The organism is Fulvimarina uroteuthidis, from assembly GCF_034321785.1.
Taxonomy (GTDB): Bacteria; Pseudomonadota; Alphaproteobacteria; order Rhizobiales; family Rhizobiaceae; genus Fulvimarina; species Fulvimarina uroteuthidis.
Map to the genome: position 1 here is coordinate 857926 of NZ_JAXLPB010000002.1, position 57671 is coordinate 915596.

The 57671-nt window shown below is 65.1% G+C and carries 39 protein-coding genes and 4 pseudogenes (2 of these 43 only partly in view); 20 read left to right on the plus strand and 23 right to left on the minus strand.

Annotated elements, in window-relative coordinates; all coding sequences use genetic code 11:
- The 3 genes from U0C82_RS08840 to U0C82_RS08850 form a co-directional block, all read left to right on the plus strand.
- Positions 1 to 10, plus strand: partial view of a sensor histidine kinase gene (locus tag U0C82_RS08840; RefSeq protein ID WP_322186700.1) — the 3' portion only. The gene continues 1430 nt to the left of window position 1, outside the view; only the last 10 of its 1440 coding nucleotides appear in the window; its start codon lies off the left edge, out of view; the stop codon is at positions 8 to 10.
- 385 nt (positions 11 to 395) lie between these two features.
- Positions 396 to 2033, plus strand: a complete 1638-nt coding sequence (locus U0C82_RS08845) for a sensor domain-containing protein (protein ID WP_322186701.1) — start codon at positions 396 to 398, stop codon at positions 2031 to 2033.
- The gene (locus U0C82_RS08850) at positions 2030 to 2470 is read left to right on the plus strand and encodes a BLUF domain-containing protein (protein WP_322186703.1); all 441 of its coding nucleotides are present in this window, start codon (positions 2030 to 2032) and stop codon (positions 2468 to 2470) included. Before U0C82_RS08845 ends, U0C82_RS08850 begins: the two co-directional genes overlap by 4 nt.
- A gap of 270 nt (positions 2471 to 2740) precedes the next feature.
- On the opposite strand, the gene U0C82_RS08855 is transcribed toward U0C82_RS08850, so the two are convergent.
- The gene (locus U0C82_RS08855) at positions 2741 to 4063 is read right to left on the minus strand and encodes an HlyD family type I secretion periplasmic adaptor subunit (RefSeq protein ID WP_322186704.1); all 1323 of its coding nucleotides are present in this window, start codon (positions 4061 to 4063) and stop codon (positions 2741 to 2743) included.
- A 160-nt stretch (positions 4064 to 4223) separates the two neighbouring features.
- Positions 4224 to 6008 carry a type I secretion system permease/ATPase gene (locus U0C82_RS08860; RefSeq protein WP_322186705.1) on the minus strand — a complete coding sequence of 595 codons (1785 nt, stop codon included), beginning with the start codon at positions 6006 to 6008 and terminating at the stop codon, positions 4224 to 4226.
- 191 nt (positions 6009 to 6199) lie between these two features.
- Here U0C82_RS08860 and U0C82_RS08865 point away from each other — a divergent pair, with 191 nt between their 5' ends.
- Positions 6200 to 15631, plus strand: coding sequence for an ExeM/NucH family extracellular endonuclease (locus U0C82_RS08865; RefSeq protein WP_322186706.1), 9432 nt, complete (start codon positions 6200 to 6202; stop codon positions 15629 to 15631).
- Positions 15632 to 16086: 455 nt separating this feature from the next.
- Here U0C82_RS08865 and U0C82_RS08870 read toward each other — a convergent pair whose 3' ends face one another.
- Positions 16087 to 17229, minus strand: coding sequence for an alpha/beta hydrolase (locus U0C82_RS08870; protein WP_322186707.1), 1143 nt, complete (start codon positions 17227 to 17229; stop codon positions 16087 to 16089).
- Between the two features lie 282 nt (positions 17230 to 17511).
- On the opposite strand from U0C82_RS08870, the gene U0C82_RS08875 reads away from it, so the two are divergent.
- The 3 genes from U0C82_RS08875 (at position 17512) to U0C82_RS08885 (ending at position 21489) form a co-directional block, all read left to right on the plus strand.
- Complete coding sequence (locus tag U0C82_RS08875) at positions 17512 to 18276, plus strand: SDR family NAD(P)-dependent oxidoreductase (protein ID WP_322186708.1); 765 nt, start codon at positions 17512 to 17514, stop codon at positions 18274 to 18276.
- Positions 18273 to 19268, plus strand: a complete 996-nt coding sequence (locus U0C82_RS08880; RefSeq protein WP_322186709.1) for an AraC family transcriptional regulator ligand-binding domain-containing protein — start codon at positions 18273 to 18275, stop codon at positions 19266 to 19268. The genes U0C82_RS08875 and U0C82_RS08880 overlap by 4 nt, the downstream gene beginning before the upstream one ends.
- A 211-nt stretch (positions 19269 to 19479) precedes the next feature.
- A complete protein-coding gene (locus tag U0C82_RS08885) occupies positions 19480 to 21489 on the plus strand; it encodes a PhoX family protein (RefSeq protein ID WP_322186710.1) in 2010 nt (669 codons plus the stop codon).
- Between the two features lie 323 nt (positions 21490 to 21812).
- Here U0C82_RS08885 and U0C82_RS08890 read toward each other — a convergent pair whose 3' ends face one another.
- Positions 21813 to 23060 carry an MFS transporter gene (locus U0C82_RS08890; RefSeq protein ID WP_322186711.1) on the minus strand — a complete coding sequence of 416 codons (1248 nt, stop codon included), beginning with the start codon at positions 23058 to 23060 and terminating at the stop codon, positions 21813 to 21815.
- Between the two features lie 530 nt (positions 23061 to 23590).
- On the opposite strand from U0C82_RS08890, the gene U0C82_RS08895 reads away from it, so the two are divergent.
- The 4 genes from U0C82_RS08895 (at position 23591) to U0C82_RS08910 (ending at position 28118) form a co-directional block, all read left to right on the plus strand.
- Positions 23591 to 25705 carry a PQQ-dependent dehydrogenase, methanol/ethanol family gene (locus U0C82_RS08895; RefSeq protein WP_322186712.1) on the plus strand — a complete coding sequence of 705 codons (2115 nt, stop codon included), beginning with the start codon at positions 23591 to 23593 and terminating at the stop codon, positions 25703 to 25705.
- Between the two features lie 19 nt (positions 25706 to 25724).
- Complete coding sequence (locus tag U0C82_RS08900; protein ID WP_322186713.1) at positions 25725 to 26660, plus strand: substrate-binding domain-containing protein; 936 nt, start codon at positions 25725 to 25727, stop codon at positions 26658 to 26660.
- Positions 26661 to 26730: 70 nt separating this feature from the next.
- The gene (locus tag U0C82_RS08905) at positions 26731 to 27540 is read left to right on the plus strand and encodes a c-type cytochrome (protein WP_322186714.1); all 810 of its coding nucleotides are present in this window, start codon (positions 26731 to 26733) and stop codon (positions 27538 to 27540) included.
- Positions 27537 to 28118: a hypothetical protein gene (locus tag U0C82_RS08910; RefSeq protein ID WP_322186715.1), complete on the plus strand. Its 582-nt coding sequence runs from the start codon at positions 27537 to 27539 to the stop codon at positions 28116 to 28118. Before U0C82_RS08905 ends, U0C82_RS08910 begins: the two co-directional genes overlap by 4 nt.
- Positions 28119 to 28210: 92 nt before the next feature.
- On the opposite strand, the gene U0C82_RS08915 is transcribed toward U0C82_RS08910, so the two are convergent.
- Positions 28211 to 29098 (minus strand): hydrogen peroxide-inducible genes activator, encoded by an 888-nt coding sequence (locus U0C82_RS08915; RefSeq protein WP_322186716.1) that lies wholly within the window; start codon positions 29096 to 29098, stop codon positions 28211 to 28213.
- A 129-nt stretch (positions 29099 to 29227) separates the two neighbouring features.
- Between U0C82_RS08915 and U0C82_RS08920 the strand changes: the two genes are divergently transcribed.
- The 3 genes from U0C82_RS08920 (at position 29228) to U0C82_RS08930 (ending at position 34125) form a co-directional block, all read left to right on the plus strand.
- Positions 29228 to 30784: a catalase gene (locus tag U0C82_RS08920; RefSeq protein WP_322186717.1), complete on the plus strand. Its 1557-nt coding sequence runs from the start codon at positions 29228 to 29230 to the stop codon at positions 30782 to 30784.
- Positions 30785 to 30989: 205 nt separating this feature from the next.
- On the plus strand, positions 30990 to 32690 hold the full coding sequence (locus U0C82_RS08925) for a calcium-binding protein (RefSeq protein ID WP_322186718.1): 1701 nt from the start codon (positions 30990 to 30992) through the stop codon (positions 32688 to 32690).
- A gap of 364 nt (positions 32691 to 33054) precedes the next feature.
- Entirely contained in the window at positions 33055 to 34125 is a 1071-nt protein-coding gene (locus tag U0C82_RS08930) for an MBL fold metallo-hydrolase (RefSeq protein ID WP_322186719.1), read from the plus strand.
- A 22-nt stretch (positions 34126 to 34147) separates the two neighbouring features.
- Here the strand turns inward: U0C82_RS08930 and U0C82_RS08935 are convergent, their stop codons facing one another.
- From U0C82_RS08935 to U0C82_RS08950, 4 genes and pseudogenes are all read right to left on the minus strand, one after another.
- On the minus strand, positions 34148 to 35953 hold the full coding sequence (locus U0C82_RS08935) for a M10 family metallopeptidase (RefSeq protein ID WP_322186720.1): 1806 nt from the start codon (positions 35951 to 35953) through the stop codon (positions 34148 to 34150).
- Between the two features lie 432 nt (positions 35954 to 36385).
- Entirely contained in the window at positions 36386 to 37300 is a 915-nt protein-coding gene (locus U0C82_RS08940) for an SRPBCC family protein (RefSeq protein ID WP_322186721.1), read from the minus strand.
- 11 nt (positions 37301 to 37311) lie between these two features.
- The gene (locus U0C82_RS08945; RefSeq protein WP_322186722.1) at positions 37312 to 38178 is read right to left on the minus strand and encodes a phosphoenolpyruvate hydrolase family protein; all 867 of its coding nucleotides are present in this window, start codon (positions 38176 to 38178) and stop codon (positions 37312 to 37314) included.
- Positions 38175 to 39086: pseudogene (locus U0C82_RS08950) on the minus strand (Tm-1-like ATP-binding domain-containing protein); the annotation flags it as partial. The pseudogene U0C82_RS08950 and the gene U0C82_RS08945, both read right to left, overlap by 4 nt.
- Between U0C82_RS08950 and U0C82_RS08955 the strand changes: the two are divergent.
- Positions 39073 to 39209 (plus strand): annotated as a pseudogene (locus tag U0C82_RS08955) (IS6 family transposase); the annotation flags it as partial. The pseudogenes U0C82_RS08950 and U0C82_RS08955 overlap by 14 nt on opposite strands.
- A gap of 259 nt (positions 39210 to 39468) precedes the next feature.
- Here U0C82_RS08955 and U0C82_RS08960 read toward each other — a convergent pair.
- Positions 39469 to 40269: a hypothetical protein gene (locus tag U0C82_RS08960; protein ID WP_322186724.1), complete on the minus strand. Its 801-nt coding sequence runs from the start codon at positions 40267 to 40269 to the stop codon at positions 39469 to 39471.
- 8 nt (positions 40270 to 40277) lie between these two features.
- Positions 40278 to 41171, minus strand: a complete 894-nt coding sequence (locus U0C82_RS08965; RefSeq protein ID WP_322186725.1) for a DMT family transporter — start codon at positions 41169 to 41171, stop codon at positions 40278 to 40280.
- A gap of 54 nt (positions 41172 to 41225) precedes the next feature.
- On the opposite strand from U0C82_RS08965, the gene U0C82_RS08970 reads away from it, so the two are divergent.
- Entirely contained in the window at positions 41226 to 41756 is a 531-nt protein-coding gene (locus tag U0C82_RS08970) for an Lrp/AsnC family transcriptional regulator (protein WP_322186726.1), read from the plus strand.
- 255 nt (positions 41757 to 42011) lie between these two features.
- Positions 42012 to 42089 (plus strand): annotated as a pseudogene (locus U0C82_RS08975) (IS6 family transposase); the annotation flags it as partial.
- Positions 42090 to 42198: 109 nt separating this feature from the next.
- On the opposite strand, the gene U0C82_RS08980 reads toward U0C82_RS08975, so the two are convergent.
- A complete protein-coding gene (locus U0C82_RS08980) occupies positions 42199 to 43818 on the minus strand; it encodes a phosphoenolpyruvate hydrolase family protein (RefSeq protein WP_322186727.1) in 1620 nt (539 codons plus the stop codon).
- A gap of 752 nt (positions 43819 to 44570) precedes the next feature.
- Between U0C82_RS08980 and U0C82_RS08985 the strand changes: the two genes are divergently transcribed.
- Positions 44571 to 45641: an ABC transporter ATP-binding protein gene (locus U0C82_RS08985; RefSeq protein WP_322186728.1), complete on the plus strand. Its 1071-nt coding sequence runs from the start codon at positions 44571 to 44573 to the stop codon at positions 45639 to 45641.
- Between the two features lie 43 nt (positions 45642 to 45684).
- On the opposite strand, the gene U0C82_RS08990 is transcribed toward U0C82_RS08985, so the two are convergent.
- The 4 genes and pseudogenes from U0C82_RS08990 to U0C82_RS09005 form a co-directional block, all read right to left on the minus strand.
- Positions 45685 to 46821, minus strand: a complete 1137-nt coding sequence (locus U0C82_RS08990; RefSeq protein WP_322186729.1) for an ABC transporter permease — start codon at positions 46819 to 46821, stop codon at positions 45685 to 45687.
- Positions 46713 to 47279 carry an ABC transporter permease family protein gene (locus U0C82_RS08995; RefSeq protein WP_322186730.1) on the minus strand — a complete coding sequence of 189 codons (567 nt, stop codon included), beginning with the start codon at positions 47277 to 47279 and terminating at the stop codon, positions 46713 to 46715. The genes U0C82_RS08990 and U0C82_RS08995 overlap by 109 nt, the downstream gene beginning before the upstream one ends.
- 26 nt (positions 47280 to 47305) lie before the next feature.
- The gene (locus U0C82_RS09000; protein ID WP_322186888.1) at positions 47306 to 48310 is read right to left on the minus strand and encodes an ABC transporter substrate-binding protein; all 1005 of its coding nucleotides are present in this window, start codon (positions 48308 to 48310) and stop codon (positions 47306 to 47308) included.
- A 180-nt stretch (positions 48311 to 48490) separates the two neighbouring features.
- Positions 48491 to 48652 (minus strand): annotated as a pseudogene (locus U0C82_RS09005) (IS6 family transposase); the annotation flags it as partial.
- A 122-nt stretch (positions 48653 to 48774) separates the two neighbouring features.
- Here U0C82_RS09005 and U0C82_RS09010 point away from each other — a divergent pair.
- Positions 48775 to 49532, plus strand: a protein-coding gene (locus U0C82_RS09010) for an IS5 family transposase (RefSeq protein ID WP_322186731.1) whose coding sequence is annotated in 2 segments (ribosomal slippage) — positions 48775 to 49099 and positions 49099 to 49532 — 759 coding nt in all. Because the reading frame shifts where the segments join, the coding sequence is not laid out codon by codon here.
- A gap of 141 nt (positions 49533 to 49673) precedes the next feature.
- On the opposite strand, the gene U0C82_RS09015 is transcribed toward U0C82_RS09010, so the two are convergent.
- From U0C82_RS09015 to dctP, 5 genes are all read right to left on the minus strand, one after another.
- Positions 49674 to 51194, minus strand: a complete 1521-nt coding sequence (locus tag U0C82_RS09015) for a malonate--CoA ligase (RefSeq protein WP_322186732.1) — start codon at positions 51192 to 51194, stop codon at positions 49674 to 49676.
- Positions 51191 to 52564 carry a malonyl-CoA decarboxylase gene (locus U0C82_RS09020; protein WP_322186733.1) on the minus strand — a complete coding sequence of 458 codons (1374 nt, stop codon included), beginning with the start codon at positions 52562 to 52564 and terminating at the stop codon, positions 51191 to 51193. The genes U0C82_RS09015 and U0C82_RS09020 overlap by 4 nt, the downstream gene beginning before the upstream one ends.
- Positions 52564 to 53889 carry a TRAP transporter large permease gene (locus tag U0C82_RS09025; RefSeq protein WP_322186734.1) on the minus strand — a complete coding sequence of 442 codons (1326 nt, stop codon included), beginning with the start codon at positions 53887 to 53889 and terminating at the stop codon, positions 52564 to 52566. Before U0C82_RS09025 ends, U0C82_RS09020 begins: the two co-directional genes overlap by 1 nt.
- A 1-nt stretch (position 53890) precedes the next feature.
- Positions 53891 to 54430: a TRAP transporter small permease subunit gene (locus U0C82_RS09030; RefSeq protein WP_322186735.1), complete on the minus strand. Its 540-nt coding sequence runs from the start codon at positions 54428 to 54430 to the stop codon at positions 53891 to 53893.
- A gap of 77 nt (positions 54431 to 54507) precedes the next feature.
- A complete protein-coding gene (gene dctP, locus U0C82_RS09035) occupies positions 54508 to 55497 on the minus strand; it encodes a TRAP transporter substrate-binding protein DctP (protein ID WP_322186889.1) in 990 nt (329 codons plus the stop codon).
- Positions 55498 to 55698: 201 nt separating this feature from the next.
- Here dctP and U0C82_RS09040 point away from each other — a divergent pair, with 201 nt between their 5' ends.
- Complete coding sequence (locus U0C82_RS09040; protein ID WP_416186653.1) at positions 55699 to 56352, plus strand: GntR family transcriptional regulator; 654 nt, start codon at positions 55699 to 55701, stop codon at positions 56350 to 56352.
- 103 nt (positions 56353 to 56455) lie between these two features.
- Here U0C82_RS09040 and truB read toward each other — a convergent pair whose 3' ends face one another.
- Entirely contained in the window at positions 56456 to 57442 is a 987-nt protein-coding gene (gene truB / locus U0C82_RS09045; RefSeq protein ID WP_322186737.1) for a tRNA pseudouridine(55) synthase TruB, read from the minus strand.
- Positions 57442 to 57671: the 3' portion of a 30S ribosome-binding factor RbfA gene (gene rbfA / locus U0C82_RS09050; protein WP_322186738.1), read on the minus strand. The gene runs 208 nt beyond the window's last position; the window shows 230 of its 438 coding nt (coding positions 209-438); its start codon lies beyond the right edge, outside the window; it ends in the stop codon at positions 57442 to 57444. The genes truB and rbfA overlap by 1 nt, the downstream gene beginning before the upstream one ends.

Consider the following 57671-nt stretch of genomic DNA (forward strand, 5'->3'; position numbering starts at 1 on the left):
GATAAGCTGAACGGGGCGTTTATGGGATCGAGCCGAACTTGCAGGTTCCAATCACTGCAAGAAACCGGCTCGCTCTTGAAGGACCACACCGTGCAACCATCATCAGCCGCCGATTGAACTGCGGCCAGACCGAAGCTTTTCGGTCTCGGGGGGGGGGGGGGGGGGGCGGCGTACCGGTCGGCACATCGTCACACAGGCTCTCGCGAGAGAATAGGACGTCACCATGCTCGCTCGCTCCGCCGGCACGGAAGGCGAGATGAAGACGAAGCGGCGGCGATGGCGCAAGGGCATGTCCGTTCGCATCGGTTGTCTCGCCCATGTGCTCCATCGTACTCATTATAATAACTTTTTTCTGCAACGGTTCGGTCCGAAGTCAGAGAGCCAAAGAGGCCGCTATGAATATCGTGACGCCTTTGGCGCCTGATCCAAATCCCCGACCGGCGGACGCTCCGAGCGCCGAGCGCATTCTTCAGAATCTATCGCATCCGGTGCTCGCGATCGATCGCGACGGGGACGTGACCTACGCCAATGCGGCGGCTGAGGCTTCGTTCGGCGGATGGATCATCGGGCTCAACATGCGCGATCTTTTCAGCGGTTTCGCTCTGGCGAGCACGGCGTGCGACCGCATCTCGTCGATGGTCTTGTCGACGAAGAAAGATCTCTCCTACGACGCCTCGCTGACCCCCCTGGGTGACGGCCTGTCCGTCATCGACTTTCGACCCTCCGCCAAGTCGCTTCATCCCGCCGTCGCGACGGATCTGGACGATCTGACCGGGCTTGCGAAACGCAACATGTTCATGTCGCACCTGACGGGCGCCCTCGCCAAGGGCGTCGACGCGGCCATTGCGGTGCACTGTCTCGACCTCGACCGCTTCAAGATGGTCAACGACACGCTGGGACACGGCATCGGCGACCTTCTTCTGAAGAAGGTCGCCGACCGCCTGACCGGCCTTTGCCGGAAAGGCGACATCGTTGCGCGCCTGGGCGGCGACGAGTTCATCGTCCTCCAGCACGGCGTCCGCACGCCCGCGGACGCGGAGAAACTCGCCGCCCGGATCGTCGACCTTGTCGGACGGACCTATGTTCTCAACGGTCACACCATCAATATCGGCGTCAGCGTCGGCGTCGCCTTGCAGGCCGGTCTCACCCAGGCTCGCGACGCCCTGCGCAACGGCGATCTGGCGCTCTACGAGGCCAAGCGTGCCGGTCGCGGCCGTTATCGGATGTTCGAGCCGGGGATGGACGAGCTTCTTCATCGGCGACGGGAAATGGAGATCGATCTCAGACGCGCGCTCGCCCTCAAGCAGTTCGAGGTGCACTACCAGCCCTTCCTCGATCTTGCGAGCGACACTTGCATCGGGTTCGAGGCGCTCCTGCGCTGGAAGCATCCGGTCAAGGGCAATATTCCGCCCCTCGACTTCATCTCGCTCGCCGAAGAGAACGGTCTCATCGTGAAGATCGGCGAATGGGTGCTTCGAACCGCCTGCAAGGAGGCCGCCTCCTGGCCGGGCGATCTGATCGTTGCGGTCAACGTCTCGCCGCTTCAGTTCAAGGCCGACACGCTTCTCGAAACGGTCGCGTCCGCACTGGAAAAGGCCGGCTTGCCGGCCCATCGGCTGGAGATCGAGATCACGGAAGGTGCTCTCCTCGACGACACGGACAATGTGCTCGATACGCTGGCCGCCCTGCGCGATCTCGGCGTGAAGATATCCATGGACGATTTCGGCACGGGCTATTCATCGCTGAGCTACCTGCAGAAGTTTCCGTTCAGCAAGATCAAGATCGACCGCTCCTTCGTTGCCAACGCGAACGCCGACAGCGAGGCGATCCTGCGGGCCGTGGCGGGGCTGGGGACGAGCCTTGGCATGGCCATCACGGCCGAAGGGGTCGAAACCCTCGAACAACTCGCCCGCATTCGCGGCGAGCGCTGCACCCATGTCCAAGGCTACCTGACAGGCCGCCCGATGGCACCGGATCAGATTGCGACCTTCCTGGCGCAGTCGAACCGCGAATGGAAAGGAGAACCCGAATGACCGAGACCCTGCACCGGCTCGTCTATTACAGCCGCAATCACACGTCCGGCGAGGACGCTGTGTTCTCCGCCCATATCGACGACATTCTGGCCAAGAGCCGAATCAACAACACGCGCGACCAGATCACCGGGGCACTCCTGTTCAATGCCGGCTGTTTCGCGCAGGTCCTCGAGGGCCCGCTGCCGAATATCGAAGCGGCTTTCGAACGCATTCAGCAGGATGACCGGCACGGCGACGTCTCGCTGCTTGCGCTCGATCCGATCGACACCCGCAGCTTTCCGAACTGGGCAATGGGGTTCGTCGGGACGTCGAGCGTCGATGCCGAACGTTTCGCCGATATCGGATCGTCCAGCGGCTTCGATCCGTCCCGCCTCAGCGGAGATCAGATCTATACGCTGCTCCGCAACCTGACGATCGAAGAAGAGGCGGACGCCTAGACGAGGGCATCGTGCGTCCGTTCAGACGCACGATGCTCCGGCGATCGCTGTGATCTCACCCTTCGCGCTTTCCGAAGATCGATTCGGCCTTTTTCGGGGCGATGCTCTCGGGCAGGGTTTTCGAGACCGCATCCTGTGCGTCGCCGGCGATGACGGATCGCCTGCCTCATATTGCGACGCGTGCGAGGATCGCGGGGAACGCGCGCCATGTCTCCGCGCCGACCGAAATCCGACATCTGCGACATGCCGTCGGCGGATGCCTATGTGCCCTCATTCCTCGCGGAAGGCGCGTTCGAAGCTGTCCTCGATCGGCTTCACCAGATATTCGACGAAGGTCCGTTCCTCGGTGGAGATGAAGACCTCCACGGGCATGCCGGGATAGATATCGTCGACATCGAAATTGGCCGGCAGGGCGTCGTCGAGCCCGAGGCGTGCGGTGTAGTAGGGCTGCTCGCTCTGTGCATCGGTCAGCCGATCGGCGGAGATGTAGGCGACGTGCGCATCGACCGTCGGCGTCCGGCGGGCGTTGAGGGCGCTGAAGCGCAGACGCGCGCCCTGGCCGACGAAAAGCGCGTCGATATCCTGTGGCAGGATCTTCGCATCGACGATGAGTTCGTCGACGGTCGGCAGGAGTTCGAGTATCGGCTTCGCCGGCTCGACCACGCCGCCGACGGCGTTGATCGCCATGCGCACGACGATCCCGTCCGCGGGTGCGCGGATGACGGTTCGGGACAGGACATCGAGCGCCTCGTCCAGCTGCTCCGACCGGTCGGCCCGTTCGACCCGCACCGCGTTGAGCTCGGCGAGCGCGGTCTCGATGCGCTTGGTGTCCAGCTTCTCGATCTGCTCGCGCGCTTCGGCCGCCTGCATGCGGGAGGCAAGAAGGCTGGATTCGAGCTGGCCGAGCTGGCCGACGAGATCGGCTTCGCTGCGGATCAGGGCGGAATATTCGGTGCGGTTGGTCAGCCCCTGCGCCAGAAGCTGCTGCTTGCGGGCCGCTTCGTCGCGGATGACGGACAGCTGGGACTGGATCGCCTGCTTCTGGGCGCCGAGGCCCTGCATCTGCTCGTGCAACGCGGCAAGGCGCTGCTTCAGGATGAACCGTTCCTGGCGATGGCGCGCGAGGCGCGCGTCGAACTCCTTGCGCTGCTCCGCGAGAATTGCGCCCAGCCCTTCCGCCTTCGCGGTTTCGACCAGCTCCGGCGCGAAGTCGAGGCGCTCCCCATTGTCGCGTTCGACGCCGAGACGCGCAGCCTTCGCGTCGAGGCCCACCAGCTGGGTCTGGAGCCGGTTGCGCCGGGCGGTCGCGGGTGTGGCGTCGAGACGCAAGAGCGGCTCGCCCTTGGCGACCCGTTCGCCTTCCGCGACCATGATCTCGGCGACGATACCGCCTTCCAGATGCTGGATGTTCTGGTTCTGGCCCGCAGCGGCAATGACGCCGGTCGCAAGCACCGCGCCGGAGATCGGCGCGATCCCGGCCCATGCCCCGAAGGCGGCCACGAAGACGCCGCAGAAGGCAAGGCCCGCGACGGTGATGCCGGCAAGCCCGCTCCTGACGTTTTGCAGACGGTAGGTCTCGTTGGGGCGTGTCATCGAAGGGTGGCTCTTCATCTTTGTGTCTGTCGAAACGTTCAACGTGCCGCCGGCCGAACGAACGGCCGTGCGGACCGGGTCTGCCGCGGCGACGGTCTCGCACGCCGCGCCGGCTGCCGATCGACGCGCGACGACCGACCGTTTCGGGGGTCGGCCGAAATCATGCGCGGACGGCGGTGGCGAACGGTCCGATCGTCGGATCCCCCGAGGCCGGACCCTGCGCTGGACCTGGCTGTGCGGGGCTCGCAATATCCGGCCTGCGACGGTTGGCTTTCAACCGCTCGGCGCGCCGGGCGATGACCGCTTCGCGGGCTCCGAAATCCTCCACCTGGCCATTGTCGAGAAGAAGCACCTTGTCCGCCCTCTCGACGATCGTGCGCCGCTGGGTGACGAGGACGACCGAGACCTTGTTGGCCTTGGCGGCGAGGATGGCCTGATCGAGGGCGGCCTCGCCCTCCGTGTCGAGACTGGCGTTCGGCTCGTCGAGGACGAGGATGGTCGGCATGCGGAAGAACGCGCGCGCCAGTGCGACCCGCTGGCGCTGACCGCCCGACAGGGCGAGGCCGCCCGGTCCGATCCGCGTGTCGTAGCCTTGCGGCAGACGGCGGATGAGATCGTGGACGCCGGCCATCTGGGCCGCCTCGATCACGGCCCGATCGTCCGCTTCCGGATCGAAGCGGGCGATGTTCTGGGCGACCGTTCCTGGAAAGAGTTCCACATCCTGGCCGAGATAGCCGATGCGCTCGCCAAGGGCTTGCGCGCGCCAGTGTTCGATCTCCGACCCGTCGATGCGCACGGTGCCCGAATGCGGCCTGATCGTCCCGACAAGGGCCCGCATCAGGGTCGATTTGCCGGCGCCGGAGGGTCCGAGAACCACGGTGCATTCCCCGGGCAGGACATTGAACGAGACGTTTTTGAGCAGCGGCTCGTCTCCGGGTCCCGCGTTCGGGGCGAAGACGAGGAGGTTGGTCACCCCGATGCGGCCCTGCGCGGCGGGCAGCTCCGTCTTGTCGCGTTCGTCCGTCACCGTCGACAGGGCTTCGAGAAGCCGCTTGCGGGCCTTCGAGGTTTCCACGAAACCCCGCCATCCGCCGATCACCTGGTCGATCGGCTGCAGCGCCCGGCCGGAGATCAGCGAGGCGGCGAAGATCATGCCGGCGGTCATCTCGCCTTCCAGCACGAGGTAGCCGCCATAGCCCAGGATTGCGATCTGAAGGCCCATGCGCACGGTCTTCGAGAGGCCGGCGAACCAGGCGTTGACGCTCGCGGCCCGCGCCTGCGCATCGAGCGCCCGGCACTCCGAGGCGCCCCATCTCGAAATGGCGTTCTCGATCATGCCCATCGCCTTGAGGCTCTCATAGCCGCGCACGAATGACTGGGCGGTTCCCGTCGCCTCGATCGAAGCGGCAGAGGCACGCGTCGCAGGCCTGGCCGAGGCGAACTGGTTGGACAGCGCGATGACGGCGAGAACGGCGGCGCCGGCCAGCGTCAGCCAGAAGATGTCCGGGTGGATCAGATAGAGGATCGCGATGAAGAAGGGCGCGAACGGCAGGTCGAACAGCGCGAGAAGAAGCTTGTTGGAAACGAAGTTGCGGATCGCCTCGAGATCGCGCATGGGCTGGACGTCGCCCTCCCGCGCTCTCGGGCCGTGCATGGCCGCCAGAAGCGCCTGCGGGCCCAGCCTCTCGTCGAGGCGCGCGGCGATCCGGGACGAGAGAAGACCGCGAACCGCATCCATCAGGCCGAGAAGCACGAGGGCCGCCACGGCGATCAGCGAGATGTAGATCAGCGTGTCGAACGAGGCCGAGGCCAGCACCCGGTCGTAGATCTGCAGCATGTAGAGGGGCTGCACCAACAGGAGCACATTGATCGCCAGCGAGAAGACCGCGAGGACCGGCAGCGAGCCGTAGAGCCCGGCACGGGCGATGATGCTGTTGGAAGACATGTAAAACTCGTCGATCGCAAGGAAGCGTTTCGCCTGCCAAAACGCCGGCAGGGAAGGTTCCTCTAGCCGTTCCGAATGACAGGCGTGTAACACGATTCACAAGTTAATTTTGTCTTAACGCTTCATCGAACTGTTGCACAGCGACCCTAGGAAATGCCGTGTTTTGGTCTGGCAGGGCGGGTTGCGTTCCCATGAATTTCTTCATCAACGAATTCCACTACGACAATGACGGTGCGGACGTCGGCGAGTTCGTCGAGGTGGCGGGGCCGGCCGATGCCGATCTCGATGGCTTCAGTCTCGTCCTCTACAACGGAAGCAACGGCGCCAGCTATGCGCGCATCGCGCTTCAGGAGGCGCTGAGCACGGTCTCGGACGGTGTGCGCTTCATCACCGTCGACACAGTCGGAATGCAGAACGGCGGCCCGGACGGAATGGCGCTCGTCGGACCTCAGGGTGTCGTCGAATTCCTGAGCTATGAGGGCGCGTTCACCGCGGCCGACGGTCCGGCGAAGGGAATGACGAGCATCGATGTGGGCGTTGCGGAGGGCGGCGGCACGCCGGCCGGCCATTCGCTGCAGCGCACCGGCGATGGCTCCGGCGCGTCCGATTTCGCATGGGCGGGTCCGCAGGGGGAGACGCGCGGCACGGTCAACGAAGGCCAGACCATCACGTTCGACGCGGATGCCGGCACCGACGGCGGCACGGTCCTTGCCTCGCAACGGTCCGCGTCCATCAAGTTGGACGGGGCCGAGATCGTCGCCTACGATGCGGGAACCCGCCGCTTCTTCGTCACCTCCGATTCCGGTCTCCAGATCGTCGACGGGTCCGATCCGTTCGACGACAAGCCCGACGATGGCGTTGCCGGCCTGACCCTCGTGGCGACGATCGATCCGGCGACGCTGATCGATTCGGCGACCGGCCAGGTCTTCGACAGCGCGGCCTTCACGTCGGTCGCCGTCGCGAACGGCCTCGTCGTCGCGGCGCTGCCGGCGGCCGACATGACGGGCGACGGCTCGGTGCTGTTCTTCGATGCCGCGACCGGCGACTATCGCGGCTCGGTCAAGGTCGGGCCCCTGCCTGACAGTCTCGCGATCTCGGCGAACGGAGCCTATGTCGTCGTTGCCAACGAGGGTCAGTCCTCGGGCAAGGACAACGAGCCGGACGCGGCGGTCAATCCGAACGGGTCGGTCTCGATCATCGCGATCGATGCCTCCGATCCGGCGGCCTCGACGGTGTCGACCTACGACTTCTCCGACGCGTCCATCACCGCCGATGCGCTGCGGGCGCTCGGCGCGCGGGTCAACGACAATGCACCGTCCGTCGCGGCCGACATCGAGCCGGAATATGTGGCGATCGAAGGCAATCGCGCGGTCATCACCTTGCAGGAGAACAACGCCGTCGCGATCATCGAGGACATCGCGACCTTCAGCGGTTTCACGATCGGCGACATTCAGGGCCTCGGCTTCAAGAACCATTCCCTCCCGGAAAACGCGCTCGATCCGAGCGACCGCGACGGTGCGATCGATCTCCGCCCCGCCAATGTGAACGGCATCTTCATGCCGGATGGCGTTGCGACCTACACCGTCGACGGACGCACCTATATGGTGCTCGCCAACGAGGGCGACGACCGGGACGTGGATGCGGCGCGGGTCAAGGATCTGGCCCTCGATGCCCGCGCCTTTCCCAACGCGGACGCCCTGAAGGCGGATGGCGCGCTGGGCCGGCTGATCGTCTCCGCCATCGACGGCGACAGGAACGGGGACGGGGTCTACGAGGCCCTGTTCTCGCTCGGCGGCCGCTCCTTCTCGATCCGCGACGAGGACGGCGATCTCGTCTTCGATTCCGGCGACATGCTGGACCGGATCGCGGCCGAGCTCGGGCTCTACGACGATGGCCGCTCGGACAATAAGGGCGTCGAGCCGGAAGCCGTCGAAATCGGCATGATTGACGGCAAGGCCTACGCCTTCGTCGGCCTCGAACGCGCCGATGCGACGTTCGCCTTCGACATTTCCGACCCCAGGGCGGCGACCTATGTCGGCGCCTTCATCACCGAGGGCGACGATGCGCCGGAGGGCCTCAAGTTCATTTCGGCATCCGAGAGCGGCACCGCGTCCAACCTTCTGGTCGTCGCCAATGAGGGGTCGAACACGCTGACCGTTCACGATCTCGGCGGATCGGCAGGCGAGGAGCCCCGGCCCCAGCCCGGGAACACGCTGATCTCGACCATTCAAGGTACGGCCGACACCCAGAAAGACGACGGGTTCGGCAACGCCGCCGGCAGTCCGCTGCGCGGGAAGAGCGTCACGGTCGAGGCGATCGTCGTCGGCGACTTCCAGAACGGCGATGGGGACGAGGGCCGCAACCTGCGCGGTTTCTACATTCAGGAAGAGGACGCCGACGCCGACGGCGATGCGAGATCGTCCGAAGGCCTGTTCGTCTTCGAAGGCACCGGAAGCTTCCTGACGGACGTCGCCATCGGCGACAAGGTCAGGATCACCGGAACGGTCTCCGAGTTCTTCGGCGAAACCCAGCTCGACGTCACGAACGGCGGCGTCGTCGAGATCGTGTCCTCGAACAATCCGTTGCCGGGCGCCGCGCTCGTCCAGTTGCCGAGCGCGGCCACGACCCGCTCCCAGAACGGCGACGTCCAGCCGGATCTCGAGGCCTTCGAGGGCATGCGGGTCACCATCGAAGAGACGCTGACGATCACCGAACAGTTCCAGCTCGACCGTTTCAACGAGATCAAGCTGTTCGATGCGAACGGTTTCGAGCAGGCGGGACCGGGCGGCACCACGCTCACCGGCGGTCGCCCCTACCAGTACACCCAGCACAATGATCCCGACGCCGAAGGGAACGCGGCCTATCTGGACCGGGTCGGGTCGCGCACGATCACCTACGATGATGGCCTCAACGTTCAGAACGCCCCGATCACGAACCTTCAGGGTTTCGGAGCCTATTCGGCCGAAACCGCGCCCCGCATGGGCGACACCACGACCGGCCTTTCCGGCATTCTCGACTACAAGTTCGCGGGCAATGCGGCTTCGGGCGCGACCTGGCGCATCCGGGCGACGGAGGCGGACGACAACAGCTTCGATCGCGCCAATCCGAGGCCGGCCGAAATGCTTTCGCCGAGCGGCAATCTGAAGGTCGCCGCCTTCAACGTCCTCAACTTCTTCACGACGCTCGACCAGTTCCCGGACACGGGCGGCGACGATGTCGGGCCGGACCGGAATCTGGAGCCGCGCGGTGCCGATATCGCGCCGCAAGGCGCGGTCGGCGGTGTCGGCCCGACGGCCGAATATGACCGTCAGCTCGAAAAGCTGGTCGAGGCGATCGCCGGCCTCGATGCCGACATTGTCAGCCTGATCGAGATCGAGAACGATTTCCTGCCGGGCGGGCGCGCTCCCGGCGATCAGAGCGCGCAGGCTCCGCGCCCGATCGCCATTGAGGCGCTGGTCGAGGCTCTCAACGCGCGAGGCGATACCTATGCCTTCGTCGATCCGGGCCAGGAGTTCGTCGGCGGCGATGCGATCGCCGTCGGCATGATCTACCGCACCGACAAGGCCAAGATCGCCGAGGGCACGGCGCCTGCGATCCTGACCGACGAACAGGTCGACCCGTCCATTCTCGATCGCTCGACGGTCGACAACAATGGCGGCGCGCCGGGGGGCAGCGTCTTCAACGGGCCGAGCACGAACCGTTCGCCGCTCGCCGTCACCTTCGAGGAACTGGACGCCGATGGCGGACTGCTGACCGTCGTTGCCAACCACTTCAAATCCAAGGGCGGTTCCGGGCAGGGCGCCGACGCCGACCTTGGCGACGGCGCAGGCAATTTCAACAATATGCGCCTTCTCGCCGCCGAGGCGCTGGATGGCTGGCTGAAGAGCGATCCGACCGGTTCGGCCACGAAGAACATCATGCTCATGGGCGACTTCAACGCCTACGCGTCGGAAGACCCGATCGACTATCTCACGACGGAAGCGGGATTCGTCGACGTGGCGAGAGCGCTTCTCAATACGGCCTATTCCTTCGTCTTCGACGGGCTGATCGGCACGCTCGACTACGCCTTCGCCTCGATGGATCTCTTCAAGCAGATCGTCTCGGCGATCGAGTGGCACATCAACGCCGACGAGGCGGACGCCCTCGACTACAATCTGGAGTTCGGGCGCGATCCGGAGCTCTTCGACGCAACCAACCCCTACCGATCGTCGGACCACGACCCGATCCTCGTGGGTCTTAACGTAAGCAGTGAGGACGACATGCCGAATCGCGACAACCAGATCAGTGCGGCCGAATTCCTGGGGTCTACGACGATCCCCAACGGCACCCTCGTCGACGGGCTGCTGCTCGGCGGTCTGTCGGGCATCACCCGGCTGGCCGACGGCACCTATGTCGCGATCTCCGATGCCAGGGACGCGCTTCCCCGCTTCTACAGCCTCGACATCGATCTGGGGGCCGACGGGCGTCTGGGAGACGGCGACATCACGGTGACGGGCGTCACGCAGTTGCGCGCCGAGGACGGCGCACCGGTCGGACCGAGCGATCCGGAAGCGATCGTCTCGACCCGCGACGACGTCTTCTACATCAGCTCCGAGGGATCCGACGCGCCGCCCTCGATCCGCAAATTCTCCAGCGACGGGGTGCAGATCGGTGCGCTGGAACTGCCCGATTTCCTGACCGGCGCCACGCAGGGAACCGGCGTCTCCTTCAACCGGGGCATCGAGAGCCTTGCGCTGACACCCAATGGCAAGTCCCTGTTCGCCGGTACGGAACATCCCCTTCGGCAGGATGCCGGACAGGGCACGGATGAAGGGTTCCCCACCCGCATCCTGGAGTTCGATACCGTTTCGGGTGAATTGGCGCGTCAGTTCGTCTATCGCATCGACGGTTTCGGAAGCGATAAAATGGCGACCGACAACGGCCTCGTCGAACTGGCGACGCTCGACGACACCCATCTCCTGGCGATGGAGCGCATCTTCGTTTCGGGCAAGGGCAATTCGATCAGGATCTACGAGGTCGATCTGAGCGGCGCCACCGATCTTGGCGGGACGGCCAGCCTCTCGGACGCGGATATGACGATCGTCGCGGCGCAGAAGACGCTGATCGCCAATATCGGTTTCCTGCCGGATCACGTGAACGCCGACGGCATCTATCTCGACACGGTCAGCCCCGACAATCTGGAAGGAATGGTGCTGGGGGCGCGGCTCGACGATGGCAGGCAGACCCTTCTGCTCGTCTCCGACAACAATTTCCGTTCCGACAGCCGGCAGATCACCAATTTCGAGGCGCTGACCCTGACGATCGAGGACGTCCATACGCCGGAGATGACGGGGCTCGGCGATGCTGCGCGCTTCCTCACCGGCAAGGGGGCGATCGTTCTGGACGGCGATGTGGACCTGTTCGACATCGAGCTCGATCGGGCCAATGCCGGCCATGGCGACTATCGCGGCGCGAGCCTGACGATCGCACGCGAGGGCGGGGCCGACGCGTCCGACCTCTTCGGCGCGAGCGGAAAGCTGGGCGATCTCGTTGCCGGCGAGGCGCTCGTCTATGATGGCCGGTCGATCGGCACGGTCGTCGGCAATGGCGGGGGCACCCTTTCGCTTGCCTTCAATGGCGAAGCCAGCGGCAAGGCTGTCGACGCCGCGGTGCGGGCCATCACCTACGAGAATTCCTCGGTCACCCCCGAAACATCGGTCTCGCTGCAATACAGCTTCAACGACGGGACCCGCGCGGTCGCCGCGACGAAGCAGGTCGAGATCGCGGCGCAGAAGCCCTACACGCTGGAGCTGCTGCACTTCTCGGACCAGGAAGCCCTGTCGGGCGCGATCGAGGCGGCGCCGAACCTTTCGGCCGTTCTCAACGCGCTGCGGGCCCAGGATCTCGGCAATGACGGGCTGGAGGACAACACGCTGACCCTGTCCTCCGGCGATCTCTTCATTCCCGGCGTGTTCGCGACCGCTTCGGAAGCCCTCTACGGCGCCCGCGGCCTCGCCTCGATCCAGATCCAGAACGAACTCGGCGTCCAGGCGAGCGCGCTCGGCAATCATGATTTCGATTTCGGGCCGGCGGCCCTCGCCGCCCTGATCGACGGCTCGGCCGGAGGCACCATTCTCGGACAGGACTTCGCCGGGACGCGCTTCCCCTACCTGTCGAGCAATCTCGATTTCTCGACGCAGGAGAATCTGGCTCCGCTCGAAATCCCCGGCGGCCAAGCTCCGCAAGCCGGCGTCGTCACCTCTTCCACCATCATCGAGGTCGGCGGCGAGAAGATCGGCGTCGTCGGCGCGACCACGCCGACGAATGCCCGCATCACATCGACGGGATCGCTCGAGATCCTGCCGCTCGAATTCGACGACACGCCCACCGATGCGCAGCTCGACGCACTCGCCGCCGTCATCCAGGCCGAGGTGGACAGGATCCTCGAAGCCAATCCGGACATGAACAAGGTGATCCTGTCCTCGCACATGCAGCGCCTGAGCATCGAGGAGGCGCTCGCGACGCGCCTATCCGGCGTCGACATCATCATCGCCGGCGGTTCCAACACGCGCCTGTTCGACGATGACGACCGTCCACGGGACGGTGACGGCAAGCAGGGCCAGTACCCGATCTTCGAGACCGGGGCCGACGGGAACACGGTCGCGATCGTCAACACGGACGGCTCCTACAAATATGTCGGGCGTCTCGCGATCGATTTCGACGCGGACGGCCACATCATCGCCAATTCCTACGATGCGGCGGTCTCCGGGGCCTACGCGACCGATGCGGCAGGTGTCGCGGCGCTGAACGCCGGCTCTCTGGTGGATCCGGAAATCGCCCGGATCGCATCCGAGATCGAGCAGCAGGTCGTCAAGACCGAGGGCAATGTCTTCGGCGTTTCGGACGTCTTCCTGAACGGCAACCGGTCCGGCCAGGGCACGGCGAGCGATCCGGACGGGGTGAGGACCCAGGCGACCAATCTCGGCAATCTGACCGCCGACGCCAATCTCGCTTACGCCAACCGGGCCGCGCAGGCGCTCGGCGAGGACGAGCCGGTTCTCGTCTCCATCAAGAACGGCGGCGGCATCCGCGCGTCGATCGGCGAGACCACCGTGCCGGCCGGTGCGACCGAAGCCGTCCGGCTGCCGAACGGCGCGATCGTCGACGGCGCGGGCAATGTCGTGAAGCCTGAAGGCGGCATCTCGCAGAACGATATCGCCTCGGCTCTCGCCTTCAACAATTCGCTGAGCCTTGTCACCTTGACCCGCGCGCAGCTCGTCGAGGTCCTCGAATACGGCGTCGGCGGGCTTCCGAGCGCTGCGGGACGCTTCGCGCAGCTGTCCGGCATCGAACTCTCCTTCGATCCCGCGCTTGCGCCCGGCAGCCGCATCCAGAACGCGGCGATCGTCGACGCGAACGGCGAGGCGCTGTTCAACCTCGTGGTCGACGGCGAGATCGCCGGCGATCCGAACCAGACCTTCCGCGTCGTGACGCTCGGCTTCCTCGCGGGCGGCGGCGACGGCTATCCGTTCCCGCAGGGCGAGGGCGTGAACCGCGTCGATCTCAACGATCTCGACGGCGACGGGCAGGATGACGGCCTCGTGTCCGGCGAGGCGGTCTTCGCCAACGACGGAACCGAGCAGGACGCGTTCGCCGAATATCTCTTCGCCAATTACAGCGGCGACATCGATCGCGACGGCGATGGCGTCGTCGACGGCAATGGCAGGATCTACTCGGACGACGATACCGGTCCGCTCGAGGATGTCCGCATCCAGAATCTCCGGTTCCGCGGTGATGAGGTGTCGCTTGTCGAGGCATCGGGCGCGAACACCGGAACCGCTGACGACGACACCCTGGTCGGAACCGATGGCGACAACCGGATCGAAGGCCTCGAAGGCGACGATCGCATCGAAGGTCGCGGCGGCGACGACGCCCTGTTCGGCGGCGATGGCGACGACATACTCCTCGGCGGCGCGGGGGCCGATGCCATCGACGGCGGCGCCGTCGACGACATGATCCGCGGCGGCGACGGCGACGACCGCCTTCTCGGTGCGGCCGGCAACGACCTCCTCTTCGGCGATGCCGGCAACGACGAGATCGACGGCGGTGACGGCGACGATCGCATGGATGGCGGCGATGGCGACGATCGCCTGACCGGCGGGGCCGGCCGCGACGAGATTCGCGGCGGCGCCGGCAAGGACCGGATCGACGTGCGCGACGAGGTCCCGACGGCCGACTTCGTCGATGCGGGCGATGGCGACGACGTGGTCACCGGTGGGCCGCTCGACCAGCTCTATGGCGGCGCCGGCGACGACCGCGCGATCGTCGACTTCTCGCGCGGCTCCACCGGCACGCCGGTGGTCATCCTCAACAACGGCGCCGGCACGTTGAAGGCGAACGACGGCACGCTGATCGCCGGCTTCGAGACGGTCGATCTCACGCTCACCGCCGGCGACGACCGGATCTCGACCGGTGACGTGAAGGCGGTGATCGATGCCGGCGACGGCAACGATGTCCTCATCACCGGTTCCGCCGCAGATCTCGTCGACGGCGGTCTCGGCGACGACCGCATCGCGGCAGGTCGCGGCGATGACACGGTCCGCGGCGGCGCCGGCAACGATCTGATCTTCGGCAACGAGGGCAATGACGTCCTCTTCGGCGACGCGGGCAACGACCGTCTGTTCGGTGGCGCGGGCAACGACATCCTGACCGGAGGCCCGGGCGACGACTTGATCGACGGCGGCGCGGGCGACGATATCGCGACCTTCGGCGGCCGAGCGATCGATCACGCCTTCGCCCGCAAGGACGACGGTACGATCACCGTCGGCGATCTCGAAGGCTCGGGCGGCACCGATGGTCTGACCGGAGTGGAGACGCTGCGCTTCGGCGAGGTCGACTATCTGATCGGGTCGAAAGGCTCGAACGGAAACGACATCCTGTTCGGCACCAGCGGGGATGACGATCAGTCCGGCGGACGGGGCGACGACATTCTGGTCGGCGGCGACGGCGACGATCGCCTCCTCGGCGGTTCGGGCGACGACATCCTCTTCGGCGACGGGGGCGACGACACGCTCGATGGGGGGTCCGGCAACGATGTCCTCTTCGCGGGCACGGGCAGCAATGGGTTGCGCGGCGGCTCCGGCGACGACCGGCTGGTTGGCGGCATCGGCGACGACCGGTTCACCGGCGGCTCGGGCGACGACCGGATCGAACTGGGTGGCGGCAGCGACGTCGTCGATGCCGGCAGCGGCACCGATGTCGTCGTCCTCGCCGGCAGCGCCGCCGACTACAGCGGCACGCGCGGCTTCGGCCGGTTCGAGCTGACGAGCGAGGGGCAAAGCGTCGAACTGCGCAGCGTCGAACGCCTCGTCTTCGACGATCGCGAGGTCGATCTGACCGATGGCGGGGCTGCGTTCGACAGCCTGTTCGTTCCGATGGGAAGCGGCGAGAATGGCGGGACCAATGGCAATGGCAATGGCAATGGCGGAAACGCATTCCCGTGGACCTTCCCGGGTTCCGACATGTTCGATGCGTCCTTCGAGGCTTCGGCCGACGATCTGTTCGCCTTCGCCAGCGCCGATTTCGCCCTGAATGCTTCGAACGAGGGCCTGCTTCAGCAGGACCCCTACGACTTCAACGCCTGAGCGGCCTTGCGGGAATGAAGCCGGACCGCCGCACGAGGGTGCGGCGGTCTTTCCGCGCCGAGCCGGTGACGATCGCGACAGGCCCGCTCGCGCCTGGCATCCCGGTCAGGCGAGCCGCAAATCTCGGCTCTCGTCTCGAAGGCTCCGTCGGGCGCGGCATTCTGGGGCTTTGCCGATGGTCTTGAATCCCGAAAAGCCGAGCTGCGAGACATTGTCCCGGACGGCCGCCTCGGATCGATCCGTCCGACGAAATGGTCGGCGCACAAAGGAAGGCTGTCATGTTCGAGCGTCGGCGGTTCGGCGTTCCGGGATGCGAAGCCTTGCTCGAACGCCCTGACGCTGTGATGGCGGGTTCGTTGCTTGGCGCCTGGTCGGATGTTTTCGTTTCCCAAGCTCCACGGTGTTGGAGCGGCGGATCCGAGCTCGAAGACGGCATCGCGCAATCGGGTCGAATGTCATTCTTGTTCCAGGAAACGGGCGATGCTCGCGACGAGGTCGGGATGGAGAGGAAGCGCGGGATTGGTATAGGTGTCCATCGGTCTGCCGGCGACATTGAGCTTCAGCATGTGGGTCGCGCCGGGAAGATCGGCGCGTACGGCCTGCGGCATGGCATCGGACAGGAGATCCGCGTCGCGGGGCCTGACCTGAAGGTCAGCGTCGCCCTGGATGATGAGCGTCGGTCCGTGCCAGTTTTCCGCGATCGTCACCGGATCATGGGAGAACAGGTCGATCATGTAGCGCTGTAGCCCATCCGAGAAGAGCGGTCGGAGGACCGGGGCCAACGATTCGGGATCGCGGCCGCGACCGGCCTCGAGATCAGCGACGATCGATTCAATGTCCGGCATCAGCTCGGCGTTGACCGGATTTGCGCGGAACTGTTCGATCACCAATTGTCCCATCGGACGCCCCGACGTCGCCATGAGAATCAGCCCGCGCAGGCTCCTCGGCGGGGTCCGGGCAGCGACCAGGGCCACCAGGCCGCCTTCGGAATGACCCGCGATCCAGACGCGCGGCGCAACGGCCGACGCCCGCGCGACCCATTTCTGGACATCGCCTGCATAAGCGCCGATCGTTACCTCGTTGGGATCGGAGATGGCCGTCGCACTTGCGTAGAAACCCCGTTTGTCGATCCGCAACGAAGCGATCCCGGCCGCCTTCAGACCCTCCGCCAGAAGCTTGTAGCTGTCCGAATGCAAGCCCATCCGTGGCGAATTTCCATCGCGATCCATCGGCCCGGATCCGGGTACGATCACGACGATGTCGCGCGCCTTGTCGGGCGCCACCAACTCTGCGCCGAGCGGACCGTCGGGACCATCGATCTGGATCATCTCCGCCATCGCCAAGCCGGGCTGGTACAGCAGGACACACAAAAAGAGACGTGCGACGCGACGCAATGGAAATCTCCGATCTTTCTCAGCCAAGACGGGGCACGATGCACGCTCGGCGTGTCGGGTGGCAACCGGCTCCGACCCTGCCGAACTGCCGGATGGCCGGAAGCCGTGCAACGGCCGTGGCGATCGGCCATGCGGAGTGATCCGGCTTGCCGCCGAGGTGGGGCGCCTCGTGCGGCGGCGCTTCCCGCGCGTGCCGGACACCATGGATCCGCGTTTCGACGGGAACAGGAAATGTCTCACCTGGATGCGCCCCGTCGCGCAAGCGTCCATCGATGCCCCCGCCACGGGACTGCCAGTCCGTTGCGATCGAGGGAGAGATCCTATCCCGCCCTTTATTGGGCCGAACGGGCAGGACCGGCCGGCCGCGCCGGAGCGCATCGGTCCGCACAGGCTGGCGTCCAACGCCCATCATCTGGCGTCTCCTGCCGTGACGCTGTCGCCCGATGCGTCCTATTCCGACGCCATGATCGATCATGGAGACAGACGATGACCAACCGAGTTGCCCTCATCACCGGCGGTGCCAGCGGAATCGGCAGACAGACGGCCCTGAAGCTTGCAGGCCGCGGGATCACGGTCGTGATCAGCGGTCGTCGCGAAGACCACGGCACCAGGGCGAAAACGGATATCGAAGCCGTCGCCGAAAATGGTGCGCAGGTCCGCTTCGTCCGCAACGACGTGACCGACGAAACCGCCGTGAAGGCGATGATCGACGGGATCGTCGCCGAGTTCGGGCGCCTCGACATGGCCGTCAACAATGCCGGGATCTCGAACGACATCACCTCGGTCGATCTGTCGGACAGCGACAGGTTCCGGGCGATGGTCGAGACCAACATTCTCGGCCTCTACCATTGCATGAAATACGAAATCCGGCAGATGCTGGCCCAGGGCAAGGGGGCGATCGTGAACCTGGCCTCGATCGCCGGCATCAACGGCATGCCGTGGGCGGGCACCTATGCGGCCACCAAACATGCGGTCGCCGGTCTGACCAAATCTTCGGCGCTCGATCATGCAACGCAAGGGATACGCATCAACGGCGTCGCTCCGGGCGCGGTCAAGACCGACATCCTCGCCGCCCAGCTCGAGGGGAACGACCCGAACTATAACGAGGAGATCATCAGTGCCATGCACCCCATGAACCGCCTGGGCGTGCCGGAGGAAATCGCCGACTGTATCGTCTGGCTGCTGTCCGACCAGGCGAGCTTCGTCACCGGGCATATTCTCGCCATCGACGGGGGGTTCACTGCCCGATGATGGCCGACCGTGTCAAAGTTCCGGCCGCATTCTGGCTGGGCGTGGATCGCCTCAACCTGAGACGCTCCGAACTCTTGCGGAAAGCGGGCCTGCCGCTTCAGGCCGGGCAGGAGAACACCCACCTCGACACCGCGCAGTTCTTCGCGCTGTGGCGTGGGCTGGACGCTCTCGGCGGGACGGACGTCGGACTGCACCTGTCGCAGTCGCTCGATGGCGCGGTGATGCCGCCCTCGTTCATGGCCGGCTACCACGCGCGTGACCTGCACGATGCCCTGCAGCGGGTTGCGCGGTTCAAGAGGCTATGCGCGCCCGAACAGCTGGATATCACCTTGACGGCGGACGCCTGTATCCTCTCGCCCACATGGCCCTACGGCAAGGGCGAGGCTCCCCGGTCCCTGACCGATGCGACAATGGGCTCGCTTCTCGCCCTGGCAAGGGCCGGCACGGGCAGGAATGTCCGTCCCCTCCGGCTTGAATTGCAGCGCGGACCGAGCGCCGCGATCTCGACCTTCTTCCGCTGTCCGATCGGCTGGAACGCGGAGCGGGATCGCCTCATTCTGACGCGCAGCGATCTGCTCCTGCCCTTCGAAACCTACAACCGCGAACTTCTCGATCTTCTGGACAGAGCGCTGTCGTCGGATATCGGCCGACAGGAGAAGAGCGGCACGCTTGTCGATCGGGTGCGCTGGCTGCTTCGCCGGAACCTGACCGCGGGCCGTCCCGAATTGCGCAGCATCGCGCGCGAACTGGCGCTGAGCGAACGCTCCCTGCAGCGGCGGTTGAGTGAGGAAGGGCAGAGCTTCCAGTCCCTTCTCAGCGGCACACGGCACGCGCTGGCCCGCGAATATCTCGAGGAAAGCGCATTGGACATCATCGAAGTCGCCTCCCTGCTGGGCTACGACGAGCAGGGATCGTTCTACCGTGCCTTTCAGAAATGGGAAGGCTGCACGCCGTCGGAATGGCGGATCGGACATTCGCGCAGGACCGCCTAGACGGGGAACGCCGACGTCGGACAGCCCGACGGGGCGCCGCCCGCCGATGTTCCGTGCCCGTGCCCGTGCTCGTGCGGGTCTGCGGGAGGGCGCGGGCGGGGGCGTCACCGGGCTGTAACATTGCGCGCCTACTTCTCTTTAGAACCGTTCGAGTCTGGGGCAGCCCTGTCCGCCGAACGGGGACCCTGATCCCTATCGATGAGAAGACGTCATGAACGATCAAGCACCGATCCGCGCGGCATTCCGCACCAGCCAGCTCGAGGAAGCCGAGGGCGAAGGGCTGAACCCCACTGCCAACCGCACCATGGGCGAGATCATCGCCTCGCGCTTTTCGCGTCGCAACTTCCTGCGCGGCTCGCTTGCCGCCACCGCGATCGCCGCGACGGTGAGCCCGATGGCGCTTCTCAGCGCAGAACAGGCCAGAGCGCAAGGAACCGGCGCCTCCCGCTTCACCTTCAAGGAGGTCGAGGCCGGCGTCGACGCGAACCATCATGTCGCCGAAGGCTACGATGCCGACATCCTGCTTCGCTGGGGCGATGGCCTGTTCCCCGATTCGCCGGACTTCGATCCGGAGAACCAGACGCCGCAAGCCCAGGAGCGGCAGTTCGGCTACAATAACGACTATGTCGGCTTCATCCCGATCAACGGCTCGTCCGAGCACGGCCTGCTCGTCGTCAATCACGAATATACCAACGAGCATCTGATGTTTCCGGGCATCGTGACGATCAAGGAGGCTTCGGCCGGCGAGCCTGCCGAACTCGTCGTCGCCCCTGCCGACCGCAAGCGCGTCGATATCGAGATGGCGGCCCATGGCGGCACGATCGTCGAGATCCGCAAGGAAGGCGGCAAGTGGCGGGTCGTGCGCGAGGGTGCCAACAACCGCCGCATCACCGCCCAGACCGAGATGCTGGTGACCGGCCCGGCCGCCGGCCACGACCGCCTGAAGACCAATGCCGACGCCACCGGCACGAAGGTGCTCGGCACGATCAACAACTGCGCCGGCGGCGTGACGCCCTGGGGCACCTACATCATGGCCGAGGAGAATTTCCACGGCTACTTCCTCGGCGAACTGCCCGCCGATCATCCCGAAGCCGCCAATTACGAGCGTTACGGCGTGCCGGACGGCAGCTATGCCTGGGGCGAGTTCCACGACCGCTTCGACGTCTCCAAGGAGCCGAACGAGCCGAACCGCTTCGGCTGGATCGTCGAGGTCGACGTGAACGACCCCAATTCGGTGCCCCGCAAGCGCACCGCGCTCGGCCGTTTCAAGCATGAAGGCGCCGAATCGATCGTCAACCGCGATGGTCGCGTCGTGTTCTATCTCGGCGACGACGAGCGGTTCGACTATGTGTACAAGTTCGTCACCGCCGGCACCTTCGACGAGACCGACCGCGCGGCCAACATGGACCTGCTCGACGAGGGCACGCTCTACGTCGCGCGCTTCGACGAGGACGGCTCGATGGTCTGGCTGCCGCTGGTCCACGGCGAAGGTCCGCTGACCGCCGAGAACGGCTTCAACAGCCAGGCCGACGTCCTGATCGAGACGCGCCGGGCCGGCGACCTGCTCGAGGCGACGCCGATGGACCGGCCGGAGGACATCGAGCCGAACGGCACCAATGGCCGCGTCTATGTCATGCTGACCAACAACACCCGTCGCGAGGAGGCCAATGCCGCCAACCCGCGTGTCGACAACGCCTTCGGTCACATCATCGAGATTGCCGAGGCCGATGGCGATTTCGCCGCCACGTCCGGCACCTGGGAGGTGCTGTTGCAGTGCGGCGACCCCTCGGTCGCGGAGGTCGGGGCGACCTTCTCGACGGAGACCACCCGGAACGGCTGGTTCGGCATGCCGGACAATTGCGCCGTCGACGCCGACGGCCGTCTCTGGGTCTCGACCGACGGCAATTCCCCCAAGTCCACCGGACGCACCGACGGTCTGTTCGCGCTCGATACCGAGGGCGAGGCGCGTGGGACCTCGAAGCTGTTCTTCCGCGTGCCGGTCGGCGCCGAGATGTGCGGCCCCCTGCCGACGCCGGATCTGACGACCTTCTTCGTCGCGGTCCAGCACCCCGGAGACGGCGGCGAGGATTGGGAAGGCTTCGGCCGGCCATCCTATTACGAGGACCTCTCGACCCGCTGGCCGGACTTCGAGGACACCATGCCCGTCCGCCCGTCGGTCGTGGCGATCACCAAGCAGGGCGGCGGCAAGATCGGCGTCTGACCGATCCCGATCGACGCTCCTGACGAACCTGTTCCCAGCCCATCCGGCCCGTCATGGCGCCGGGTGGGTTTCGGGCGTCCGGTCGCCGTCTGCTCGGCGCGGCACTCCGGATCCGGCGACGTTTCGGCGGTCGGGATCTTTCGGCCGGTGCGTCCGGTCCGCCGATGTCCGGCGATCCGGCTACGCCTCGATCCGGCGATCCGAAACCGTCTGCCGGATCTTTAGAGCATGATGCCGAAAAGTTGCATGACTTTTCGGACAACATCATGCGGAAGAACAAATACTTAGAGCGAAATGTCGATCCAGACTTAACGCATTTCGCTCTAGTTCGACGAGACATTTCGGAGCGCTCGGCCTCGTGCGCGCGCGAGAAGCAAGAGCACGATCGCCGCGTTCGCCATATTCCAGGCGAGGGCGTTCAGGAAGGCCGCGTCGTAGGAGCCGGCTCTGTCGAAGATGGTGCCGGCGATCCAGCCGCCGAACGCCATGCCGACCAGGGACACCATGATCACCGTTCCGACGCGGGCGGCCGCGTCCTGCGCCGGCATCGTTTCGCGCACGATGATGGCATAGCAGGGGACGATCCCCCCGTGGAACAGGCCGAACAGGGCCGAAACCACATAGAGCGACGTGAGCCCGTCGAACGCCAGATACATCGAAAGCGCGGACGCCTGCGCGAGCGAACCGATGAGCAAGGCTCCAAGCCCGCCCAGCCGATCGGCGATGAAGCCCGTGCCGATCCGGCTGAGGACGGCGAATGCCAGCATCACCGACAGCATCCCGGCGCCGCTCGCGGTTCCGTAGCCGAGTTCGAAACACAGGGCGACGATGTGCACCTGCGGCACCGCCATGGCGACGCAGCAGGTGAAGCTCGCGATCGAGAGAATCGCCGTGATGGCGTTCGCACCGAGGCCGAGATCGACGCCCGGGGGCGCGTGGGACACTTCGAGCTTGCGCGGCGCGCGGCCGGCGACCGAGCGAAGGACCAGGACGAGACCCGCCATGACGGTGCCGCAGAGGAGGGCGAGGGCGATGTGCACGCCCCGCCACCCGTAGGCGCCGAGACTGTGCTCGATGAGCGGCGGCCAGAGGGCGCCCGAGAGATAGTAGCCGGTGCCGGCGATCGCGATCGCGATGCCGCGGCGGCGCACGAACCAGTGCGAGGCCTCCGCCATCAACGGCGCGAAGGTCGCCGACGCGCCGAGCCCGACGAAGAGACAGGCGGCGGCGAACTGCCACAGCGCCATCGACGCAGCGGCGACGAGAAAGCCGAACACCAAAGACACGATGCCCAGCCCCATCGCGGGCACGATGCCGAGCCGGTCCGTCAGTCGACCGGTCAGGACGCCGCCGAGACCGAAGCCGACCATGGTCGCGGTGTAGGCGAGCGAGGCTTCGCCCCGCGTTCCGCCAAGGTCGGCCTGGACCATCGGCATCACGAGGACGACCGACCAGAGCCCGATGCTGCCGACCGTGCCGATGGCAAGGGCGAGACGCAATCGGCGCCAGGCGCTTGGCGAGTCCGGATGAAAGACGGCAATGCCTGGGGCAGGGCCGGACGGATCGGTCATGGCTGTTCTCCAATGGCCGGAGCGTCGACGCCGCTTTCTTCCGCCTGCCGCCGCGCAGCTCGGCCGGTCGCGGCACCATCGCATCGGGCCCGGCGCACGGAAAGCACTGCTCTGGTAAAAAACGTTCTGCCGGACAAGCCCGTTCGCAGGGAACCGCCGTGCGTTTTCGCATCGAACGCGGTGGCAGGGCGCGAAACGGGCCCGTTCGCTCCTTTCGCCGAACCATCGAGCCCGGAATTGAGGGCGCCGTGCCCGCGGCGATCGTTGCCGCCGCACAGTTCCGGGACTTCCGGTTGTGCATTGCAAAACAAATTTGCCGGCTATTGACCTGGCGCAGGCCCTCGACCGTGATAAGGCCGTCATACCAAACACTTCCAAGCGTTTGATTTCATGTGTGCATTGCAACAGGGTCCAGGCCTTCGCGGCAAGACTGACGCCCATCCACTTGAACAGGCGCCTGCCTTGCCACACGCTTTCCTTTCAAACGGTTTCGACCTTCGTGACCGACACTCCTGCGGCGAGGTGTCCTTATGCCATCCTTCATCCGGTCGCGTCGGGCGCATCGTCTCGAATCGGGCCTCGGAGCGACGGCGGCGATCGGGCTCTGCCTTGCTCTGTCGCTGACGGGAGCGAGCGCGCAGGACGGCGAGGCGGCGCGGCAGACGCCCGCCACCGATCGCGCGGCGCCCGGTGCAGGCTCGACGGCGCAAGGCGAGGGTGCCGAAACCCGAGGCGCGGATGCCGCCGGCGCCGGCGCGCCCCGGGCGGGATCCGATCCGTCGGGAACTTCGCAGGGTGCTTCGCAGGCGCAAGGGGCGGAGGATCTGGCGGAGCTCAGCAAGGACCCGAACCAGTGGATCATGCCGTCAAAGACCTATGACGGCATGCGCTACAGCGAACTCGACCAGATCAACACCGAGAATGTCGGCGATCTCCAGCTCGCCTGGACGTTCTCGAACGGCATCAATCGCGGGCAGGAATCGATACCGCTCGTCGTCGACGGTCTCCTCTACATCGTCAGCCCCTGGCCGAACAATCTGTTCGCGCTGGATGCGACGACGGGCGATCTGAAATGGGCGTTCAAGCCGCCGACCGAGCGGGCCGCGCAAGGCGTTGCCTGCTGCGACGTCGTCAACCGGGGGGCGACCTACGCAAGCGGCAAGATCATCTACAACACGCTCGACAGTCATACCGTCGCGGTCGACGCCAAAACGGGCGAGCTCGTCTGGAACATCAAGCTCGGCGAGATCTCCAACGGCCAGACGATGACGATGGCGCCGCTGGTCGTGAAGGACAAGGTGCTGGTCGGCAATTCCGGCGGCGAGATGGGCGTGCGCGGCTGGATGACGGCGCTCGACGTCGAGACCGGCGACATCGTCTGGCAGGCGATGCACACGGGAACGGACGCGGAGGTGCTGATCGGCGAGGACTTCGAAGCACCCTATCCATGGATGGAGGGCACCGATCTCGGCGTGAAGACCTGGCCGAGAGATCGCTGGAAGACCGGCGGCGGAACGGCCTGGGGCTGGATCACCTACGATCCCGAGCTCGATCTCGTCTATTACGGCACCGGCAATCCGGGGCCGTGGAACTCCAATCAGCGCAAGGGCGACAATCTCTGGACGGCGACGATCTTCGCCCGCGATCCCGATACGGGCCAGGCGAAATGGGCCTACCAGACCTCGCCGCACGATCTGTGGGACCATGACGGCGTCAACGAAGTGCTGCTTCTCGATCTCGAGATCGACGGCGAAACCCGCAAGACCGCCGTGCGGCCCGGCCGAAACGGCTTCATGTACGTTCTCGACCGCACGAGCGGCAAGGTGATCTCGGCCGATCCGTTCGACAAGGTCACCGTCTACGAGGGCGTCGACATGGAGACGGGAAAGCTCATTCCCGTTGCGGAGAAGGATCCGGTTCTCGGCAAGACGATCACCGACATCTGCCCGGCCCCGCCCGGCGCCAAGGACTGGCAGCCGACGGCCTATTCGCCGCGCACCAGGCTTCTCTACGTGCCGCACCAGACGCTCTGCGCCTCGATGACGACGTCCGACGTCAGCTATATCAGCGGCACGCCCTATCTCGGCGCGACGGTCGACATGTATGCCGGCACCGACGAGGGCACGCGGGGCCAGTTCATGGCGTGGGACCTCGTCAAGCGGATGCCGGCCTGGCAGATCAGGGAAGAATTTCCCGTCTATTCGGGCACCGTCGCCACCGCCGGAGACGTCGCCTTCTACGGAACGATGGACCGGTGGTTCAAGGCGGTGGACGCGCGGAACGGCGAGATCCTCTGGCAGTTCCGGGCCCCGTCCGGCATCATCGGCCAGCCCTCCACCTTCATGGGTTCGGACGGACGGCAATATGTCGCGATCATGTCCGGGGTCGGCGGCTGGGCGGGTGCGGTCGCGACCGCCGAACTCGATGGCCGGGTGCGCAACGGTGCCCTCGGTTTCGTCGGCGCGATGCAGGATTTGCCGGCTTACACCACGGGCGGGTCGACGCTGATGGTGTTCGCTCTGCCGGATGCCGGTGATCGGCAGGAGGCGGGCGCTCACCCGGAAGTTGCGCAGCCGCAGGCGGGGGACGCGTCGCCGGGCGGCGGCGAGAGCAAGGAGGCCAGGGATGGCGCGGCGGCGCAGTGATGCGTCGCGGCCGGCTGGCATGCCGAAGCTGGCCGGGATCGTGCGGCGTCTTGCGCTCGTCCTGACGGCCGCCATCGCCGCGCCGCAAGGCTTGGCCTCGGCCTTGGCGCAGGCGGGAGAGGGGTCGTGGAGCGATCATGCCGGGACAGCGTCGAAGTCCGGGCTTGCCGAGGCGGCCGAACCCGGATCCGGGTTCGGCGGACCTGTGAAATCCGATCGCCGAGCCCCTCAGCCCGTCCTTCGCGTGTGCGCCGATCCGAACAATCTGCCGTTCTCCAACGACAGGGAACAGGGTTTCGAGAACGCGCTCGCGAACATCGTCGCAAGGGATCTGGGGGCGAGGATCGAATATACCTGGTGGGCCGAGCGGCGTGGGTTCCTGCGCAACACGCTGAACGCGGGCGTCTGCGACGTGGTCATGGGCATTCCCCCGCTCGACGTGCTGACGCCGACGCAGGCCTATTACAATTCCACCTATGTGATCGTCAGCCGGACGGAAGACGCTGTCGGTGTCGCAACGCTGACCGATCCGGCGCTGCGCGATCTTTCCATCGGCGTCCATCTGATCGGCGACGACGGCGCGAACACGCCCGCGGCCCATGTGCTCGGCGATCTGGGCATCGTCGACAACGTCGTCGGCTACACGATCTACGGCGACTACCGGGAAGACGCGCCGCCCTCGCGTATCGTGCGCGATGTCGCCGCCGGCACGATCGATATCGCCATCGTCTGGGGGCCGCTGGGCGGCTATTATGCCAGGATGTCCGACGTTCCGTTGACCGTCACGCCGCTCGAGAAGACCGAGAGCCTGCTGCCCCTGGTCTTCCAGTTCCCGATCGGCATGGGCGTCCGCACGGACGATCATGCGCTGAAGGACCGCCTCAACCGGATCATCGAGCGCGAGCGCGGGACGATCGACGCCTTGCTCGAGCGCTATGGCATTCCGCGCGTGTGAAGCCGCGAACCGCTTCGGCCCGGCTTGCCGGGGCGTGGCACGAACCGAAACAGAGGAAGGAAGGTGCGTCATGCCGGTTTCCAACAGCGGGCTATCGGGACGGCGATCGAAAGCGCTTCGCGGCGCCGTGGTCGCGGCGCTTTGCGGCCTGTCCGCCGGCGCAAGCCCGGTTCTTGCCGCGGACGATCCCCTGATCCGTCTGGCCCAGGGCGAGGCGGCGCCAGCCGCGCCCGCCGACCTGCGGGTGACGGAGGAGGGCGAGGCGATCGGGGAGGGAAGCAACGCCACCGGTCCCGCGCCGACGGCCGGCGAGACGCAGGCGCAGGAGCGCTCCGCAAGCGCGCCCGATCCCGAGACGCTTCTCGGCGTCGACATCAACACGATCATGCCCGGCACGATCGCGGGCGGCCCCGAGATCGTGGTGCCGCCGATGGACCGGGCGGCGGCCGAGGCCGGCATGGACTATTTCAACTCGATGAACTGCATCGGCTGCCACGCGCCGAACGGCTCGGGCGGCATGGGGCCGTCGCTCTCGAACGACGTCTACATCTACGGCGACGAACCCGCCGAGATCTTCCTGACGATCAAGCAGGGCCGCCCGAACGGAATGCCGTCCTACGGACGCATGATCCCGGACGCTGCGCTCTGGCAGCTCGTGGCGTACGTCAAGAGCATCGGCGCCGACCCCGATGCGAACAGGTGGGGCACGACCGTATCCCTCGATGCGATGACGATCGAGCAGGTTCCGGCCGAATATCAGGACACGGTCGAGCCCTGGTCGAAGACCAAGCCGTTCAGCTTCGGCGAAGCCCCTTACAAGAACGCCGAGCCGCCGCGGCGCGAAACCGCGGCCCCTGCGCCGGGCGGCGAGACCCGGTGAGCCGGACGCGTATCTTCTGCGCGACCGGTCGGCTCGTTGACGCCGGATCGTCGCGCGATGCCGGCGCGATGGCGATGATCGCGCGGTTGGCTTCAGGGCTCGGCGTCGCGGCCGCGATCATTGCCGGCTCCGCCATGCCGGCAGGATCGCAGGCCCGGTCGGACGCGCCGAGCGACTGGACCGTCAGCGCCGATGCCACGGGCACGACCTACCGGTTGACGGGGGACAACAGCCGCCTGTCGATCGAATGCGTCTCGCAGCACCATGGCGGGGGCGCCGTCCTGTCCATGGTGGTCGACGGGCGCGACCCGGCGCCGAGGACCATTTCCTCCGTCATCGTCGGCGAACGCATCTTCGGCGTCCGCCACGACTTTGCCGGCGTCGGAGTCACCGACTGCCCTTCGTGCGCCGCCGATTTCGACGCGCTCTGGGCGGCCCTGCGCGATCCCGCGACGGACGAGATCACGCTGAAATCCGGCGAGAAGCGACGCCACCTGCGCTCGCGCGGCGGCGAGACGGCGCTCGGCGCATGCCAGTCGGACTTCGCGCGGTTGAGCCTGCAAGCGGACAGGCTTTGAAGGACAGGCGGCGCCGTCGGCGCATGCCTTCTTCGCGGACGTCCCGACATTCGCAACGCCTGGCCGAAGGCTTCTCGGTCATGGGCGGCGGCTCATTGCAGAACCTGCCGGATCAATTCGGCGAAGGCCGAGATGTCGGCGGCCCGGATCGTCGTCGGCCGAAAGGCGAGAACCAGATGGCGCGAGGGAACGGGTGCGGCGATCGGCAGGATGGCGATGCCGCCGGCCCGGGTCTCGTCGTCGATCGCGATCGACGGGATGAGCGTCGTGCCGAGGCCGCCCGCGACCATGCGAAGGATCGTGGTCAGGCTCGTCGCGCCAAGCCTTGCGCGGTTGTGGCGATCGGTGACGGCGCAGATCTCCAGGGCTTGCGAGCGCATGCAATGGCCTTCCTCCAGGAGGATCATCCGTTCGCTGGCCAGAAGCTGCGGCGGCACCGGGCTGCGAAACCGTCCGATTTCGGACATCGGGATCGCGAGGCTGAACACGTCCTCCACCAAGGGCACGGTCGCGATCCGGGCGTCGTCGATGGGAAGCGCCACGATCGCGCAGTCGATATCGCCGTCGTGAAGGTCGGCGACCAGCCGGTCGGTGACGCTCTCGCGGATCTCGCAGTCGAGATCGGGAAACTGCTGCGCGGCGATCGGCAGAAGCTTGGGCAACAGATAAGGGGCGACCGTCGCGATCATGCCCACCCTGAGGCGCCCGGACAGGATCGAGGCGCCGCGATCGGCCAGGCTCTCGAGATCCGCGACATCGGCGAGTATGCGGCGCACGCGGCCCGCGATGAAGTTGCCGTCCGCCGTGAGCGTGACGCCGGAGGCCGCGCGGGAAAAGAGTTCGGTGCCCAGATAGCTCTCCATCTGCGCGATCTGGGTCGAGAGCGCCGGCTGGCTGATGTTGAGCTGCCGCGCCGCATTGCCGAAATGCAGGGTCTCGGACAGGGCCTGGAAATAGCGGAGTTGGCGCATCGTCATCATGTCGATAAGATAATCCAATAGGATAGCGAACAAAATACGATTGGCGATTATCGATCGTCGGCTGCATATTGGGCAAACAAGTTTTGCGCGCAAGGACTGCGCGCCTGTCAACCGATCGAAGGAGGCCTCATGGCTGATCGCAAAACTCTGAGAACGACGGCCGGAGCGCCCTGGCCGAACAATCAGGATTCCCTGTCCGCCGGCGAACGCGGGCCGCTGCTCATCCAGGACTACCAGCTGATCGAGAAGCTGGCCCATCAGAACCGCGAGCGCATTCCCGAGCGCACCGTGCACGCCAAGGGCTGGGGTGCCCACGGCAAGATGGTGATCACCGAGGACATCTCGAAATACACGAAGGCCAAGTGCCTGCAGCTGGGCGTGGAAACGCCGATGCTCGCGCGCTTCTCGACCGTCGCCGGCGAATCGGGCGCGGCCGATCACGAGCGCGACGTGCGCGGCTTCTCGCTGAAGTTCTACACCGAGGACGGCAACTGGGACATGGTCGGCAACAACACGCCGGTCTTCTTCGTTCGCGATCCCTACAAGTTCCCGGACTTCATCCACACCCAGAAGCGCCATCCGAAGACCAACATGCGCTCGCCGACCGCCATGTTCGACTTCTGGGGCCTTTCGCCGGAAGCCCTGCACCAAGTGACGATCCTGATGTCCGACCGTGGCCTGCCGGAATCGCCCATGCACATGAACGGCTACGGTTCGCACACCTTCTCGCTGTGGAACGATGCCGGCGAACGCTATTGGGTGAAGTTCCACTACAAGACCCAGCAGGGCCACGACTGGTTGTCGAACGCCGAGGCCGAGACGATCATCGGCAAGACGCGCGAGGGCTATCAGGAGCGCCTGTTCAACACGATCGAGAGCGGCAACTATCCGCGCTGGAAGTTCCAGATCCAGATCATGCCGGAACTGGAAGCCGAGACTTGCGAGTTCAATCCGTTCGATCTGACCAAGGTCTGGCCGCACGACCAGTTCCCGATGATCGACGTCGGCTATATCGAGCTCAACCGCAACGCGGACAATTATTTCGCCGAGATCGAGAACGCGGCGTTCTCGCCGTCCAACATCGTCCCGGGCATCTCCTTCTCGCCCGACAAGATGCTCCAGGCGCGGATCTTCTCCTATGCCGACGCCCACCGTTACCGGCTCGGCACCCATTACGAGACGATCCCGGTGAACCGTCCCAAGGTGGAGGTGCACAACTACCACAAGGACGGCACGATGAACGTCTATGGCGGCATTCGGTCCGGCAACGAGAACGCCTATTACGAGCCGAATTCCTATGCGGACGAAGGCGCGGCCGTCGAGGACCGTTCGGCGCAGGAGCCGCCCCTGCGGATCTCGGGCGATGCGGCCCGCTACGACCACACCGCCTATGACGACTACAAGCAGGTCACGGACCTCGTCATGAAGGTCATGAACGAGGAGGAGCGCCAGCGCCTCTACGCCAACATGGGCGGCGCGATGGCCGGTGTTCCCGGTCCGATCGCCGAGCGTTGGTTCGGCCATCTGAAGCGGGTGCACCCGGACTACGAGGCCGGAGTCCGCAAGGCCTGGAACGAGGCCAATGCGGATGCCGGATACGACCCGAACGGCGTGCCGGTGACGGGCAAGACGCCACAGGCGACCTCCGGCAGCCATGCCGAAGACAAGCCCCAGGCGGCCGAATAAGCACGACGCGCGAGGCCGGGAAACCGGCCTCGCTGCCATCTGGCGGCGGGCTTCGCTGACCTCCCGGGCGCCCACCGAAACGTTCGGTGGATGCCGCAAATCGTTCGCAACGCGATCGACTGAAGCGATTTTTTTAAAACGCCCTTAGCATCTTGTCGGCATGGTCGTAACATCAAGCGAACCGCTCGCTCTCGAGGATGTTTCCATGGCTTTGCTCTCCGGTTTCGACACCACGCTTTCCAACGTGAACATTGCGGGCCAGGCCGCGCTCGCCGCGTTCTCGGGCGGCGCCATACCGCCCGGATGGAGCGTCGTCGCGCCTGCGCAGCTGGGGATCGCGCCGCAATATCAGGACGGCAACTACTTCACCAATGGCAGCGCCAGCGCCATCGTGCTGCAGCAGGGCAATTTCGTGATCGTTTCGTTTCGCGGAACGGACGACCAGGGCGATGCCCTTTATTTCCCGCAGCTGGTCTCCGGCACCTATATCGACAATTTCCGGCCGCTCCTGAGCGCCGTCGCGGCAGCCGCGCCGGCCGGGACCGAATTCGGGTTCACCGGGGCAAGCCTCGGTGCCGGCGCAGCCAACCAGCTCGCCTCCATCGCATCCAGCGCCTATGGCGGCACGTTCGCGGGGGCGCAATTCGTCGCCTTCGCCTCGCCCAACATCTCGAACGCCAGCGGCATCCTGAATTTCGGCTTCGAGAACGATCCGATCTACCGGGTGATCGCCAACCATGGCGACAACCCGTCCAGCCTCGACAATCTGGTTCTGGCGACGTCGGAATACATGGCCGGCAACTACGATGGCCGACACCCTTACGACGAATACGCCCACAATCGGGCCGACCTCGCCTTCGACGCGCTCGGCCGGCTGGCGGTCTCGAGCTTCTATGAGGCGATGGGGCCGGATTCCGTCGTCATCTTCGACGCCCATGCGGGCGTGGTGCAGGACAGGATGCCGGGACGCGAAAGCACCGGCGCCTTCTATCTCGGCGAGACGCGCGACGACACGATCGTGGGGCGGGCCGGCAACGACGTGATCGAAGGCTTCGGCGGCAACGACGTTCTGGTCGGTGGCGGCGGCAACGACCTGCTCGTCGGCGGCGAGGGGGTCGACACGGCCTCCTATGGCGGAACCGCGAACCGGTACGGCCTCCTCGACGTGCAGGGCCAGATCGTGGTGACGACCGCCTCGGGCGAGGGCACCGACCGCACCGTCGGCATCGAACGGTTCCAGTTCGCCGATCGCGTCGTCGCGGCCGGCGATGTCCCGAACGTTCTCGAATATGTCGCGAGCCATCGCGATCTGATCACCGCTTTCGGCACCAATGGCGAGGCCGCACTTGGCCACTTCCTCGCCCATGGATTTGCCGAGGGCCGGCAGGCGACCTTCGATGCGCTGGCGTATACGGCGAGCCATGCCGACCTGATCAGGGCCTTCGGGCTGAACGAGGCCGCCTCGGCGGGTCACTTCATCACCAGCGGCATGGCCGAGGGCCGGCAGGTGACCTTCGACGCGATGGAATACACGGCAAGCTACACCGACCTGATCACGGCCTTCGGCACGAACGAGGCCGCCGCGGCGCGCCATTTCATCGCCAGCGGATTTGGCGAGGGTCGGCGGTCGACCTTCGACGCGATCGAATATACCGCAAGCCACGCCGACCTGATCGTGGCATTCGGGACCAACGAAGACGCCGCGACGCGTCACTTCGTCGAGAACGGCTATCGTGAAGGCCGGCTGGCGGACAGTTTCGACGCCAGGCAATATGCCGCGAACTATGCCGATCTCCGGGCCGCCTTTTCCAACGGATCGGGCGGGTATGACGAGGATGCGGCGGCGCTGCACTTCGTCCGGTTCGGTTTCGCGGAAGGCCGGACGGACGATCTGATCCTCGGCTGACGAGCATCGGTTCGCGGCCCGCACTTGCCATCCAAACGGCTTGCCGAGCCCGGGAAACGGCCTCGGCTGATCGCGAGGGCGATGGCGATCGCCGCCCGTCGTCCCGGCTCGCGGTGCGGATCGCCGCCTCCAGACCGCAGCTTGTTGTCCAAGCTCGCAGAAGCGCGCGTCGCAGACGCCGGCCGGTCCCCGAAGCGGGTTGCCGGTCGACGCCGCAGCCGCCAAGAAAACCGCCGGATCGAACCGGCGTCGCCGTTCACCCCCGGCATTGTCCGCCGAAAGCCCGGCGTGACGCAAACCCGCATCGACTGCGGGCGGTCGTTGCCGTAAGTCGAGCCGAAGGACGACGGCACGGAATGGAATGATGAACCGGCGAAGCGTACTGAAGATCCTGGGCCTTACCGGCATCGCGCTCGGCGGGGGTCTCACCGCGACCAGGGCTTTCGGCGGCAACCCCTATTATGGCGGTCCGCCCAGCGACCATTTCGACGGCCGCCTTTTCTTCAATCCCGCCGGCGATGAGCCGTCCGGATTCTCGGACCTGCTGCGCTGGAAGCTGGGCGGGGGGCGGGCCGACTGGCCGAGCCGCTGGCCGCAGCCGGCCTTGACGCCGCCGGACACGCCGGAGCGTCTGACGGGAAACGCCTTGCGGGTCACGATGATCGGCCACGCGACGCTTCTGATACAGGTGTCGGGGGTCAACATCCTGACCGACCCGGTCTTCTCGCAACGCGCCTCGCCCTTCGGCTTTGCCGGCCCGCACCGCGTCAGCGACCCAGGCATCGCCTTCGACGACCTGCCGCCGATCCATCTGGTCCTCCTCAGCCACAACCATTACGACCATATGGATCTCGATACGCTCGCAAGACTGGCCCATCGCGATGATCCCGTGGTCTGTACCCCGCTCGGCAACGATACCATCATCCGCGAACGGGCGCCGGGCATGCGCATCGTCGCACAGGATTGGGGCGATGTTCACGCCATCGGACCGCTGCGCATTCATTGCGAGCCGACGCATCACTGGTCGGCGCGCGGCGTGACGGACCGGCGCATGGCGCTCTGGTCGTCCTTCATGATCGAAGGGCCCGCCGGGCGGATCTATCATGTCGGCGACACGGGATTTGCCGGCGGGCGGAACTATCGCGACGCCCGCGCCCGGCACGGTCCCGTTCGCCTCGCCCTTCTGCCCATCGGAGCCTACGAGCCGCGCTGGTTCATGCGCCCCGTCCATCAGAACCCCGAAGAGGCCGTTGTGGGCTTCACGCTTCTCGATGCCGCCTATGCGGTCGGCCACCATTGGGCGACATTCCAGCTGACCGACGAAGCGATCACCGATCCGCGCGACAGTCTGCATGCCGCGCTGGACGCACAGGGCATCGCTCGCGCTCGGTTCCGTCCGCTCGTTGCTGGCGAAAGCTTCGACGTTCCGGGCTGACCGCGCGGGCGGCCGTCGAGGTTCATGCAATCTCGACGGGCGCCGTGCCGAGCAGGCGCTCCTCGGCAACACCGAACCAGTAGAGATGCTGCAGCGGATTCATGCCGGCGGCCGCGACGTCAGGGTTCTGGCCGAAATAGGTTTCAGTATCGAAGAACGTCGACGCAGCGCGTCCTTCTCGCGCGCCGAACTGAAGATAATGATCATAGGCCGTCACGCTGCCGTTCTTTACGGCGGCCGCAACGTCGGCGTTGGATGCAAGGTACGATTTCGTATCGAACAACGGAACAGCATCCCGGCCTTCACGCTCTCCGAACAGGCGGAAATGCTCCAGTCCGGATTTGAACGCTCCGGCGGAGACGGCGTTCGCGACGTCGAGGTTTTCCTGCAGGTAGAAAACCTCGTCGAAGGGAATGGCGTTGGGCTGGGGGGGCGGTGCTTGAACGAGGCGGATGCCATCGACCGTTTGAACGAGCTCGACACTGGAGAGAAGGGCGGATCCGCCGTCGTAGGACAGCAGAGCGCGACCGTCCGAGGCGATGCCGGTTTGCATCCCCGTGCCGGCAATGGTCAGAACGAGCATATCCGTGCCGCGACCGCCGTCGACCACATCAGCCCCGACCCGTGTCTGAACGATGTCGTCGCCCGCGCCGGCGACAATCCGATTGTCGGCATTGTTGGCAATGATGCGATCAGCGCCCGAACCGCCGATCGCGTTCTCGATGACAACGCCGTTGGCGATCGTAAAGCCGCCTTGAACGCCCTCATTCAGTGAAAGGTAGCCGCCGGCGCTGGGTCCGGTAAGGGGCGCCTCGCGAAGGTCGATGAGCGAGCGGACGGAGGAGGTGGAGTTGTCGATCGTGTCGATGCCCCCGGTATCCCAAAGGGTCGTCCAGAACGCGCCGGGTCCATTTTCGGTGCCGAGTCCGTAGGTGTTATCCTCGGTCCGGTAGTCTCTGTTCACGCCGTAGATCGTCTGCAGCGCAGCGACGTCGAGTGCGCCCAGGCCTCCAAGATTGCCATAGACCGGATTTGCCGCGCCGAACACCGAAGCGAGATTCGTGATGTAGGACATCACCGTGAACGGCGCCTGATTCTGCCCGTCGCCGATGTCTTCATCACCTGTGACCAGGGGAAACGTCGTTGCATCGGCCCGGTCGCCGCCGTCATGCGGATGAGCCAGCCCCATGCCGTGGCCGAGCTCATGGATGATCGTGTTGAACCCATCGCCACCACGTTGCAACTCGGCCCATTGCGGCAGGTCTTGATTGAAGATGCCGTAGACCTGATTGGGGTTCGATGGGAACGGGCTCGTCCCGTTGGGTCCCAGATGAAAACCGGCCGTCTTGTCCGTCAAAAGGTCGATACCGGCCTGCCACTCCACGATGTTCGCCTCAGCCAGGGACGCGGCTTCTTCAAACCGCAGGGGCGTTACGGCCGCGAACAGATCGAATGCCTGGGTGAATGCGGCTTTTTCGTCATTCGACCAGGGGTCCATGAGCGCCGTCTGCGGCGGCCTGTCGGTCGGATCGTCCGCCAGGGAATTGAAGAAGGCGATCGGCCCGACAGTGTCCGAAACGTCCGATTGATCGGCAAAATAGTATGTAATCGGCCCGGTATCCGTCCGCCAACTGTTCGCTCCCCAGATGAGGGCGTCGATATAGACGTTGTTGAACCCGGAGCCCGCATTCGTCGGGCTTTGAAGCGCACCAGCATTCAAGGACGCGTCACTTGCCATGAACCGGTTGTCGAGTGTGCTGAGCCAAAGTCCTGACTCCTGCTTGTTGAAGTGATTACACAAGTAGCACACCGGATGTTCCTTCGCCAAGTATTCGCGAGTCGGCAGACGTCGCGCTATTTCGTCAGTGATTCGATATCGAACGTATCGCCACGAGAATTAAATGTCCTAAGCAAATCTGCCACACCAGATCGCGGAACCGATAGCCTGGCTTGTTCGAAACTGGACTGAATAGCGCAATGTCTTCTTTTGATGCTCCGACTCTTTACCCGCATGGTCGGGACCGACCTGCGCTCAATGCCGTGGACGAGGGTTGAGGCAAGGTTCGATGACCTTGCACCCGGCTTTCATGCGGCCATGGGCGAAAGCCGCCACCTCCCGCTCCGCTCCGATTGGAGAAGCGTCGCAAGCCGGCGTTTCCGGGCTTTGCCACGATGGCGCTGCTCGTTGCCATGTCTCGCCAATCCTTCGACCGTTCCGCCGCGCGGGCAGGCGTCGGGGCACGTCTCGGGGCGCCGGGCGCTACACGCGGCGGAGCTGCTTCTCCAGCGTGTCGAACGCTTTCTGGAACACGGTCTCATGCACGGTCGGGATGAGCGTGAGATCGTCCTGCGCCGTTGCCGTCCAGTCGGCCGTCCAGACGGCGAAGGTCTGGCCGTTGTCGGTCACCGGATAGAGACGCGCGCCCGCATGGTAGTTGAGCCACGGCATCGGGCTCTTCAGGATGCGGTAGCGGAACGCGTGCTCCGTATCGGAGAGGTAGGTGAGCTGCTCCCAGAGCGCGCCTTCGCCGAAGAGAAAGTCGCGCACGCCCGAGATCTTGTTCGGGCGCGCGCCGTCTCGCATGTGCATCCGGGTGATGTCCTCGTGCCATCCGCCCATGCCGCTGAAATCGCGCATCGTCGCCCACACGGTCTCGATCGGCGCGGCGATCAGGCTCGAAGTGAACACCTTGGCCGGGCGCAGGCCCTGCCAGCGCTGCGTATCGGCCGGCCGGGCGATGCCGGCGACCCTGCCGGCCAGCGCCTTCAGCCCGGCGGCGAAGACATCGTTGGACACGATGTCGACATACTTGCCGGCATCACCGGGCTGCTCGTCGAACTCCGCCCACCACCGAACGAAGGTCCGGTCCGACTTCGTTTCGGGAATGAGCTCCATCCCTGCCAGATAGTTCGTGACGGGAAAGGCCGGCGTCTCGAAATTGTAGGTGAAGCCATAGCGGCTGTCGTCCAGCGACAAGAGGCGCTCGCGCACGGCCGTCCCGTCGGCAAGAGCGAAGGAGCGGATGCACCCCACGACGTCCGCGTCGAGACCGTTCTCGATGTCGCTGCGCGTAATCGCCGGGTTCCAGCTCGGCATGGCGTTGAAATCGCGAATGACGCTCCAGACGACCTCGACCGGAGCGTCGACGATGGTGCTGGCGAAGGCCTTGGCCATGGGGTCTTCCTTCAGAAGGTCAGTTGCTTGAAGCGTTTCGTCTGGTCGATCAGCGCCGTCTCGGTCGGCAGCCGCTCCATCGAGCTGGCGCCGTAGAAGCCGTTGCAGCCCTGCGTGCTGCGCAGGACGTATTCGGCGTCTTCGGGGTTGGCGATCGGCCCCCCATGGCACAGGATCAGGATGTCCTTGCGCACCGCCCTCGCGGCCAAGGCCCAGGCGTCGATGTCGCCGATGCAGTCGTCGAGGGTGCGCGCCGTCTCCGCGCCGATGGCGCCACCGGTGGTCAGCCCCATGTGGGCGACCAGAATATCGGCCCCGGCCTCGGCCATTGCGACCGCCTCCTCGGCCGAGAACACATAGGGCGTCGTCAGCATGTCCTTCTCGGCCGCCAGCCGGATCATGTCGACCTCCAGGCTGTAGCTCATTCCGGTTTCCTCCAGGTTCTGCCGGAACACCCCGTCGATCAGGCCCACCGTCGGGAAATTCTGTACGCCGGCAAAGCCGAGTGCCTTCAGCCGGTCGAGATGGCAGTCCATGATGACGAACGGGTCCGTGCCGTTCACCCCGGCCAGCACCGGCGTGTGCCGGACGACGGGAAGCACCTCGCGGGCCATGTCGAGAACGATCTCGTTGGCGTTGCCGTAGGCGAGGACGCCGGCGAGAGAGCCGCGTCCCGCCATGCGGTATCGGCCGGAATTGTAGATGACGATCAGGTCGATGCCGCCGGCCTCCTCGCATTTGGCCGACAGGCCGGTCCCCGCGCCGCCCCCGATGATGGGAATGCCGCGCGCGGCCATGTCGTGGAACTTCGCCAGAAGCTCGCGGCGGGTGGGGCGGCCGGCGCGCCCGCCGGGCCGGATGGATGCTGTTTCGTTCATGATGCGATCTTTCGGAACTCTGCGACCACCGCATCGGCGAAGGCCGGATCGTTGACGTTCAGGGGAAGCTCGATGAGCTTGCGCTTGGCAGTGACGATGAAGGTGGAACGGATCGCCTCGAACAAGGCGTCGTCCGCTTTCGGGTCATGGAACGGCATGCCCGGCGCGTCGATCGCCGACACGCCCGCCAGAGGCAGAAGGAAGCGCACCTCGCCCTCACACCGGTTCAGCCGCTCGACGATCCAGCGCCCGATCGCCGCATTCTCCTGCGGCGTCGTGCGCATGAGCGTCACCTGCGGGTTGTGGACATAGAAATTGCGATCCCGGTACTTGTCCGGAACGGTCTCACGGGCGCCGAAATTCACCATGTCGACGGCGCCGACCGAACCGACATAGGGCAATCGCGTCCGCGCGACCGCGCCGAACCGGTCCTTTGTGCAGGGGAAGACGCCGCCCATCAGGAAATCCGGCACCTCCGTCGTGGTGACGTCGATCATGCCGGCGATCAGGCCCGATTCTGCGAGCTTCTCCATCGACTGGCCGCCGGTGCCGGTGGCGTGGAAGACATAGCTCTCGAACGCGTCGCCGAGCCGCTCGCGGATCCGGTCGACGCAGGTGGTCGTGACGCCGAACATCGTCATGCCGACGCCCGGCCGATCGCCGGCAACGACCGGCGGCTGCCATTTGGCCATGCCGGCAGCCGCGTGCGCAGCGTTGCCGATGACCTTGCGGCTGATGGCGTTGAGCCCGGCGACGTCGGTGACGGAGTACGACATGGCGATGTCGTTCGGGCCGAGATCCGTTTCATGATTGGACGCCCGCTTTTCCGTTCGAACCATGACATCCTGAACGGCGGTGATGGGTCGGAAGCTGCCGATCGCTCGCCTCGCCAAAAAGGATGAGCCACTTCTGTCGCCGAGAGGGATCGGCAGCGATGGAGCCGAAACGTTTCCCGGCGCGATCCGGTCTGCCGTCGAGGATCGGCTCGTGACGCCAGAGCCGATCCACACGTCACGAAGCATCTCCAGCGTAAGCACCCGACGGGTACCACTTTGTTGGGCCTGATCTGACGTAAGAGACTGTGAGTATGGATAGTTATACTCACAGTCACGAAGTTTCCCGACTTTCGCTTGTGGAGACGGGCCGTCGTCGTTGCTGGACGGACAATGCGAAGCTTCGGATCATTGCCAAGAGCGAACACGGCCTGCGTCTGATTTCGTCGACAGCACGCCGACATGGAATTTAGCCTTCCCAGCTTTTCAGCTGGCGCCGTGCTTTCGGAGCGGCGTGCTAGGTCCAATAGATGAATTCACGTTCACTCACGTCGCCGATGAATGAGTTTAGAACGATACGCCCGCCATTACTTTTAAGAACGCCATGGATCAAAGCACCATTGATGATGGCAAAATCGCCGCTGGCGACAGGAACATCGAACAGATCAGCGCCCGCGATCATCTCAGGTGGATAGGGATAGCCCTTACATTCCAAGCCGATTTGTTTTGCGATCTCTGGAGAATGACGAAGGTCGTAGACCCGAAGCATTCCTTGGCCAGCTTCACAACGTGCGTAGAAGTTAATGGCAACCAGCGTGCCGATTTCACTTATTTCCCAGTTATCGTTCCGTTCACAGAAAACCTGCGAGACATCGTCATGCGGCTGGAGAAGAAAATCGTCGTCGGACTTGTCCTTCCATTCAATTGCACGGGTATGAAGGGCTTCGCCACCATCATGCCGGGCAGGGCGAATTGTCAGATTTAAGCCGTCAGCGATCTGTTTATAAAACTCGCGAACGGGACTGATGCCTTCGAAGAGGCCTTCAACGGCTGCGACCGTGTCGTGACAGCGCTGATAATAATCATCGGGACTTTTGAAATAGTGTGACTCGCCCACCATAATTCCCGGAACATTGTCAGCGCGTGGCTTTGCTTCGTCAGATGCGTCGAACCTTTGCGCAATGGCGGCACAAATCTCTGGAGAGACGAAACCGCGTAGCCAAATCACATCGACCTCGCCGCCAATGACTCCGCCGAATGCGTGTGCCAATTCATCCGGATCGGAATGGCCGTGCCGGATTTCTGTTACCCGTAGCATGTTGCTTGCTAGCTCCTGCGATAATGGATTGTCGGGACAGTGAACGTCCACCTCAAATTGATCCCGGCGGCCCCGGTGAGAACCAGGAGGATGCCGGCCCATTGGCTCGCGCCAAGCTGGACGTGAAGGAACGCGGCATCGAGAACGATCGCGATGGCCGGATAGAGAAAGGAGATGGATGCGACCCGCCAGGCTTCGATCTTCTGGATGGCGCCGTAAAGCAGAACATACATCAGACCTGTATGAACAACGCCAAGCAGAACCATCGCGATCGTCGCACTATCGAAGCGAGGACTTGTGATCACCGCCAGATCGGCAAAGGGAAACAACACCATTGTGCCAATGATCAACTGGACGAAGGCGATCAAAGCAGGCGGTGTCGATTTGAGTTTGCGGGCTATGATGGCGGCGATCGCATAAAGAAATGCTGCCAAAAGCGCTTCGATGATGCCGAGAATATAGCTTGAGGTCAATTCGAAGTCGCCGCCCGCAAGCGCCTTGGAAATGAACAAGAGGCCAACAAGTGACACACCAGCCCAGCAAAGAACGCTTCCAGTCACCTTCTCCTTGAAAAGGAACACGCCGAACGCGATCATCATCAGTGGTTGTGTGTTATAAACAGTCGTCGCAATCCCCACCGACGTGTTCCGGTATGACGAGAACAGAAAATACCAGTTCGCCAGCAGCGCCATGCCGCCCAGCGCAGCAAAGAGCATGACGCTGCCTGTCAGATGGCTGCGCAGATACCCCTTCCACACCACCACGCCGGTCAACACCGCTGCACCAAACAGACAGCGATAGAAGATCGCGTCGATTTGTGATTGCCCGGATAGCAGGACCGTCAGCCCAATTGTGCCACAGATCGCCATGGCAGCGATCATTTCCCAAGTGCCTCGGTTCATCGTCACCTTCCGCCTCTAACGCCACGCGTGAATTTACGAGGCGAGCGAAATCTGATGAATAGTGGAAATAAGGAAATCGGACGGATCACCTACTTTAACAAGGCTTCGGAAGCCTATAAGGTTATAAAAGAAGATATGGATCGACTCGACCGAAAGATAATCAGGGCTTTGCATCGGGATGGGCGGATGACGGCCAAGGCTCTTAGCCAACTGGTTGGCCTGTCCCAACCAAGCATCGCCGAGCGGATCAAACGCCTTATGGAAACTGGCGCTCTTCGCTTCACAATCGCAGCAGACCCCAAAAGTCTTGGCTACCCGATTACGGCAATCGTCAGGATCAGTCCGCTTCCCGGCGAACTCAATCGGGTCGAAGCACTGATCGCCAAGCTCCCCGAGGTGACCCAATGCGACAAGGTCACCGGCCAAGACGCATTTTTTTGCCGGCTTCATCTGAAGGATATCGGCGACCTCGATGTAATACTCTCCAAGGTATCCCAATTTGCAACGACCAACACGTCGATCGTGAAATCCTCTCCTGTCGAAGCACGATTGCCACCCTTGGATGCAGAAGTCGTGAACGACTGATCATTCTCACGTTGAGAAGCCGAAGATCTCGAAGAATCCGGGCCTGATGATGTGACGGTCTCCTCCACGGCCTCGGAACATTAGGTGTTCAGTCCCAGATTGTAATGGTAGCTTATCGCGCCAACAGAGGGATGCGCTATCCGCGTCGGCGCGAACGATGCGACCGCCAGACAGTTCAATCTCGAACCGGGCGAGACGCGATCGCCGCCGCTTCGATGACTTCGCCTTCGGCGCCGCATCTGCTCCCGTCGAAGGCGGCTCGGCGGCTTTCGCTCGTTCAACACAGCCCGGCGCACGATCAAGGGGTTCGAGGCGATGCTCTGGCTGCGAAAGCCTTCAAGCTCTCCGAATATCACCTCCTTCTCGTCGCCAACAAATTTCAGACTGGTTTCGACCAGCCGCTGCTCTGCGGAATGTACGTCGATCGCCGCCTTGCCGGTATTCAGTCCTTCTCGGCCAGAGGCTCGCCTGTACCGCCGCTGGCGTTGGACGAGCCGATGATGGTGCGCAGGATGTCGGAGCCGATGGACCCGCCGCCGCACAGGACGGCGGCCTGCTCCACCACGCGCCGCAGTTCGCGCGTGTTCTCCTTCCAGTCGTGGGCGAAAAGCACCCGGTAGCCATCCGCGGAGATGTCCAGCGCCCCCATCTGGCGTGCCTCGCCGATCGCCTCCAGATAGAGCCGCGCATGGGCGGGAATGTCCTCGGGGCGATCGCGCAGGGGCTGGACGTCGATGCGGCCGGATCGCAGGCGCTGTACCAGCGCGCCGGCCAGACGCTGGTCCGCAAGGTCCGTATCCGTGGCGATCAGCACGAGCCGGCCTTGCGGGCTGTAGCTGCGCGTTCCGCCGACGGGCTCGATCGTGCCGCGCTCCAGCCATGCCAGAAGGTGCAGCTGCCCCGCTTCGCTGAGTTCGCCGGCATTCTCGACGATGACGGTGCCGTCGCGCGCATCGAGCGCGCCGCGGCGGCGCACCCGGCCGAAATCGGGCTCGGCTCCGAACAGGAGCTCCTCGTGCGGGACGTCGCGGTCGGCGGCGTTCAGGACCTTCAGCGGGCCCCGCTTGCCGCCCAGCGCGTGCAGGCTGCGGGCCAGCATCGTCCTTCCCAGGCCCCTTTGTCCGACGACGAGCACCGGCAGGCTGGTGGCCGAGAGCCGGACCAGCTGGTCCAGCAGGCGCGCGACGGCAGCCGACTGCCCTGTGATGCCGGCAAGCCTTGCGGCCCGCATGGTCTCGCGCGACTGCGCCGCATCGGCCTGTTGCAGGACACCGAACGCCTTGAAGGCCGAGGTCTTCTGCATCACCGAATCTTCGAGCGGCATGCGGTCGAGCGTCGAGCCGCCGACATAGCCGTCTGCCTTGGCGCCACGACAGACACGATACATGTCTTCCGGATTGACGATCGGGCCGCCTTCGACCACGCAGATGGTCTGCGGCCTCGTCTGGCGCACGCTGCTGAAGATCCGCTGCGCGCGATCGGCGGCCTCGTCGAGGGTGAAGGCCTGGGCGACCGTGCGCATGCCCCCCGCGTTCCACCCGAAGTTCAGGCACAGGATGTCGACCTCGGCTTCGAGCACCGACTGGATCTCGCGGCGGGTCTTGGCGTAGCCGAAGGTGGCGAGACCTGCTCCGCGCGCGAGCCGGAGGAGCTCCACCTCCCGCGAATAGCCGAGCCCCGCCTCTTCGAGCGCGTGGCGGAACCTGCCACCATAGTGAATGCTGGTCGGAAAATTGGCGATGCCGTGATAGCCGGTCGCGGCGATTTCGGCGACGAAGCGTTCCAGGTCGAGGGCTGGATCAAACGCCGAGGCGCCGAAGAAGACGGGGACGGAGACCTTGTCGAGTATTTCCCGGCGCGCGAAACGGTCCGTGAAGCTGTTGGCATGATCGAGCGGCAGCATCGCGGCAATGGAAGGCGCTCCCATCACGCGGTAGCGCCCCGCATTCAGGGCCAGCAGGAAGTCGGCACCGCCGCGTTCGGCCGCCTCCGCCGTCATGCCCATGCCGATGGCGGCGCCGACCAGGGGCTCTACGCTCGTCTTGGTGAACATCGATACCATGTCGATAAAACCCTGCCGCTGGGAAGCGCGGTGCCGAAAACGGGAACGAACGGCCGGATCGCGGGACGTCCATCTAGATCTTAACAGATCTTTCTTCTTCCCGGTCGTGCCGTCGCGCCTCGGATCCTCCACCCTTCTCGTGTGCCGAACGGATGCGTGGGGCACCGGGCACTCCTCATATCCGAGCCGGCCCCGCTCTGCCATGTTTGCGCGTCGATCGGTGCAAATGACGGAGACGAAGGGCGACGCGTCCGGTGCCGTTCCGGTTCCCCCCCGCGAGGCGCCCGCGCCGCGACACGACAGCAAACCCTTTGCCCCCGCAGTTTTCGTTGCGCCGACCGACGGACCCTCAACCGAGGCCCGTCGCGTCCGCCTCGGCAGGATCAGGTCCGTGCGCAAGGCGGCAAAGATCGCGGATAGGTCCCGCTCTGCGGCCCGCTCCTTGGTCGGCGTGGCTTGCGATTTCGAGACGACGTGGTGCGACATCGCGTGGCTCCGCCTGCGGCGAAGCTTCGCGATCTCGGGGGGGGGGGGGAATGCAAGCCGCAAAGCACGACGGGCGTGCCGTTCAACCCAGGGGCTTCCCGTCTGGTCCATCGCCGGTCTGCGGCTCAACAGCCATTGACGAGGAAGGATCGGCCGGCAGTTCGGTTGTTGCAGCGCTGCCTTCACACCGCAACCAAGGCCCCTTGATCTCGGCGTTCGGGATCGGGCATGGAACATCGATCAACGCCAAACCGGACAGGACCCTCATGAGCGGCTTGCGCCTTCGATCCGTCGTCAAACGCTTCGACGACACGCCGGTGGTGAACGACGTGTCGCTCGATGTGAAACAGGGAGAATTCGTCGCCCTGCTTGGCCCGTCGGGCTGCGGAAAGACGACGCTTCTGCGGCTCGTTGCAGGTTTCGAGCGTTTGAGCGAGGGAGCGATCGAGGCCGATGGCGAGCTGTTCTCGGATCCTGGCCGCCATGTACCCCCGGAAAAGCGCAACATCGCCATCGTCTTCCAGTCCTATGCTTTGTGGCCGCATCTGAACGTCGGCGAGAATGTCGGCTACCCCTTGCGCGTCAGGGGTGTTTCGCGGGCCGATCGGGATGCGGCGGTCAAGCAGGCCCTGTCGGTTGTCGGCCTGGAGCAGCAGGCCGACAGGCGCCCGGCGGACCTCTCCGGCGGCCAGCGCCAGCGCGTCGCCCTCGCCCGCTGTCTGGTGATGGAGCCGCGCATCGTGCTGCTGGACGAGCCGCTCGCCAATCTCGATGTGGCCCTGCGGGCCTCGATGGAGGAGACCTTCCGGCAATTCCACGAGAAGACCGGTGCGACCATGGTCTATGTCACCCATGACCAGGCCGAGGCCATGGCGCTGGCCGACCGCATCGCGGTCATGGAAGGCGGACGGATCCGGCAGGTCGACGCTCCGACGGCGCTCTACGCCCGCCCCGCAACCGAATCCGTCGCCCGCTTCATCGGCGACAGCCGCGTCGTCGACGCCACGATCCTGGAAGCCGTGGGGGACGATCGTTACCGGGTGGAAGCGCTTGGTGCGCATGCCCTCGTCCGGGGCCGGCCCGGTCGACAGCCGGGACCTGCGCGGCTCAGCCTTCGTGGAGGTGATTTCATGCCGGACGAGGCTGGACCCGTCGTCGGCCAGGTGCGCCGATCGGTCTTTCGGGGCGGCCATTTCGTCGTCTCGCTGGACTTGGCCGCTTCCCGCGGCGGGGCCGTCGCGGGCGAAGGCGACGCGGTCGAGGTTCATTCGAGCGTGAGCCTGGCTCACGGCGAACGCATGGCGGTCTCGATCACCGATGGCTGGCTCGTCGGGTAAGCGATAGCGACCGCCGGTGAGCCGTTTGCCAAATGAATGAAGATCAAAGCCAGGGCAGGACGCCCTTCGGCAGAAACCGCGCCAGCGCCGCCGTCAGCCCCATGATCGCGACGATGACGACGACCGTCACCATTGCGACCGCCGAGGCGAGCACCGTGTAGCCGCCATCGTCCAGATTGAACACCACGACGCCGAGGGTTTCATTGCCCGATGACCAGAGAAGCGCCGAGACGGTCAACTCGTTGAAGGCGGTCATGAAGGTCAAGATCGCCCCGGCCGCCGCGCTGGGGGCGAGAATTGGGAAGAGGATGGTTCTGAGGCGAAAAAGATAGGATGCCCCGGTCATGCGGGCGGCTTCGTCGAGGGCCGGATCGGCCTGCTCCACCCCGGCGATCACCGGTCGTAGGGACAGGGTGAGGAAGCGCGCCAGATAGGCGACGAGGATGATCCAGATCGTGTTGTAGAGGCTGAAGCCCAGAACCGGCAAAGGCTTCAGGAAAAGAAGGATCGCCGAGATCCCGAGCACGATCCCCGGCAGGGCGTAGGGAATCTCGGCAAGACCGGACAAAAGCGAGAGCAGGCGCGAACGCCGCCACACGACGAAGGCTGCGAAGGGCACGGCGACGATCATCAGGACGAGCGCCGCTGTCAAGGCGAGGAAGGTCGAGTTGCGGAACGCCCGCACCGTCGCATCCTGGCGAAAGAGCACTTCCGCATAGTTCGAAAGCGTTGCCGTCCCGGGGCCAAGGGGCACGCCATAGGCACTGACCAGCGAGGTCGCAAGGAGCGCAAGCAGCGGCAGGATGAGGATCAGCGTAAGGACGGCCCAGGCGGCGGCTTCGAAGGCGCCGCGCCAGGGCCCGAGGGACACGGCCAGCGGCGCGCCGGTGCCGCCGAGGGTGCGATAGTCGCGGCGCCCCAGCACCAGCCGCTGGACGCCGAAACCGCCAAAGGCGAGAAGCCCCACGAGGACCGACAGAACGGCGACTTCGGAAATGATCGACGGACCGAAGCTTGCCAGCTTCTGGTAGATCAGGGTCGGCAGGACCGTGTAGCCGGCGGGAATCCCGATCAGCGCCGGAATACCGAAATTGCCGATCGCCGAAACGAAGGCCAGCGCCCCGCCGGCGATGAGGGAGGGCATGACGACGGGCAGCGCGATTCCGAACAGGGTGCGCACCGGACCGGCGCCGCAGGCCCGAGCAGCAGGATGATGCCCTCGGGGCTGTAGATCGGATTGGGACTGCCGATGGGCGGGGCAAGGCCCAGCGTGACGAGAAGCGGAGAGGATGGGCCGAAGAGCTGCGCCCAGGCGAGCGCTGTGACCTGCGGCGGGATCATCAGCGGCAGAAGGAACAGGAAGACGATGATCGCCTTGCGGCCCATGTCGGTGAGGGCGACGAGCAGCGCGAGCGCCGTGCCCAGGATCAGCGACAGAATGGTGCCGAAAAAGGCCGTGACCAGCGAGTGCCAGGTGGCGGTCAGCGTCGCGGGCGCGGTGAGGACATCCCAAGCAAGCGTGAGATTCGGCACCCCGCCGGGCGCGACAGCCTCCCAAGCGAGGCGCAGGACGGGCACCAGCGACAAACAGAAGACGAAACAGGCAAGCCCGGCAAGCGCGAGCCGCTCGCCGGGCAAGGAAGCAGATCGGAACAAGCGGGTGATCAGCCTCCGAACAGTTCGGAGAAGCGCTTCTTGTTCGCCTCTTCGTCCGCCAGCGCCTTGGCCGGGTCGAAGGCCATCAGCTTGATCTCGTCACGCTGCGGGAACCCTTCCGGCGCCGCGATGCCGTCGCGGGCGGGCAGATAGCCCTGGCTCGATGCAAGCGTCTGACCCTCTTCGCTGAGGAGGAAATCGACGAACGCCTTTGCCGCATCCGGATTCTTCGCGCCGGAAAGGATCGCGACAGGCTCGGTCACCGCCGACACGCCCTCTTCAGGGAAGGTGAAGTTCACCGGAGCGCCCTTTTGCGCCTCGCGGATCGGCAGGAAGTCGACGATGACGCCATAAGCCTTCTCGCCGCCGGCAACCGATTTCAGGACGCCGCCATTGCCGCCGGAGGCCAAGGCTTCGTTCTTTGCCAGCTTTTCGTAATAGTCCCAGCCGAAATCCGGATTCTGGGTAAGGGTTGCCAGATGGACGAGGGCGGCGCCCGAGGTCAGCGGGCTCGGCATGGTGACCTGGCCCTTCGCGTCCGGGCTCGTCAGATCGTGCCACGAGGTGGGGGTCATGGCGGCGCGGGTGTTGTTGACGAGACCCGTGGTGATCAGCTTGGTCGAGAAATAGGTCTTGTCGGCGTCATAGAGGCTTTCGTCGAAGCCGCTCGTATCAGCGTCCCCGTAAGCCATCAGCCGGTTGTCGCGCTTGAGCCCCTCCATGGTCACGCTGTCGGCGATGAGGAGAACATCGGGCTGCGGATTGCCGGCCGCGAATTCGGCCTGGAGCTTGGCCATCATCTTCGTGGTACCGTCGCGCACCCATTCGACCGCGATGCCCGGATGGGCCTTCTCGAACGCGTCCACCGTTTGTTGTGCGTCCTGGTTGGGCTGGCTCGTGTAAAGGACGAGCTTGCTGTCCTGCGCGGTTGCGGAACCGCCGAAGACGCCGATGGACAGGACCGCCGCCGCCAACAGGGCGGCCGGGCTCAAACATGAAGTTGGCGATTGCATGAGGATCCCCTTGGAATGTCGCTCGTGTTCGAGAATGAACCGGTCGCTAACGCGAGGATGATGACGGCTTGATGAAGCCTCCGCCACAAACTTCGTGGCGCGGGTCACCGGCAAGCAGGGCAACGGCATGTGGGCCCCCTCCGCAAAGCGGGCTTGTCGCAACTTTGGGCTTCGGCCAAAAAAGCCCCGCTCGGCGAACATCTCCTCCAGATCCCGGTCGCTCAGCGGATGGCGCAGATACCGGGTCACCGCCTGCACGATCAGCCAGGCCTCGAACTGCCGGCCCTTGAAGTCGTCCCTCGACTGCCGCTTCAGCTTCTCGGCGACCGTGTTCAGGATCATGGCGAGGCTCTCCGTCTGTGAGAGCCCGAAAATCAATCAATATGGTCACTAGGTCGCGTCTGCATTCAAGAGATTCCGTTCTGGGTCTGAATTTGATTCAAGATCGCAAACGGAGAACGATCTTGAGCAGACGAACCCTTACCGATCGACAGTGGGCGCGCATCGAAGGCCTGCTTCCTGGCAAACAAAGTGATCCCGGTCGCAGCGGTGTCGACAACCGACTGTTCGTCGATGCCATCCTGTGGATGGCCTGTAATGCAGCGCGTTGGCGCGATCTGCCGCCTCAATTTGGCAAGTGGACCGGTGTTCATGCCAGGTTCCGGCGCTGGTCTCTCGCCGGCGTCTGGCAACGCCTGTTTGAGAGCTTGGCCGAGGATCCCGATTTCGAATACGTCCTCGTCGACAGCACCATCTCGAAGGTCCACGCCGATGCGAGCGGGGCAAAAAGGGGGCTCAAGCTGCCGCTATCGGACGCTCGCGCGGCGGCCTGACCACTAAGCTGCATGCGGCCGTCGACGCGATCGGCCTGCCGCTTCGCATCCATCCGACGCCCGGTCATCATGGTGACTGTCCTCAGGCAAAAGGCCTTCTGGAAGGCATGTCGGGCGTCGGTCATGTCATCGCCGACGCCGCTTATGACAGTAATGCCCTGCGCGCCTTCATCGTCGGTGATCTCGACGCCACGGCCCAGATCAAGGCGAACCCGACGCGCAGGCGGACCCCTGCAATCGATTGGGCTCTCTATAAGGAGCGCCATCAGGTCGAATGTATCTTCAACCGGCTCAAGCGCTTCCGCCGAATTGCACTGCGTTGCGAGAAGACGCTTCCCGCCTTCATGGGTTTCGTTCATCTCGCTTGCGCAATAATATGGCTCAGATGAATGCAGACGCGACCTAGGAGGAGTAAGGCCCCGCCCCGAGGATCCAGAATGGTGGCGAATTGCACCGAGGAGCCAGAGGCGGGGACCGGGAGAACGAGCGGCTCCGCCGCTTCGTCTCCCGCGCGGCATCATCCGCAGACCCTATTTGAACAGCCCGGAATAGCTTTCCCGAAGCACGTTCTTCTGGACTTTGCCCATCGTGTTGCGCGGAATCTCGTCGACGAAGACAATGCGCTTTGGCTGTTTGTATTTGGCGAGCGATGTTTTCAGCGGAGCGATCACATCCTCTTCCGACAGCGCCTTGTCCGCGACGACGACCCCCACCACGCCCTCGCCGAAATCGGGATGGGCAACGCCGATGACGGCGCTTTCGACGACGCCCTCGATCGCGTCGATCGCAAGCTCGATCTCCTTGGGATAGACGTTGTAGCCGCCCGAGATCACGAGATCCTTGTCCCGCCCGACGATCGAGAGATAGCCGTCGGCGTCGATGACGCCGAGATCGCCGGTGACGAAGAATCCGTCGCTGCGAAATTCCGACTTCGTCTTTTCCGGCATCTTCCAGTAGCCGGAAAAGACGTTCGGGCCCTTCACCTCGATCGCGCCGATCTCGCCCTGCGGCAAGGGTTCGCCCCGCTCGTCGGTGATCCGAAGCTCGGTGCCCTTCAGGGGGAAGCCGACGGTGCCGGCGCGGCGTTCGCCCTCATAAGGGTTCGAGGTGCTCATGTTCGTCTCGGTCATGCCGTAGCGCTCCAGGATGCGCTGGCCGGTGCGCCGTTCGAACGCCCGGTGGGTCTCGGCCAGAAGCGGCGCGGAGCCGGACGTGAACAGGCGCATGTGACCGGCGCTTTCGGGGCTCAGGCGCGCGTCGTCCAGCATGCGCGTATAGAAGGTCGGAACGCCCATCATCGTCGTGGCATCGCCGAGATGGGCGAAGACCGTATCGAGATCGAACTTTTCGAGGAAGATCAGCGAGCCGCCGGCGACGAGGATCGTGTTCGTGGCGACGAACAGGCCGTGGGTGTGGAAGATCGGCAGCGCGTGAAGAAGCACGTCGTCCTTCGTGAAGCCCCACGTCTCCTCAAGGACGTCCGCGTTGGACAAGAGGTTCTCGTGGCTGAGCATCGCGCCCTTGGAGCGGCCCGTCGTGCCCGAGGTATAGAGGATGGCGGCGAGATCGCCGGGCGAGCGCGAGACCGTTTCGAACGTTGCGGGCGCGCCCTCGCTCATCTGGGCGATCGTTCCGGCCGGCGCCTCGCCCTTGCGCTGTACGCCGAGCGTTTCGAGCCGCGCGCCCGCCCGCGCCGCGATCGGCGCCATGGCGTCACGGGCCTTCGGGGAGGAGACGAAGACGCGCGGGCTCGCATCGTTCAGGAAATAGTCGATCTCGCTCGGCGTATAGCCCGTGTTGAGCGGCAGGAAGACCCCGCCGGCGCGCACCGTGGCGAGATAGAGGAAAAGGGCCTCGATCGACTTGTCCGCCTGGACGGCGACACGGTCGCCGGGTTCGACGCCGAGCGAAACGAGGACATGGGCGAACTGCGCCGTGCGCGTGTCGAGATCGCCATAGGTGAAGGTGCGGCCGTCGGTCAGCGTCGCGAAGCGCCGTGCGGGGTCTTGGAGACCGGTCTTCGTCAATCCGTGAAAGAGCGTATTCGTCATGCTGCTTGTCCCTTGGCTCTGTCCTTCTTCGGCGCCCTGTCGGCGCCCGACGGCAGATGGCCCGACACCTGTCGGCTCGCCGCGATCGTCTGGGCATCCGCATAGGCTTCGTGGCGTTCCTCGACACGGGGAAGATCATAGAGATAGTTGACCATCAACCCGTGCGCGCGCCGGAGGCCGCCCGGCGAGAGGTCGCCCAGATGCATCATCCGGTTCAACATCGCCCCGTTGCCGAGATGGAAACGCGCCACCGGATCGACCGGCTGGCCGTCGCCGCGCTTTGCGACGAGGAAATAGCGCGCGGCGAGCGAGAGCAGGCCGGGTCTGGCAAGGTCGGCCGCCCTGTCGTCCCGGGTCCAGCCATCCTCGGCGACGATCTCCAGCGCACGCTTCTCGTTCGCCTCCAGCCCGTCCCTCTGTTCGGGCGTCAGGCCGGCGAGCCATCGGGCAAAACCCGGTACCGGCGACAGCGTCACGAAGGTCTCGAGCTGCGGCAACGTCTCCTTGAGGTCCGCCGCCACCTGCTTGATCAGGAAGGAGCCGAACGAGACGCCGGCAAGGCCCTTGTGGCAGTTGGAGATGGAATAGAAGGTCGCCGTCGTCGCGTCCCGGCCGCTCAGATGATCCCGCGCGTCGGTCAGAACCTCCGCGATCGAGGACGGGATCTCGCGGGTCAGCGCGATCTCCACGAAGATCAGCGGATCGTCGGGAATCGAGGGATGGAAGAAGGCGAAGCACCGCCGGTCGCCGGGCGCGAGCCGCGAGCGCAGCGCCTCCCAGCTGTCGATGGCGTGGACGGCCTCGTATTCGATGATCTTTTCCAGGATGCGGGCCGAGGTGTTCCAGTCGATCGGCTTCAGAACGAGAAAGCCTCGGTTGAACCAGGAGCCGAAGAGATGTCTGAGATCCGTGTCGACGGGCTTGAAGGTCTCGCGATCGGCCTCGACGAAGGGCAGGAGGCGTTCGCGCAGCTTCACCAGTTCGGCGGTGCCGCCGGGCGCGAGGTTGAGCCTTCGAAAGAGCTCCTGACGCGGCGGCTCGGCCTCGTCCTGCAGCCGGGCCAGCGTGCCGGCCCTCGGGTCGGACGCATAGGCATGCGCCGCTTCCGCAAGCCGCTGCGGATCGGGCGCGAACTCGTCCGCCAGGATGCGGAAGAACGCCTCGCACCGTTGGTCGTCGAGGCTGCGGATGCCGGCCAGGATATCGGCGGCCATGCGCACGCCGGTCGCCTCGCCGCGCGAGCGCACGAGTTTGCGGCACAGGGCCGCGAGCTCGTCGACGCTGACCTCCGGGTTCGCGTCGCGATCGGCGAACCAGATGCGCGGCGCGAACGAGCCGAGCAGATCCGACAGCAGCGAGACGCGGCTCATCAGCTCGGACCCATGATGAGGTCGGGCAGGAACAGCGCGATGCCGGGGAAGAGGCAGAGCAGGACGATGCCGAACACCATGCAGCCGACATAGGGGAGCGAGCCCCTGAGAATCTGCCCGAGCGAGATGTCCGGCGCGATGCCGTTGATGACATAGAGGTTGAGCCCGACGGGCGGCGTGATGAGGCCGATCTCCATGTTGATCGTCAGGATGACGGCGAACCAGTAGGGGTCGAAGCCCGCGCCGGTGATGATCGGCAGGAGGATCGGTGCGGTCATCAGGATCACCGCCACCGGGGGCAGGAAGAAGCCGGCGACGAGGAGGAAGAGGTTGATGATCCCCATCAGGACCCAGCGATTGACGTCGAGATCGGCGATGTAGGCGGCGATCGACTGGGTGATGAACAGCGAGGACAGGGCGAAGGCGAAGAGTTCCGCGGCACCGATGATCAGCATGATCATCACGCTCTCCTTCAGCGTGTCGCGGAAGATCCCCGTCATCTGCGAGAATTTCCAGCTCTTGGAGAAGATGCCGTAGATCACCGCGACCAGGACCAGGCAGAACAGCGCGCCGACGCCGGCCGCTTCCGAAGGGGTCGCGATGCCGCCGTAAAGGACGTAGAGCACCGCGACGATGATCGCGAGGAACGGCAGCACCCGCGGCATGGCCGCGAACCGCTCGCGCATGGTGAAGCGCTGGCTGAGCTCGGTGAGCCCGAGCCCCTCTCGCTTGCAGGAATAGACGGTCCAGGCCATGAACAGGACGGTGAGCATGATGCCCGGCCCGACGCCGGCGAGGAACAATCGCCCGATCGAGGTTTCGGTGGCGATGCCATAGACGATCATCGTGACCGAGGGCGGGATCAGGATGCCGAGCGTCCCGCCGGCGGCGATGGAGCCGGCGGCGATTTCCGCCGGATAGCCGCGCTGGCGCATTTCGGGAATGCCCATCTTGCCGATCGCCGCGCAGGTGGCTGGCGAGGAGCCCGACAGGGCCGAGAAGATCGAGCAGGCGCCCAGATTGGACAGGACGAGCCCGCCGGGCACGCGGTTCAGCCACCGGTCGAGGGCTTCGTAGAGGTCCTTGCCGGCGGGCGAGGAGGCGACGGCCGCACCCATCAGGATGAACATCGGCACGGCGACGAGGCCGAAGGAGGCAAGGCCGCCGAGGAACTGCTCGCCGATCGTCTCGAGGAAGAACGGTCCGTAGACGAAGAACAGCGCGCCCATCGAGACGAGGCCGAGCGAGAAGGCGACGGGCGTCCCGATGGCGAGAAGCACGAGGAGGCCGGCGAGCATGGCGAAGCCGGAAACGGTCGGGCTCATGTCAGGCTCCCTTCACGGTGTCGGAGAACAAGGCTTCCTGGGCACCGAGGGCGGTGTCGGGGCCGTCGAGCCAAAGCCGCATCAGTTCGGCGATATACTGGACCACCAGCCAGACCATCCCGACGAGCATCGGCAGGACGGGAATCCAGAGGGGCAGGGCCCAGACCGTCTCTGTCGTCCAGCCGGCCACCCAGGCTTCCTCGAAATGATACCAGGCGGCATAGGCCAGAAGCCCGACGAAGACCATCGAGGCAAGGCCCGACAGCATCTGGAGGACGAGCCGCATGCGCGGGCCCACCAACATCTGGAGAAGATCGACATTCACATGTCCGCGCTCGATCAGCACCCAGGGCGCACCGAGGAAGGTGGCCGCGACGATGGAATAGATCGTATATTCGGTCTGCCAGACCGTGGACTGGACCAGCACGTAGCGCACGAACACCATCTGGGTGACCGAGAGGATCGCACTGACGAGGAGAACCCCGGCCACGAGGGCGAGAAGGCGCGAGACCGCCGAGACGGCAGCGATGAAGGAACGCATGTCGGGAACCATCAAGGAGACAAGGGGCGGGAGCCGGAGGCCGGCTCCCACGAACGATACCGTTGCCGAGCGATCGCCTACTCGACGGCGAGCGCCGCGTCGATCAGCTCCTGGCCGTTCGGCACCTTCTCGGCGAATTCCTTGTAGGAGGTCTCCTTGGCGACCGCGAGCCAGGCGTCGTAGTCTTCCTTGGACATCTCGACCACTTCGACGCCGGCCTTCGTATAGGCCTCGGTCAGCTTCTCATCGAGCTTCGGCGCTTCCTCGGCGAAATAGGCCTCGGCCTTCTCGCCGGCCGCGAGGAGGGCGGCCTGCTGCTCCTCGTTGAGGCGCTCGAAGGACCGCTTCGACATGATCACGGGCTCGTACATGAACCACAATGCGTTCTCGCCCGGCGCGGTGAGGCATGTGGCGACCTCGTAGATGCGGAAGGAGACCAGCGAGCCGGACGAGGTGCTGGCGCCCTGCAGGACGTTCTGCTGCATGCCGGTGTAGATTTCCGACGAGGGCATCGAGGAGATCGAAGCCCCGGCGCCGACCAGCATCTGCTCGAAGGCAGGGCCCGCGGCGCGCAGCGTCTGCCCCTTGGCGCTGTCCGGCGTGGTGATGCAGTTCTTCGACGACACGAACCCGCCGGCGAGCCAGGCATCGGCGAGCACCATCGCGCCCGCCTTGTCGATGGACTCCTTGATCGAATCCATGAAGGGCGAATCGTTGAGCCGCGCCGCGCGTTCGTGATTGCCGACGAGGCCCGGCATCAGCGTGGCGGAAAATTCGGGATGACGCCCCGAGGCGTAATCGAGCGGGAATGCGGTGATGTCCACCTGGCCCTTGGTCACGGCGCCCCACTGATCGCTCGCCTTGAACAGCGATTCACCCGGGAAGACCTGCATGGAAAGGCCGACATCGGCCGCTTCGATATCGCGCGCGATCATCTGGACCATCTCGTCGCGCACGTCGCCCTTGCCGCCCGGAAACTGGTGCGAGGCGCGAAGCGTGACGTCCTGTGCAAGGGCCGAGCCGGTGAGCGCGAGCGCGCAGACGGCCGTCAGAAGTGCGGTCTTCATCATGGTGTTCCTCCCGTTTTTTCGTCGCGCCTCCCAGCGCGCTGATGCCAGAACATCAAAGATTGCATGCGATGTCAAATCGATCGTATACAATTAACCGGATCGGGCAGTCGGTCAGGTTGGCAGGACCCCATGAACCGCCCCATATCGCAACGCGAAGCGAGGAAAGGACGGCGTTACGTGACGGGACCCAAACCCAGGATGCGCCGGGGTGAAATCCGCGAGGCTCTCGAACAGGAGATTCTCACCGGAGGCTTTGCGCCGGGCGAGCGGCTCGACGAGCAGGCGCTCGGGCGACGGTTCGGCGTGTCGCGCACGCCCGTCCGCGAGGCGTTGCATCAACTGGTGGCGACCGGCCTCGTCGAACTCCAGCCCAATCGCGGCGCGTTCGTGCGCGAGGTGTCGCTCGGCGAACTCGTCCAGATGTTCGAGGTGATGGCCGAACTCGAGGGCATGACCGGGCGCCTTGCGGCCCGCCGGACCGAGGAGGCCCAGCTTGCCGGCCTGAAGGCCGCGCTTCACGCCTGCGAGCGCGCCGCCCGTGCCGGGGACCCCGATGCCTATTACGAGGAAAACGGCCTCTTCCACGAGGCGATCTACGATCTGTGCGGAAACGAGTTCCTGGCTGGCGAGGCGCGCCGGCTGCACCGGCGCCTCAAGGCCTATCGCCGGCTGCAGCTGCGCGTGCCCAAGCGCGTCGAGCAGTCGCTCGCCGAACACCGGCGCATCGTTGCGGCGATCGCCGCCGGCGACACGAACGGGGCCGAGACCGAGCTTCGCAACCACATCACCATTCAGGGCGAGCGCTTCGGCGACTTCGTGGCGACGTTCCCGATGCGGAACGCGGCCGAGTGAACCTGCGTCGGCCGCGGCCCTCCCGGCTCCGGTCCCAAGACCGGGTCCGGAAGCGACCGGCTGACCTGTCCTGCCGGCCGCGCGGCCGGCCGGCCCGAAGCCGTCAGCCCTTGCCGCCGAAGACGCGCTTGGGGTGGAACGAGCCTTGCTCGATCGCCCCGAGCGCGATCAGCCGTCCGTGGCCGGTGGCGAACGCCTCGTCGCAGAATGCCGGGGCGTCGCGGCCCTTGAGCAGCACGGAATTGCCGGCGAGCACGCGAGAGGCCTGATCGTCGCCAAGCATCACTTCGTAAAGCTCGGAAAGCGCCGCTTCCGGTTCGATGATATATTCGTCGAGCGGCTCGAAATCGATGATCCGGGCTTTCGCGCCCGCCTCGATCGCCTCGGCGTCGAGCTCTTCCCGGCCCTCTTCGCCCGCTTCCAGAAGATCGTCGAGCGGCACCATGTCCGCTTCCTCGAACGCACCGACGGCGGTGCGGCGCAGCTCGACGATATGGCCGTAGCAGCCCAGATCCCGACCGAGGTCGCGCGCGATGGCACGCACATAGGTGCCCTTGCCGCATTCGGCCTCGAACACGGTGGTGTCGGCGTCCGGCGTCTCGACGATGTCGAGGCTGTGCACGGTCACGATCCGGCTCTCGATCTCGACCGTCTCGCCGCTGCGCGCCAGATCATAGGCGCGCTCGCCGGCGATCTTGATCGCCGAGAAGGCGGGCGGCACCTGTTCGATCTCGCCGACATAATGTCCGAGACACTCGCGGATCTGGTCTTCGCCGGGGCGAAGGTCGGAGGTCGCGACCGGCGTTCCCTCGGTGTCGTCGGTCGTCGTCTGCACGCCCCAGCGCACGGTGAAGCGATAGGTCTTCCGGCCGTCCATGACGTAGGGCACGGTCTTGGTCGCATCGCCGAAGGCGATCGGCAGCATGCCGGAGGCCAGCGGATCCAGCGTTCCGGCATGGCCGCACTTCTGCGCGAAATAGAGCCATTTCAGCTTGCCGACGCAGTCCGTCGAGCCCATGCCCTTCGGCTTGTCGAGAATGACCCAGCCATTGATCGCCCGGCCCTTGGGCTTCTTGCCGCGCCGCGCCATCAGTAGGTCCTCCCGCCGCGGCTCTTGTCGTTCGCATCGTCTTCGTCCCTGAGGTCCTTTTGAACCTCGGGCGACTTCAGGAGCGCGTCGATCCGGGCGTAATTGTCGAAGGAGGTGTCCTGGCGAAAGCGCATTTCCGGCATGTATTTCATCTGCTTGAGCTGCGGCGTGACGCGCCCGCGAATGAACCTGGCGTTTCTGTTCAACGCCTCGATGAACGGATCGATCT

Coding starts and splice junctions, on each gene's coding strand:
- U0C82_RS08845 (WP_322186701.1), top strand. CDS start 396: ATGAATATCGTGACGCCTTTGGCGCCTGATCCAAATCCCCGACCGGCG.
- U0C82_RS08850 (WP_322186703.1), top strand. CDS start 2,030: ATGACCGAGACCCTGCACCGGCTCGTCTATTACAGCCGCAATCACACG.
- U0C82_RS08855 (WP_322186704.1), bottom strand. CDS start 4,063: ATGACACGCCCCAACGAGACCTACCGTCTGCAAAACGTCAGGAGCGGG.
- U0C82_RS08860 (WP_322186705.1), bottom strand. CDS start 6,008: ATGTCTTCCAACAGCATCATCGCCCGTGCCGGGCTCTACGGCTCGCTG.
- U0C82_RS08865 (WP_322186706.1), top strand. CDS start 6,200: ATGAATTTCTTCATCAACGAATTCCACTACGACAATGACGGTGCGGAC.
- U0C82_RS08870 (WP_322186707.1), bottom strand. CDS start 17,229: ATGGTGTCCGGCACGCGCGGGAAGCGCCGCCGCACGAGGCGCCCCACC.
- U0C82_RS08875 (WP_322186708.1), top strand. CDS start 17,512: ATGACCAACCGAGTTGCCCTCATCACCGGCGGTGCCAGCGGAATCGGC.
- U0C82_RS08880 (WP_322186709.1), top strand. CDS start 18,273: ATGATGGCCGACCGTGTCAAAGTTCCGGCCGCATTCTGGCTGGGCGTG.
- U0C82_RS08885 (WP_322186710.1), top strand. CDS start 19,480: ATGAACGATCAAGCACCGATCCGCGCGGCATTCCGCACCAGCCAGCTC.
- U0C82_RS08890 (WP_322186711.1), bottom strand. CDS start 23,060: ATGACCGATCCGTCCGGCCCTGCCCCAGGCATTGCCGTCTTTCATCCG.
- U0C82_RS08895 (WP_322186712.1), top strand. CDS start 23,591: ATGCCATCCTTCATCCGGTCGCGTCGGGCGCATCGTCTCGAATCGGGC.
- U0C82_RS08900 (WP_322186713.1), top strand. CDS start 25,725: ATGCCGAAGCTGGCCGGGATCGTGCGGCGTCTTGCGCTCGTCCTGACG.
- U0C82_RS08905 (WP_322186714.1), top strand. CDS start 26,731: ATGCCGGTTTCCAACAGCGGGCTATCGGGACGGCGATCGAAAGCGCTT.
- U0C82_RS08915 (WP_322186716.1), bottom strand. CDS start 29,098: ATGATGACGATGCGCCAACTCCGCTATTTCCAGGCCCTGTCCGAGACC.
- U0C82_RS08920 (WP_322186717.1), top strand. CDS start 29,228: ATGGCTGATCGCAAAACTCTGAGAACGACGGCCGGAGCGCCCTGGCCG.
- U0C82_RS08925 (WP_322186718.1), top strand. CDS start 30,990: ATGGCTTTGCTCTCCGGTTTCGACACCACGCTTTCCAACGTGAACATT.
- U0C82_RS08930 (WP_322186719.1), top strand. CDS start 33,055: ATGAACCGGCGAAGCGTACTGAAGATCCTGGGCCTTACCGGCATCGCG.
- U0C82_RS08940 (WP_322186721.1), bottom strand. CDS start 37,300: ATGGCCAAGGCCTTCGCCAGCACCATCGTCGACGCTCCGGTCGAGGTC.
- U0C82_RS08945 (WP_322186722.1), bottom strand. CDS start 38,178: ATGAACGAAACAGCATCCATCCGGCCCGGCGGGCGCGCCGGCCGCCCC.
- U0C82_RS08960 (WP_322186724.1), bottom strand. CDS start 40,269: ATGCTACGGGTAACAGAAATCCGGCACGGCCATTCCGATCCGGATGAA.
- U0C82_RS08965 (WP_322186725.1), bottom strand. CDS start 41,171: ATGAACCGAGGCACTTGGGAAATGATCGCTGCCATGGCGATCTGTGGC.
- U0C82_RS08970 (WP_322186726.1), top strand. CDS start 41,226: ATGAATAGTGGAAATAAGGAAATCGGACGGATCACCTACTTTAACAAG.
- U0C82_RS08980 (WP_322186727.1), bottom strand. CDS start 43,818: ATGGTATCGATGTTCACCAAGACGAGCGTAGAGCCCCTGGTCGGCGCC.
- U0C82_RS08985 (WP_322186728.1), top strand. CDS start 44,571: ATGAGCGGCTTGCGCCTTCGATCCGTCGTCAAACGCTTCGACGACACG.
- U0C82_RS09000 (WP_322186888.1), bottom strand. CDS start 48,310: ATGCAATCGCCAACTTCATGTTTGAGCCCGGCCGCCCTGTTGGCGGCG.
- U0C82_RS09015 (WP_322186732.1), bottom strand. CDS start 51,194: ATGACGAATACGCTCTTTCACGGATTGACGAAGACCGGTCTCCAAGAC.
- U0C82_RS09020 (WP_322186733.1), bottom strand. CDS start 52,564: ATGAGCCGCGTCTCGCTGCTGTCGGATCTGCTCGGCTCGTTCGCGCCG.
- U0C82_RS09025 (WP_322186734.1), bottom strand. CDS start 53,889: ATGAGCCCGACCGTTTCCGGCTTCGCCATGCTCGCCGGCCTCCTCGTG.
- U0C82_RS09030 (WP_322186735.1), bottom strand. CDS start 54,430: ATGCGTTCCTTCATCGCTGCCGTCTCGGCGGTCTCGCGCCTTCTCGCC.
- dctP (WP_322186889.1), bottom strand. CDS start 55,497: ATGAAGACCGCACTTCTGACGGCCGTCTGCGCGCTCGCGCTCACCGGC.
- U0C82_RS09040 (WP_416186653.1), top strand. CDS start 55,699: ATGCGCCGGGGTGAAATCCGCGAGGCTCTCGAACAGGAGATTCTCACC.
- truB (WP_322186737.1), bottom strand. CDS start 57,442: ATGGCGCGGCGCGGCAAGAAGCCCAAGGGCCGGGCGATCAATGGCTGG.